Source organism: Synechococcus sp. CCY9202, assembly GCF_034931685.1.
Taxonomy (GTDB): Bacteria; Cyanobacteriota; Cyanobacteriia; order PCC-6307; family Cyanobiaceae; genus CBW1002.
The window spans coordinates 1-45,421 of the sequence record NZ_JAYGID010000002.1; the positions used below are offsets into that span (position 1 = coordinate 1).

At 66.2% G+C, this 45,421-nt stretch carries 48 protein-coding genes, 1 tRNA gene and 1 pseudogene; 25 read left to right on the forward strand and 25 right to left on the reverse strand.

Features of this window, described 5'->3' with window-relative positions; translation table 11 throughout:
• The 3 genes from VB777_RS00390 to VB777_RS00400 all read left to right on the forward strand — a co-directional run.
• The coding region (locus tag VB777_RS00390) for a translesion error-prone DNA polymerase V autoproteolytic subunit (RefSeq protein WP_323246340.1) at positions 1-400 on the forward strand (400 nt) is incomplete at its 5' end.
• Between the two features lie 10 nt (positions 401-410).
• The gene (locus VB777_RS00395) at positions 411-1,724 is read left to right on the forward strand and encodes a Y-family DNA polymerase (protein ID WP_197155039.1); all 1,314 of its coding nucleotides are present in this window, start codon (positions 411-413) and stop codon (positions 1,722-1,724) included.
• A gap of 147 nt (positions 1,725-1,871) precedes the next feature.
• Complete coding sequence (locus VB777_RS00400) at positions 1,872-2,102, forward strand: Nif11-like leader peptide family RiPP precursor (protein ID WP_197155046.1); 231 nt, start codon at positions 1,872-1,874, stop codon at positions 2,100-2,102.
• Here the strand turns inward: VB777_RS00400 and VB777_RS00405 are convergent.
• The 3 genes from VB777_RS00405 to dnaG are packed head-to-tail and all read right to left on the reverse strand — an operon-like array spanning position 2,079 to position 5,602.
• Entirely contained in the window at positions 2,079-3,068 is a 990-nt protein-coding gene (locus VB777_RS00405) for a sensor domain-containing diguanylate cyclase (RefSeq protein ID WP_197170055.1), read from the reverse strand. The two genes, VB777_RS00400 and VB777_RS00405, sit on opposite strands and share 24 nt — an antisense overlap.
• Positions 3,069-3,117: 49 nt before the next feature.
• On the reverse strand, positions 3,118-3,387 hold the full coding sequence (locus VB777_RS00410) for a hypothetical protein (protein ID WP_197155056.1): 270 nt from the start codon (positions 3,385-3,387) through the stop codon (positions 3,118-3,120).
• Between the two features lie 43 nt (positions 3,388-3,430).
• A complete protein-coding gene (dnaG, locus tag VB777_RS00415; RefSeq protein ID WP_323246343.1) occupies positions 3,431-5,602 on the reverse strand; it encodes a DNA primase in 2,172 nt (723 codons plus the stop codon).
• Positions 5,603-5,801: 199 nt separating this feature from the next.
• Between dnaG and VB777_RS00420 the strand changes: the two genes are divergently transcribed.
• Positions 5,802-6,674, forward strand: coding sequence for a DMT family transporter (locus tag VB777_RS00420; protein WP_323246400.1), 873 nt, complete (start codon positions 5,802-5,804; stop codon positions 6,672-6,674).
• Here the strand turns inward: VB777_RS00420 and VB777_RS00425 are convergent.
• Complete coding sequence (locus VB777_RS00425; RefSeq protein ID WP_259722182.1) at positions 6,622-7,086, reverse strand: hypothetical protein; 465 nt, start codon at positions 7,084-7,086, stop codon at positions 6,622-6,624. The genes VB777_RS00420 and VB777_RS00425 overlap by 53 nt on opposite strands.
• Before the next feature lie 24 nt (positions 7,087-7,110).
• Here VB777_RS00425 and ruvA point away from each other — a divergent pair, with 24 nt between their 5' ends.
• The 3 genes from ruvA to VB777_RS00440 all read left to right on the forward strand — a co-directional run bounded on the left by ruvA (position 7,111) and on the right by VB777_RS00440 (position 8,626).
• Positions 7,111-7,812: a Holliday junction branch migration protein RuvA gene (ruvA, locus tag VB777_RS00430; protein WP_322757086.1), complete on the forward strand. Its 702-nt coding sequence runs from the start codon at positions 7,111-7,113 to the stop codon at positions 7,810-7,812.
• Between the two features lie 88 nt (positions 7,813-7,900).
• Positions 7,901-8,170 (forward strand): 30S ribosomal protein S15, encoded by a 270-nt coding sequence (rpsO, locus tag VB777_RS00435; protein ID WP_197155070.1) that lies wholly within the window; start codon positions 7,901-7,903, stop codon positions 8,168-8,170.
• A 9-nt stretch (positions 8,171-8,179) separates the two neighbouring features.
• Complete coding sequence (locus VB777_RS00440) at positions 8,180-8,626, forward strand: PAM68 family protein (protein ID WP_323246347.1); 447 nt, start codon at positions 8,180-8,182, stop codon at positions 8,624-8,626.
• A gap of 20 nt (positions 8,627-8,646) precedes the next feature.
• On the opposite strand, the gene VB777_RS00445 is transcribed toward VB777_RS00440, so the two are convergent.
• From VB777_RS00445 to VB777_RS00485, 9 genes are all read right to left on the reverse strand, one after another.
• Positions 8,647-12,201 carry a DNA polymerase III subunit alpha gene (locus VB777_RS00445; protein WP_322757085.1) on the reverse strand — a complete coding sequence of 1,185 codons (3,555 nt, stop codon included), beginning with the start codon at positions 12,199-12,201 and terminating at the stop codon, positions 8,647-8,649.
• Positions 12,202-12,389: 188 nt separating this feature from the next.
• Entirely contained in the window at positions 12,390-13,850 is a 1,461-nt protein-coding gene (gatA, locus tag VB777_RS00450) for an Asp-tRNA(Asn)/Glu-tRNA(Gln) amidotransferase subunit GatA (RefSeq protein WP_323246349.1), read from the reverse strand.
• Between the two features lie 30 nt (positions 13,851-13,880).
• Positions 13,881-14,141: a DUF1816 domain-containing protein gene (locus VB777_RS00455; RefSeq protein WP_197155078.1), complete on the reverse strand. Its 261-nt coding sequence runs from the start codon at positions 14,139-14,141 to the stop codon at positions 13,881-13,883.
• A 60-nt stretch (positions 14,142-14,201) separates the two neighbouring features.
• Positions 14,202-16,238, reverse strand: a complete 2,037-nt coding sequence (gene rlmB, locus VB777_RS00460) for a 23S rRNA (guanosine(2251)-2'-O)-methyltransferase RlmB (protein WP_323246352.1) — start codon at positions 16,236-16,238, stop codon at positions 14,202-14,204.
• A 25-nt stretch (positions 16,239-16,263) separates the two neighbouring features.
• Complete coding sequence (locus VB777_RS00465) at positions 16,264-16,620, reverse strand: ribonuclease III domain-containing protein (protein ID WP_197155080.1); 357 nt, start codon at positions 16,618-16,620, stop codon at positions 16,264-16,266.
• 76 nt (positions 16,621-16,696) lie between these two features.
• Positions 16,697-17,083: an STAS domain-containing protein gene (locus tag VB777_RS00470; protein ID WP_197155082.1), complete on the reverse strand. Its 387-nt coding sequence runs from the start codon at positions 17,081-17,083 to the stop codon at positions 16,697-16,699.
• 88 nt (positions 17,084-17,171) lie between these two features.
• The gene (gene carA, locus VB777_RS00475) at positions 17,172-18,341 is read right to left on the reverse strand and encodes a glutamine-hydrolyzing carbamoyl-phosphate synthase small subunit (protein ID WP_197170061.1); all 1,170 of its coding nucleotides are present in this window, start codon (positions 18,339-18,341) and stop codon (positions 17,172-17,174) included.
• 80 nt (positions 18,342-18,421) lie between these two features.
• Positions 18,422-19,456 (reverse strand): anthranilate phosphoribosyltransferase, encoded by a 1,035-nt coding sequence (gene trpD / locus VB777_RS00480; protein WP_323246354.1) that lies wholly within the window; start codon positions 19,454-19,456, stop codon positions 18,422-18,424.
• A gap of 40 nt (positions 19,457-19,496) precedes the next feature.
• Positions 19,497-19,832, reverse strand: a complete 336-nt coding sequence (locus VB777_RS00485) for a DUF3288 family protein (protein WP_197155101.1) — start codon at positions 19,830-19,832, stop codon at positions 19,497-19,499.
• 103 nt (positions 19,833-19,935) lie between these two features.
• Here VB777_RS00485 and VB777_RS00490 point away from each other — a divergent pair, with 103 nt between their 5' ends.
• The 9 genes from VB777_RS00490 to VB777_RS00530 all read left to right on the forward strand — a co-directional run bounded on the left by VB777_RS00490 (position 19,936) and on the right by VB777_RS00530 (position 25,762).
• Positions 19,936-21,690: an ABC transporter ATP-binding protein gene (locus VB777_RS00490; RefSeq protein ID WP_323246356.1), complete on the forward strand. Its 1,755-nt coding sequence runs from the start codon at positions 19,936-19,938 to the stop codon at positions 21,688-21,690.
• A gap of 110 nt (positions 21,691-21,800) precedes the next feature.
• A complete protein-coding gene (locus VB777_RS00495) occupies positions 21,801-22,064 on the forward strand; it encodes a hypothetical protein (RefSeq protein ID WP_323246358.1) in 264 nt (87 codons plus the stop codon).
• A gap of 96 nt (positions 22,065-22,160) precedes the next feature.
• Positions 22,161-22,820, forward strand: a complete 660-nt coding sequence (msrA, locus tag VB777_RS00500; protein ID WP_323246402.1) for a peptide-methionine (S)-S-oxide reductase MsrA — start codon at positions 22,161-22,163, stop codon at positions 22,818-22,820.
• Positions 22,821-22,852: 32 nt separating this feature from the next.
• A complete protein-coding gene (locus VB777_RS00505; RefSeq protein ID WP_323246360.1) occupies positions 22,853-23,746 on the forward strand; it encodes an alpha/beta hydrolase in 894 nt (297 codons plus the stop codon).
• A gap of 90 nt (positions 23,747-23,836) precedes the next feature.
• Positions 23,837-24,709, forward strand: a complete 873-nt coding sequence (locus VB777_RS00510; protein ID WP_231597861.1) for a lysophospholipid acyltransferase family protein — start codon at positions 23,837-23,839, stop codon at positions 24,707-24,709.
• Between the two features lie 118 nt (positions 24,710-24,827).
• Positions 24,828-25,133: a hypothetical protein gene (locus tag VB777_RS00515; RefSeq protein WP_197159239.1), complete on the forward strand. Its 306-nt coding sequence runs from the start codon at positions 24,828-24,830 to the stop codon at positions 25,131-25,133.
• Positions 25,130-25,318: a hypothetical protein gene (locus VB777_RS00520; RefSeq protein ID WP_197155111.1), complete on the forward strand. Its 189-nt coding sequence runs from the start codon at positions 25,130-25,132 to the stop codon at positions 25,316-25,318. Before VB777_RS00515 ends, VB777_RS00520 begins: the two co-directional genes overlap by 4 nt.
• Complete coding sequence (locus tag VB777_RS00525) at positions 25,315-25,674, forward strand: hypothetical protein (protein ID WP_197155113.1); 360 nt, start codon at positions 25,315-25,317, stop codon at positions 25,672-25,674. Before VB777_RS00520 ends, VB777_RS00525 begins: the two co-directional genes overlap by 4 nt.
• A gap of 14 nt (positions 25,675-25,688) precedes the next feature.
• A tRNA-Pro gene (locus tag VB777_RS00530) sits at positions 25,689-25,762 on the forward strand.
• Between the two features lie 490 nt (positions 25,763-26,252).
• Here the strand turns inward: VB777_RS00530 and VB777_RS00535 are convergent.
• The 3 genes from VB777_RS00535 to VB777_RS00545 all read right to left on the reverse strand — a co-directional run bounded on the left by VB777_RS00535 (position 26,253) and on the right by VB777_RS00545 (position 28,172).
• A complete protein-coding gene (locus VB777_RS00535) occupies positions 26,253-27,014 on the reverse strand; it encodes a type 1 glutamine amidotransferase (protein WP_323246364.1) in 762 nt (253 codons plus the stop codon).
• A gap of 10 nt (positions 27,015-27,024) precedes the next feature.
• The gene (locus tag VB777_RS00540; RefSeq protein ID WP_197155116.1) at positions 27,025-27,282 is read right to left on the reverse strand and encodes a hypothetical protein; all 258 of its coding nucleotides are present in this window, start codon (positions 27,280-27,282) and stop codon (positions 27,025-27,027) included.
• Positions 27,283-27,407: 125 nt separating this feature from the next.
• Positions 27,408-28,172 carry a 3'-5' exonuclease gene (locus VB777_RS00545; RefSeq protein ID WP_416238289.1) on the reverse strand — a complete coding sequence of 255 codons (765 nt, stop codon included), beginning with the start codon at positions 28,170-28,172 and terminating at the stop codon, positions 27,408-27,410.
• Between the two features lie 479 nt (positions 28,173-28,651).
• Between VB777_RS00545 and VB777_RS00550 the strand changes: the two genes are divergently transcribed.
• A complete protein-coding gene (locus tag VB777_RS00550) occupies positions 28,652-29,116 on the forward strand; it encodes a peroxiredoxin (RefSeq protein ID WP_323246368.1) in 465 nt (154 codons plus the stop codon).
• 38 nt (positions 29,117-29,154) lie between these two features.
• Entirely contained in the window at positions 29,155-29,910 is a 756-nt protein-coding gene (locus tag VB777_RS00555) for a DUF1350 family protein (protein WP_197170068.1), read from the forward strand.
• A 16-nt stretch (positions 29,911-29,926) separates the two neighbouring features.
• On the opposite strand, the gene VB777_RS00560 is transcribed toward VB777_RS00555, so the two are convergent.
• Positions 29,927-31,126, reverse strand: coding sequence for an ABC transporter substrate-binding protein (locus tag VB777_RS00560; RefSeq protein WP_323246370.1), 1,200 nt, complete (start codon positions 31,124-31,126; stop codon positions 29,927-29,929).
• 193 nt (positions 31,127-31,319) lie between these two features.
• On the opposite strand from VB777_RS00560, the gene VB777_RS00565 reads away from it, so the two are divergent.
• Together VB777_RS00565 and VB777_RS00570 are read left to right on the forward strand one after the other, a co-directional pair.
• Positions 31,320-32,465, forward strand: coding sequence for a hypothetical protein (locus VB777_RS00565; RefSeq protein WP_323246372.1), 1,146 nt, complete (start codon positions 31,320-31,322; stop codon positions 32,463-32,465).
• A gap of 167 nt (positions 32,466-32,632) precedes the next feature.
• On the forward strand, positions 32,633-33,055 hold the full coding sequence (locus VB777_RS00570; RefSeq protein WP_323246374.1) for a hypothetical protein: 423 nt from the start codon (positions 32,633-32,635) through the stop codon (positions 33,053-33,055).
• Positions 33,056-33,302: 247 nt separating this feature from the next.
• Here VB777_RS00570 and VB777_RS00575 read toward each other — a convergent pair whose 3' ends face one another.
• The 4 genes from VB777_RS00575 to VB777_RS00590 form a co-directional block, all read right to left on the reverse strand.
• Complete coding sequence (locus tag VB777_RS00575) at positions 33,303-33,488, reverse strand: hypothetical protein (protein ID WP_197155124.1); 186 nt, start codon at positions 33,486-33,488, stop codon at positions 33,303-33,305.
• A 26-nt stretch (positions 33,489-33,514) separates the two neighbouring features.
• Complete coding sequence (locus VB777_RS00580) at positions 33,515-34,003, reverse strand: hypothetical protein (RefSeq protein WP_323246376.1); 489 nt, start codon at positions 34,001-34,003, stop codon at positions 33,515-33,517.
• A gap of 169 nt (positions 34,004-34,172) precedes the next feature.
• Positions 34,173-34,490: an HPF/RaiA family ribosome-associated protein gene (locus tag VB777_RS00585; protein ID WP_323246378.1), complete on the reverse strand. Its 318-nt coding sequence runs from the start codon at positions 34,488-34,490 to the stop codon at positions 34,173-34,175.
• A gap of 298 nt (positions 34,491-34,788) precedes the next feature.
• Entirely contained in the window at positions 34,789-36,315 is a 1,527-nt protein-coding gene (locus VB777_RS00590; RefSeq protein WP_323246380.1) for a dienelactone hydrolase, read from the reverse strand.
• A gap of 117 nt (positions 36,316-36,432) precedes the next feature.
• Here VB777_RS00590 and VB777_RS00595 point away from each other — a divergent pair, with 117 nt between their 5' ends.
• Positions 36,433-37,113 carry a hypothetical protein gene (locus VB777_RS00595; RefSeq protein ID WP_323246382.1) on the forward strand — a complete coding sequence of 227 codons (681 nt, stop codon included), beginning with the start codon at positions 36,433-36,435 and terminating at the stop codon, positions 37,111-37,113.
• A gap of 362 nt (positions 37,114-37,475) precedes the next feature.
• Positions 37,476-38,291, forward strand: a complete 816-nt coding sequence (locus VB777_RS00600; protein WP_323246384.1) for a polyphosphate kinase 2 family protein — start codon at positions 37,476-37,478, stop codon at positions 38,289-38,291.
• A 134-nt stretch (positions 38,292-38,425) separates the two neighbouring features.
• Here the strand turns inward: VB777_RS00600 and VB777_RS00605 are convergent, their stop codons facing one another.
• Entirely contained in the window at positions 38,426-38,974 is a 549-nt protein-coding gene (locus VB777_RS00605) for a hypothetical protein (protein ID WP_323246386.1), read from the reverse strand.
• Positions 38,975-39,021: 47 nt separating this feature from the next.
• Positions 39,022-40,989: an acetate--CoA ligase gene (gene acs, locus VB777_RS00610; RefSeq protein ID WP_323246388.1), complete on the reverse strand. Its 1,968-nt coding sequence runs from the start codon at positions 40,987-40,989 to the stop codon at positions 39,022-39,024.
• 172 nt (positions 40,990-41,161) lie between these two features.
• Here acs and VB777_RS00615 point away from each other — a divergent pair, with 172 nt between their 5' ends.
• Together VB777_RS00615 and VB777_RS00620 are read left to right on the forward strand one after the other, a co-directional pair.
• Positions 41,162-41,803 carry an HAD family phosphatase gene (locus VB777_RS00615; RefSeq protein ID WP_323246390.1) on the forward strand — a complete coding sequence of 214 codons (642 nt, stop codon included), beginning with the start codon at positions 41,162-41,164 and terminating at the stop codon, positions 41,801-41,803.
• A 97-nt stretch (positions 41,804-41,900) separates the two neighbouring features.
• Complete coding sequence (locus tag VB777_RS00620) at positions 41,901-42,365, forward strand: hypothetical protein (RefSeq protein ID WP_323246392.1); 465 nt, start codon at positions 41,901-41,903, stop codon at positions 42,363-42,365.
• On the opposite strand, the gene VB777_RS00625 is transcribed toward VB777_RS00620, so the two are convergent.
• On the reverse strand, positions 42,358-42,858 hold the full coding sequence (locus tag VB777_RS00625; RefSeq protein ID WP_323246394.1) for an ATP-binding protein: 501 nt from the start codon (positions 42,856-42,858) through the stop codon (positions 42,358-42,360). The two genes, VB777_RS00620 and VB777_RS00625, sit on opposite strands and share 8 nt — an antisense overlap.
• Before the next feature lie 3 nt (positions 42,859-42,861).
• A pseudogene (locus tag VB777_RS00630) lies at positions 42,862-43,305 on the reverse strand (sugar transferase); the annotation flags it as partial.
• 571 nt (positions 43,306-43,876) lie between these two features.
• Here VB777_RS00630 and VB777_RS00635 point away from each other — a divergent pair.
• A complete protein-coding gene (locus VB777_RS00635) occupies positions 43,877-45,406 on the forward strand; it encodes an ATP-binding protein (protein WP_323246398.1) in 1,530 nt (509 codons plus the stop codon).
• Positions 45,407-45,421: the final 15 nt, after the last annotated feature.

A 45,421-nucleotide genomic window follows, 5' to 3' on the forward strand; every position in this document is an offset into this window, starting at 1 on the left:
GCCGCAGCGCCCGCCGCTGGCCCTGCCCCTCGCCGCCGAGGCGGTGGCGGCCGGCTTCCCCAGCCCCGCGGACGATTACATGGAGGCGGCCATCGATCTCAACGAGGTGCTGATCCGCCATCCCAGCAGCACCTTTTTCCTGCGGGTCAGCGGTGATTCGATGATCGGGGCCGGCATTCACCACGGCGATCTGCTGATCGTGGATCGCAGCCTGGAGCCGCGCCCCGGGCGGATTGTGGTGGCGGTGCTGGAGGGGGCCTTCACGCTCAAGCGCCTGGTGCGGCAGCAGGGGCGCTGGCTGCTGGAGGCGGCCCATCCGGCCTATCCGTTGCTGGAGCTGGGGGCGGCGGACGATGACCGGCTCTGGGGCGTGGCCATTCACGTGATCCACCCGCTCTGAGCGCTCTCCCATGGCCCTGGCCACGGTGCTGATCGACGCCAACAATTTCTACGCCTCCTGCGAGGCGGCCCTCGATCCCGCCGTGGCCGGCCGGCCGCTGGTGGTGCTCTCCAACAACGACGGCTGCATCGTGGCCCGCAGCGCCGCAGCGCGCAGCCTGGGCATTCCCATGGGCCAGCCCTATTTCCAGGTGCGTCGCGAGCTGGAGCGGCTGGGGGTGATCGTGCGCAGCTCCAATTACGCCCTCTATGCCGACATGAGCCAGCGGCTGATGGCCACGATCGAGCCCTGGGTGGAGGAGCTGGAGGTCTATTCGATCGACGAGGCCTTTGGTCGCCTGCATCGGCCTGCAGCCGGCGATCCCAGCGGCGCGGATCTCAGGCCTGGCGGTGATCTCACGAGTTGGGGGCGGCGGCTGCGGGCTCAGGTGCAGCGCCATCTCGGTCTGCCGGTGGCGGTGGGCATCGCGCCCACCAAGGTGCTGGCCAAGATCGCCAACCGTCTGGCCAAGGGCGATCCCCGCCACGGTGGGGTGTTCGATCTGGGGGCGGTGGCGGATCCTGACCCCTGGCTGGAATCCGTCGCCATCGAGGACGTCTGGGGCATCGGCCGCCAGCTGGCGCGTTGGTGCCGCCTGCGCGGCGTCGCCGATGCCCGCCAGCTGCGCGATCTGGCCAGCGGCGAGCTGCGCCGCCGGTGTGGCGTGGTGGGTCTGCGGCTGCAGGAGGAACTGCGCGGCCGGAGCTGTCTGCCCCTGGTGAGCCTGCCGCCGGCCAAGCAGGAAACCTGCGTCAGCCGCAGCTTCAGCCAGCCCGTCACCACGCTGACGGATCTGCGCGAGGCGATCGCCACCTATCTCAGCCGCGCCGCCGAGAAGCTGCGGCGTCAGCGGCAGCGGGCCGGGGCGATCACCGTGTTCGTGCGCAGCAGCCCCTTCGATGGCAGCCGCTTCTACAGCAATGCCGCCACGGTGCAGCTGCCCCTGGCCAGCAACGACACCGCCGTGCTGCTGGCCGCCGCCCTTCCCCTGGCCGAGCGTCTGTTCCGGCCCCACAAGCCGTTGCAGAAGGCCGGTGTGCTGCTGCAGCAGCTCCAGCCCCTCGAGCAGCTGCAGCACCATCTGCTGGCACCGATGCCGCTGGAGCAGCAGCAGCGCCGTGAGGCCCTTCTGGCCACGATCGATGCCCTGAACCGCCGCTACGGTCGAGGCACGGTGCAGTGGGCGGCCTGTGGTCTGCGGCCGGCCTGGATGATGCGCCGTTCCCGGCTCTCCCGTGCCGCCACCACGCGTCTGAGCGATCTGCCCTGGGTGCAGGCTGGCTGAACATCCAACCGAATCGTGACTGGCGGCCGCTGAGATCCGACCGGATGCGACTGGCGCTGGACTGGCGTGATGACACCGATAAGGTCGATGCATTCCGGAGCCCCTGAGTGACATCCGCTCCGGCCGAAATCCTTCTGGGAGGTTGTCATGAGCATGCAGAATCTTCACCGCCTGGTGGTGGATGCCGAGAGGGACGAGCGGATGCGTGCCCGTCTGCGCCGCTGCCGCAACACCGCCGATCTGATTCGCACGGCACGGCGTCTCGGCTATGGGATCAGCGCCGTCGATCTGAAACGTGCCCGCCAGGACGATCAGCGCAGTCGCGAGGTTGTAGCGCGGCAGGCGGTGGCTGGCTCAGTCAGCTCCCATCAGGCGTGAGATCTGGTCGCGGCCGTTGGTCTTGGCCAGATCCAGGGCATGTTCGGCGCGGTGCAGCAGATCGTTGAAGCTGGTGTCGCCGGCGGTGCGGCTGGTGAGTCCACCGCTGATCTGGAGCTGGTAGCCGGAATGGGAGAACACGCCAGGGAGGTGGTGAACGCTCTCGCGCAGTTGTTCGGCGATCTGCAGGGCGGAGTCACTGTCGCGCTCCAGCATCAGCAGTGCGAATTCGCTGTTCCCCATGCGCACCACCAGATCATGCTCCGGCAGCAGGCTGCGGCAGAGCTGGCTCACGTCGCGGAGCACCTGATCACCGGCGGGGTGGCCCCAGCGGTTGTTGATCAGGCGGAAATTGTCGAGGTCGATGCACAGAAGTGACAGGGGCAGGTCGTGCTGCAGCGCTCTCTCGAACTCCTTGGTGCCGAGTTTGTGCAGCAGGGTGCGCTGCGGCAGTCCGGTCACCGGACAGTGGTGACTCATCCGCCGGAGTTCGATCTCGCGCATCACCAGGTCGGCCAGCAGCTTCAGCTGATCGATCTGCTCAGGGCTGGGCTGGCGCGGTTCCCGGTCGATCACGCAGAGAGAGCCGAGCTTGTGCCCATCGGGCGTGCGTAGCGGCGCTCCGGCGTAGAAGCGGATGTGGGGATCGCCCGTGACCAGGGGATTGGTGGAGAAGCGCTCGTCGGCCAGGGCATCGGGCACCACCAGTACCTCGTCTCCGAGAATGGTGTGGCCGCAGAAGGCCTGCTCCCGCGGTGTTTCCCGCACCGTCAGGCCCTGACGGGAGAGAAACCACTGCCGATCGGCTTCCACCAGGGAGATCACGGCGATCGGAGTCTGGTAGAGGCTCCGGGCCAGGGTCAGAATCCGATCGAAGTGGGGATCATCGGCATGGCCCTTGAGATCGTGCCGCTCCAGATCACGCAGGCGCTCCTGTTCATCGGCAGGAATCGGAAAGCTGGCCATGGCGGTGCGGAGACAAACAGGGAGTGCCGGTGAGGCCGGAGGACGGCGATCAGAGCAGGTGGCCGTCCGGCGGCGTATCGCCAAGGGCCTCTCTGATCATGGCGGCGGTCACCGGCAGCGTCTCAAGTTCATCGGCGTTGTCGAGAAAGGCATCGAAGGAGGCGTAGCGGCGCACCATCGGTTCGGCGCCCGGCGCGGCGCAGGCCTGCTCCCAATCCTGATCATCCGGGCGAACGGCGGCAAAGCATTCCAGGGCCTCGGCCAGGTCGGCGCCGTCGCCGATCTGCTCGCCATGCCAGAGAACCTCGTAGAAGCCCATGGCGACACCATGCACGCTGTCTTCATTGTGAAGGCAGACAGCCTCAGGCCGGACCCGAGGTCAGCTCCGATCTGGCTTCCCGGACCAGCTCCTCATAGCCGGCGCGGCGGCGGGCATCGAGCTGCTCGAGATAGCGACGCTCGTTGTAATAGAGGTCCTGGAAGCGCAGGGCGTCGCTGTTGAGCTCCGCGAACATGGCCTCGATGCGGCTCTCCATGTCCAGGGCGGCTTCCGCCGGAGCCGTGGCTCGTGCCGGATCCGTAACTCGTGCCGGATCCGTGGTTGCTGCTGTGCTGGCCTCTGCCGCTCCCGGCGGATTGGTGGCGGTGGGGGCATCGATGGGGTTCAGCAGGCGGGCGAGACAGCGTTCCAGCGTTTCCAGGTTCTGGGACCTCCAGGCATCGAGCAGGTGTCGGCAGCGCTTCAGGGCCCGCTGCCGCTCGAGCACGGCCGTGGTGCCACGCAGCTGCAGCTCGGGCTGGGCCAGGGCCATGCGATGCAGTTCGCTGGGTTCCAGCAGCGGCGTCAGACGGCTGAGCAGGGCGCTCTGCTCCACCACCAGCTGATCGCCCAGCAACCGTGGCAGATCCAGATCAGCCAGATCCTCTCCGCCATCACTGCCGCGGTTGATCGCCTCCAGCCGGCCGGCCCCGAGGTTGTCTTCCTCGAGGGCGCTGATCGCGGCCCAGAGCAGGCGATGGTGCTGCAGGGCGAAGTCTTCCAGGTCCCGTTGCCGCAGCTCCCGCCGGATCAGGGGCCGGTGCAGCGGGCAGTGGAGGTAGAGCCGCAGCACCTCCGCCTCGGCCCGTTCCCGCAGTCCCGCTTCGCCGGGCTGCTCCCACTTCTGGGAGCGTCCGTGCCAGCGCTGGCCCTTCACCTGCTGGCGCAGGTCTTCCTCCAGCTGCAGGGCCAGGCGGGCCTGGCCGCCGCTGAGCCGCTCCGCCACCTGCTGCAGGTAGTGGCTGCGCACGGCGCTCTGGGGGAGTTTGCCGAGCAGTTCCACCAGGCCAGCCACCGCCTGCTGGAACTGGTCGGCCCGGGCGAGATCGCGGTCGGCCAGCACCTGCTCGATCTGCCAGTCGAGCCAGAGGGGCGCGGCTTCCAGCAGGGCGCGGTACTCGCCGGGGCCGTGCTGCCTGAGGAACTCGTCGGGATCCTTGCCGGCGGGCAGGTGCAGCACGCGCAGCTCCAGCTGGCCCTGCAGGGCCAGCTGCTCCACTTCGCCGATCGCCCGCTGGGCGGCCCGCACGCCGGCGCCGTCGCTGTCGAAATTGAGGATCAGCCGCTTGCTGTCGCAGCCGCGGCAGATCTGGGTGATCTGCTGACTGCTCAACGCTGTCCCCAGGGCCGCCACCGCATTGGTGATGCCGGCCGCATGGAGGGCGATCACATCGAAATAGCCCTCCACCACCACCGCCTGGTCGTCCTTGCGGATCGCGGCGGTGGCCCGGTCGAGGCCGAACAGATGCTTGCCCTTCTCGAACACCTCCGTTTCCGGGGAGTTGAGGTACTTCGGTTCGCCGCCATCGAGGCTGCGGCCACCGAAGCCGATCACCCGGCCCTGGCGGTCCTTGATCGGCACCATCACGCGATGGCGGAAGCGGTCGTAGAAGCCCTCACCGCCCTTGCGGGCCACCACCATCCCGGCGGCCTCCAGCAGATCCACCCCAAGGCCCTCCACCTGCTGCAGGTGGGTGAGCAGACCGTCCCAACGGTCCGGGGCGTAGCCCAGCTCGAAGGTCTCGAGAGTGCCTTCGCTGAGGCCGCGGTTGTCCTTGAGGTAAGCGAGGGCCGCGGCGCCCTCGGGACTGCGCAGCTGGCTGCGGAACCAGCCCGCCGCCAGGGTGAGCACCCGATGCAGCTGCTCACGGCGGGACAGCTGCTTGCGCAGCCGTTCCTGCTGGGGTCCGTCGACGGTCTCGATCGGCAGCTGATACTTGCGCGCCAGCTCCAGCACCACATCGCCGAAGCTCTGGCGCTGCAGTTCCATCAGGAACTTGATGGCGTTGCCGCCGGCACCGCAGGAGAAGCAGTAATAGAACTGCTTGGCTGGCGACACCGTCATCGACGGTGATTTGTCGTCGTGGAAGGGGCAGATCCCCACGAACTCGCGCCCCTTCTTCTTGAGCACCACGTGCTCGCCGACCACATCGACGATGTCGGCCCGTTCCTTGACGGCCTCGATCGTGCGGGGGTGGAGGCGGGGCAGGCTCAAGGAAAAGGCGGAGGGGGAAAGGAGAGGAGAGGAGGGAGGAGAAAAACTGAGGGCGATTCTGCAGGGATCAGGAGGGAGCCGCTGCCGTTTCGATGGCACAGCCTGGCTGCAGAGTGCGATCCTGAGCAGCCCGCCAGGGACACTCGTGCGCGTTCTGCCGCTGGGGTCAACCCCGATCGAGGCCGCCGCCGTGCGGGCGATGCTGCTCAGCGCCCTGAGCTTCAGCCTGATGGGGGTGTGCGTCAAGCAGGTGGGCGCCCGCATCCCCGCCGCCGAGGTGGTGCTGGCCCGGGCGCTGCTGAGCGTGGCCCTGAGCTGGTGGTTGCTGCGCCGCGCCGACATCGACCCCTGGGGCCGCCGGCGTGGCCTGCTGATCGTGCGGGGGGCCATCGGCACCCTGGCGCTGCTGTGCGTCTACGCGGCCCTGGCGGCGCTGCCGCTCGCTTCAGCCACGGTGCTGCAGTACCTCTACCCCACCTTCACCGCCCTGCTGGCCTGGCTGGCCCTGGGGGAGCGGATCGGCCGGCGCGTGCTGGCGGCCATGGCGGTGGGCTGGCTGGGGGTGCTGCTGGTGGCCCAGCCGGCGGCGCTGCTGGGCGGGATGGGCCGGGCCTCCGCCCCTTCCCTGCCGCTGATTCCGGTGCTGATCGCCCTGGCCGGAGCCCTGTGCACTGCCCTGGCCTACGTGAGCGTGCGCCAGCTGGGCCGCAGTGAGCATCCCCTGGTGATCGTGTTCTATTACCCCCTGGTGGCCGTGCCCCTGAGCCTGCCGCTGGTGGCGCTCGATCCGGTGATGCCCACGCCGGTGGAGCTGCTCTGGCTGGTGGGGGTCGGATTGTTCACCCAGCTGGGCCAGGTGTGGCTCACCCGGGGCCTCACCGCCCTGCCGGCGGCTAAGGCCACGGCGATCAGCTACGCCCAGGTGGTGTTCGCCGGGCTCTGGGGCTGGCTCATCTTCCAGGAGGGGATCGACGGCTGGACGCTGCTGGGCGCGGCCCTGGTGCTGCTGGCCACCCTGCTCAGCCTGAGCGGCCGTTCAGAGGCAGGGGGTAGGTCAGCCAGTCCTGGTTGAGACCGTCGCTGCTGCCGGTCGGTTGGGCCAGCCGCCAGCTCTGGCCCCGCTCGCCCCGCTGCAGATAGAGATCGAAGGGGGTATCGACCCGGATGGGATCGCCGGCCAGGCGCCAGTCGAAACGGCCGTTGAGGTGCAGGCCCTTGGCCTCGCCGATGGCCAGGCTTTCCTGGTGCTCCAGCCGCACCCGGCTCACCTCGGGCGGGCCGGCCGGCTCCAGGGCCAGGGCCTGGGCAATGGCTCCCTGGGTGAGGTCGATCTGCAGGCCCAGGGCGCTGAGCAGCACCGATCGCGGCGGCTGCCCCACGCCGCCACATCCCCCCAGGCTCAGCGGCAGCAGCAGCGCCAGCAGGATCAGGCTGCCTGTGAGCAGCCGGCGCAACTGCGAGGGGGGTGGCAGGGCGGGCAGCATGGGGGCGACGAAGCGAGCTTCCCCATGATCGGTTGGCTGCAAGGGCAGGTGAGCGATCCCTGGCAGCAGGGGGCGCGCTGCGGATTGCTGCTGCTCTGCCAGGGCGTGGGCTATGAGGTGCAACTGAGCCAGCGGCACTGGCGGGAGCTGCCGTCGGCTGGGTCGCGGCTCAGCCTGCACATCCATCACGCCATCCGGGACGATGCCTGGACGCTCTACGGCTTCCCCCAACGGCAGGAGCGCGACCTGTTCCGAGAGCTGGTGGCCGTGAGTGGCGTGGGCCCGCAGATGGCCCTGGGGTTGCTGGGTGCGATGGCGGCCGAGGAGCTGGCCCGCGCCATCGTCCAGGCGGATCTGCGCCAGCTCAGCAGTGCCCCCGGGGTGGGCAAGCGCACGGCGGAGCGGTTGTCGGTGGAACTGCGGAGCCGTTTGCAGGAGCGCTTCGCTGACCTGCTGGACGGCGTGGTGGATGGCTTCGACGACTGGGCGGAGAGTCCGACCGCTGGAGCGGAGGGCGCGGCGACGGCCCTGGTCGCGTCCACCCGCAGCGAGGTGGAGCAGACGCTCGAGGCCCTCGGTTATGAGGTGCTGGAGATTCACCGGGCCCTGCGGGCCGTGGCGGCCAGTGATGCCGTCGCTGTTGCCCAGGGCGAGCTGGGCCTCTGCGGCGACGCCGAGACCTGGCTGGCGGCCTGCCTGCGCTGGCTGTCGCGGCCAGCGGCCTGACCAAAACAGGAAGGAATGGCCAGCCAGAGAGCTGTTCTGCCGGAAGGTAGGGTAGATGTTTGTTCGTTACGGGCCAGACGCCGCCCCCATGCCGCTCAACACCATCCAGAAGCAGGAACTGATCAACAGCCATCAGACCCACGGCACCGACACGGGTTCGGTCGAAGTGCAGGTGGCGATGCTGAGCGAGCGCATCAGTCAGCTCAGCGGACACCTGCAGAAGAACATCCACGATTTCTCCTCCCGCCAGGGTCTGCTGAAGATGATCGGTCGCCGCAAGCGGCTGCTCGCCTACCTGCGCAGCAACAGCGAGGATCGCTACACCTCTCTGATCGCCACCCTCGGCATCCGCGGCTGAGGTCTCGCCATGGCCCGCCAGGGACAGCCCAAGCCGTTTGAGCCCCGCGGGTCCAGGAAGCCTGCAAAGGCCACTGCCAAATCCTCAATCAGCCCTAAAGCCTCGGGCAGCGCCAAAGCCTCCCTTGGTCAGCAGGCCATTCCTGAGATGGTGGCCAATCGCATGGCCCGTCGTATCGCCATTGCCACCGGCATTCCCTCCGCTCTTGGCATGGGGGTGTTCGTGGCCAGTTATTTTCTGGTCAGCCGAGGTGTGGTGGACATCGCTCCCGCCCTCACCCTGGTGACTTCCGGAGCGTTTTTCCTGCTGGGTCTGGTCGGCCTGAGCTACGGCGTTCTGTCTTCCAGCTGGGAAGATGTGCCGGGCAGCCTGCTGGGGCTGGAGCAGATCCGCGTCAATCTCGGACGACTGCGTCAGTCTGTGCGGGCCATGCGTCAGGGCAGCCCGGCTGAGTGAGGTCCTACCCGCCTTGAGTCCTACCCCGCCTTGAGGGGAGAGCGCAACGTCGCCCGGAAGTCTGCCGAGCCCAGGGTGGCGACGGCAGCTTCGGCATCGGCCACACAGAACTGGTGGCCCAGGCGCACATAGAGGGTTTTCTCGGCCTGTCGCACCACCGCCACCACCGGCACCCGCAACCCCGCTTCGTCCTGGGGCGGACGGTGGCGCTGCAGACATTCGCGCAGCCGATGCTGCACACCAATGTCGGCAGCGGCCTCGGCGGGCAGCTCCACCAGCAGCAGTTGCAGGTCTTCGATGCTGCGACAGTCGTCCACGATCAGCTGAACCCGGTCGTCGCGCCGGTCGACCGAGCCCCAGATCAGCAGCCGCGCATCCACCATCAGGTGATCGGCGAGCCGCGCGTAGCTCTTGGGGAACACCACCGCCTCGCAACTGCCGGTGAGATCCTCCAGCTGCAGGACCGCCATGCGATCGCCCTTGCGGGTGGTGACCTGACGCAGCTCCGGCACCATCACCACCGCACTCACCTTGGCCTTGTCCGCCTGCTCCTCCAGGGCCGCCAGGCTCACCGGTGACAGCAACTTCACCTGCTGGGCCAGCTGCTTGAGCGGGTGGTCGGACAGATAGAACCCCACCAGATCCTTTTCCAGCCGCAGCTTCTCGGTGGGGGGATAGTCCTTCACGGGGGCCGCCTTGGGGGCGGTGCTGAGGTCGCCGCTGGCCGAACCGCCGGCTGTGGTGCTGTCTTGCGCGGCACCACCACTGGCCAGGCCACCACCGAGCAGGTCGAACAGATTGCCCTGGCCACTGGCCCGGTCCTTGGCGCGGGAACTGGCCCAGTCGAGCACCAGATCCAGATCCGCCATCAGCTGGGCCCGGTTGGCACTGGGTTCGAGCGCGTCGAGAGCACCGCAGTGGATCAGGGCCTCCAGAGCGCGGCGGTTGAGCTGCTGGGAGGGGATCCGGTCGCAGAGATCCGCCAGGGAGCGGAAGGCTCCATCGCTGCCGCGGGCCTCAAGCAACTGGCGGATGGCGCCATCGCCGAGGTTGCGCACGGCCGAGAGGCCGAAGAGGATGCGATCACCCACGGGGGTGAAATCGATGCCGGAGGCATTCACATCCGGCGGCATCACTTCGATGCTCATGGCGTTGCAGTTGGCGATGTAGCGCTGCACCTTGCTGCTGTCGCCGGCATTCACCGTGAGCAGCGCCGCCATGTAGGCCACCGGGTAGTGGGCCTTGAGGTAGGCGGTCTGGTAGGTCACCGCGCCGTAGGCGGTGGAGTGGCTCTTGTTGAAGCAGTATTCGGCGAACAGCACCATCTGCTCAAACAGCGCTTCGGCGAGCTTCGGATCGACTCCGCGTTCCGTGGCACCCTGCACGAAGAGGCTCTGGTGCTTTTCCATCTCGCTCTTTTTCTTCTTGCCCATCGCCCGCCGCAGCAGATCGGCCTCACCGAGGGAGTATCCGGCCAGGTCCTGGGCGATCTTCATGATCTGCTCCTGATAGACCATGATCCCGTAGGTTTCGTTCAGAATCGGCTTCAGGGTCTCGTGGGCGAAGTCGATCGCTTCGCGGCCATGCTTGCGGTTGATGAATTTGGGGATCAGGCCCGCATCCAGAGGCCCTGGTCGGTACAGGGCCAGGATCGAGGAGATGTCTTCAAGGGATGAGGGCTTGAGGTCGCGCACGATCTGCCGCATGCCGCTCGATTCCAGCTGGAAGATGCCCTCCAGATCTCCGCGGGCCAGCAGCGCGAAGGTGCCTTCATCGGCGGGCGGCAGATCGTCGGGATCGATGCGTTCGCCACAGCTCTGCTGCACCAGATCGAGCGTCTTCTCGATCATGGTGAGATTCTTGAGGCCGAGGAAGTCCATCTTCAGCAGCCCCATCGACTCCACATCCTCCATGAAGTACTGGGTGATCACCTGACCATCGTTGTTGCGCTGCAGTGGCACCAGCTCATCGAGGGGATCGGCGGCGATCACAACGCCCGCGGCATGGACGCCGAAGGTCTTGTTGGTGCCTTCGATCCGGCGGGCCAGATCCACCCAGTGCTTCACCTTCGGGTCGTTCTCGTACTTCTCGCGGAACTCCGGCGCCGGTGATTCGGGTCCGATCATCTCCTTCAGCTTGGCGGGTTTACCCCGCACCACCGGGATCAGCTTCGCCAGGCGGTCGGCTTCGCCATAGGGAATGTCGAGCACGCGGGCCACGTCCTTGAGCACCGCCTTCGAGGTCATGCGGTTGAAGGTGATGATCTGCGCCACCTTCTCCTCGCCGTAGCGGCGGGTCACGTACTCGATCACCTCACCGCGGCGCTCGATGCAGAAGTCGGTGTCAATATCCGGCATTGACTTGCGTTCCGGGTTGAGGAAGCGCTCGAACAGCAGACCGTTGGTGACCGGGTCGATGTTGGTGATCCCCAGGGCGTAGGCCACCAGTGATCCGGCGGCCGATCCCCGTCCCGGACCCACCGGGATACCGTTGTCGCGGGCGAAGCGGATGTAGTCCCACACCACCAGGAAGTAGGTGGGGAAGCCCATCTGCTCCATCACCTGCAGTTCGAAGGCGAGGCGCTCGCCGTAGGTGGGATCGAAGCCGTCTCCCTCGGCCAGCTTCAGCCGCGCCCGCAGGCCCTGCTCAGCCACGGCGGTGAGATAGCTCACGGCCGTGTGCCCCTCCGGGATCGGAAAGCGGGGCATCTGGTAGCGGCCGAGGATGTCGTAGTCCTCCACTTTCTCCGCCACCTTGGCGGTGTTGGCGATCGCCGCCTCGATCACCGCCGGCTCGAGGTGATCGCTGAAGAGCTGGCGCATTTCCGCCTCGCTCTTGATGTATTCGGTGCCGGTGTAGCGCAGCCGCTTCTCGTCGGTGATCAGCTTGCCGGTGAGCACGCACAGCAACGCATCGTGCGCTTCCACATCCCCCACGCTGAGGTAGTGGGCATCGTTGGTGGCCACCAGCGGAATTCCCAGCTCGGCACCGATCGCGGCGATGCCGGTATTGACGATCCGGTCTTCGATGCCGCCGTGGTCCTGGATCTCGAGGTAGAAATCGTCTCCGAAGACGCTCTGGTACCAGCCCGCCACCTCCCGCGCCACATCGGGCCGGCCCCGCAGGATCGCCTGGGGGATTTCGCCGCCGAGGCAGGCGGTAGCCACGATCAGTCCCTCGCTGTATTGCTGCAGCAGCTGCTTGTCGATGCAGGCGCGTGAAAAGATGCCGCGGCCGCGCATGCCGCGCAGGTGGCTGATGCTGGTGAGCTTCACCAGGTTGCGGTAGCCGGTGGCGTTCTTGGCCAGCACCACCAGGTGGTAACGGCGCTCCTTCTTCGGCTGCGGATCCTCGATCGAACCGTTGATCACATACATCTCATTGCCGATGATCGGCTTGATCCCGGCGCCCTTGCAGAGCTTCAGCAGCTCGATCGCGCCGTACATCACACCGTGATCGGTGAGGGCCAGGGCGGGCATGCCCAGCTCCACAGCCCTCTCCACCATCGCCGGCAGCTGACTGGCCCCGTCCAGCAGGCTGTAGTCGCTGTGGTTGTGGAGAGGGACGAAGGCCAAGGGGTTGCCGGGGGTGAAGCGGGCTGAAGACGGCAGGCCACCGCAGACAACGAGGCCCCGTGCACCCTAGGCCCGCCGGACCTGATTCACACCAGATCCGGTGTTTCAGAGCAGCTGTATCGCTCTGAAACACCGGATCTGGTGGTCCTGGTGCCGCCTGCGATTCCGGGCCAGGGCAGCGGTATGGCTCAGGGCACCAGGGCAGCTTCCGGTCGGCTGGCCATCACATCGGCGGCTTGCTCGTAGTGATGCGCCACCTGCAGCAGGCGCTCCTCTTCCAGCACGCCCGTGATCAGCTGCAGGCCGATCGGCAGGCCCTTGGAATCGAAGCCGCAGGGAACGCTGATCGCCGGCAGGCCGGCCATGTTGGCCGGGATGGTCAGCAGGTCGGCCAGGTACATGGCCAGGGGGTCGTCGCTGTGGGCACCGAAGCGGAAGGCGGTGGTGGGGGAGGTAGGGGTGAGCAGCACGTCCACCGTCTCGAAGGCGCGATTGAAATCACGGCGGATGAGGGTGCGCACCTGCTGGGCCTTCTTGTAGAAGGCGTCCACGTAGCCGGCCGAGAGCGCGTAGGTGCCGATCAGGATGCGGCGCTGCACCTCGTCGCCGAAGCCCTCGGCGCGGCTGCGGGAGGTCATCTCGGCCAGGCTGCCGGTTCCTTCGGCCCGGTAGCCGTACTTGACGCCGTCGTAACGGGCCAGGTTGGCGCTGGCCTCCGAGGGGGCGATCACGTAGTAGGTGGCGATGCCGTCGTTGAAGCGCGGGCAGCTCACATCCACCAGGTCACAGCCGAGGGCCTCGAGCTGGGCTGCGGCGGCCATCACCGAGGCCTTCACTTCCGGGTCGAGCCCTTCGGCTTCGAAGCACTCGCGCACCAGGCCCACCCGCAGGCCCGCCACCGGCTGGCGCAGCGCGGCCAGGTAATCGGGAACAGGAGCCTTGAGGCAGGTGGCATCGCGGGGGTCGGCGCCGGCGATCACCTGCAGGATCTCGGCCGCATCGGCCACGCTGGTGGCGAACGGACCCACCTGATCGAGGGAACTGGCGAAGGCCACAAGCCCCCAGCGGCTCACCCGGCCGTAGGTGGGCTTGAGACCCACCACCCCGCAGAAGGAGGCGGGCTGGCGGATCGATCCACCTGTATCTGAACCGAGGGCTGCAAGGCCTTCGCCGGCTGCCACGGCGGCGGAGCTTCCACCGGAGCTGCCGCCCGGTACGCAGTCGGGGTCCCAGGGATTGAGGCTGGGTCCGAAGGCCGAGGTCTCGGTGGAGCTGCCCATGGCGAACTCGTCGAGGTTGGTCTTGCCGAGCAGCACGCCGCCGGCGTTCCAGAGCCGCTCGGTGACGGTGGATTCATAGGGCGGAACGAAGCTCTCCAGCATGCGGCTGGAGCAGGTGGTGCGGATCCCCTTGGTGCAGAGGTTGTCCTTGATCGCCAGCGGAACGCCAGCCAAGGGGGGGAGCTCCTCACCCGCGGCCCGGGCCGCATCGATGCGATCGGCGTCGGCGCGGGCGCGATCGGCGGTGACCTCGAGGAAGGCGTGGATGGTGGGATCCACGGCCTCGATGCGGGCCAGATGGTGATCGGTGAGCTCGCGGGCGGACACCTCGCCGCTGTTCAGCTGCTCACGCCATGCGGCGATCCCCATCCACCCTGATCCCGACTGCGATGGACGCTATCAGTCGGCACCCTCGCCGTCGTCGGGGAATTCGGTCAGGGGTTCGCTCTTGTGGGTGCGTACCAGCTCGTGCTCGATCGATCCGGGCTTCTCTTCGGACAGATCGGCGAGGAAGGCCGGCAGGGCGGCCTCCAGCGAACGGCGCCGCAGGAAGGGGCCGAACCAGTACACGGCTTCGGGGTCATGGGTTTCGATCCGGGCCCACCAGGCCAGTCCCAGCCCATTCACAACACTCCGCGTGGGCCAGAGCAGGGGATTCATCAAAAGGGCGCCAGTCCTTTCCATTCTGCCCAGGTCATCGGCCTCTGATCCGCCATGCCGTCAGAGCCGGATATCTCCGTCAAAGCCGGAAGCGGCGCCGTAGGCATCACCAGTCTCGGAGGCGGTGAAGTCGTCGCTGACGAGCGCGTCCGGGGCCGGATCCTCCAACGGGGTGCCAGCTCCCTGGTCCTGCAGCCCGTGATCCTCAGCAGCGCTGCTGTCATCGGAATGGACCAGGGCAGCACTGGTGCCGGCCATCGGGAGATCGGCAGCGTCGTGACCGACGGTGCCCAGGAGGGGAGCCCCAAGCTGAGCAGACTCTGGAGGGGCGGCCTCCAGGGGGGCTGGGTCCAATTCGGCCGTGTCGAGCGGGGAGTTGGCGAGATCGAGAGGGCTGCGATCGGCAGGGTCGGGATCAGGGGTGTCGACCAAGTTGGTGGCCTCCTGGATCAGCCCCTGGCTGTCGACAGCTTCCGCGGATGCGGCTGCCTCGGGTGCGTCTTCGTCGTCCAACTCTGGTTCGCTGGAGACAGCCGGCATGGTGACAGCTGCGGCACTGGGCAGGGCCGGCCGCACAATCCGCGGCGCCGGAGCGGAGCCCAGCACGGTCTTCATCCAGCTGCGGCGGGCCACCTCGTAGAGCATCAGGGCCGTGGCCACCGAGGCATTGAGACTGGGGGTGGCGCCCCGCAGGGGAATGCGCACCAGCTGGTCGCAGGAGCGGCGGGTGAGCATCGACAGCCCGTCACCTTCTGAGCCGGTGACGATCACCAGCGGACCATCCAGGTCAGCCTCCTCGAGGGTGACGCTGCCTTCGCTGGCCAGGCCCACGACGCGATAGCCCTCCTTTTTGAGGGTGTCCAGGGCGCGGTTGAGGTTCACCACCCGGGCCACCGGCAGATGTTCGAGGGCGCCGGCGGCCACCTTGGCCACTGAGCCGGTCAGGCCGGCGCTGCGGCGTTGGGGCAGGACCAGGCCGTGGGCCCCGAGGGCTTCGGCGCTGCGGGCGATCGCGCCCAGGTTGTGGGGATCGGTGACGCTGTCGAGGGCCATCAGCAGGGGGGGCTCGCCGATCTCCCGGCAACCCTCGATCAGGCTGGGCAGATCGAGGGTTTCGGCCGCGGCGGTCTGCAGCACGATCCCTTGATGCACGGCCCCGCTGGTGAGCTGGCCGAGGCGGGCCCAGGTGACCTCCTCCACCAGCACACCACTGGCCTTGGCCTCCCGCAGCAGCTGCAGGAATTTGGGGCTGAAGCGCATCTCCGGCGTGCACCAGACCCGGTGAATCGGCCGGCCGCTTTCCAGAGCCGCCTGGGCGGCATGACGGCCCCAGAGCAGGTCCGGAGGAGTGTCGCCGCCGAAGCTTTCCGATTCGCCGCTGGGTTCGGGCTCCTGTCGGCTGGCCGGCGGCCGCTCATCGCTGCGGCCCGGCCGGCTGAACCGGTTGCCATCGCGGCTGCTGCTGCCCGCGAAGCGGGAGCCGCCGCCACCGAAGCGGGAACCCCCGGCGGCAAAGCGGCTGCTGCCGGCTGCACGCCCTTCGAAACGGCGCGGTTCCCCACGACTCATGCCACGACGCAGCTCGCCCGTGCTGTCGTCGCCGCGGGCTTCAAAGGGCCGCCGTTCGAAGCTGCGTCCTTCCGGCCGCCGCTCCGGCCGATCGCCGCGCTCGTCGCGAGCATCGCTGCGGCCGGCGAAACGCTGGGGCGGCTTGCCGAAGGGCCGATCGCCGCCGCGATCACGCATCTGGCCGCGGGGCTCGAAACGCCCTCCCTGGCCGGCGGGGCGTCGCCCTTCGCTGCGGCCGCCTTCCGGCCGGCTTCGCTCGATTCGGCGCGCATCCGGTCGCCGCCCATCAGGCCGACCTGCCGCTGACCCCTCGCCCCGAGCCTCTGTGCGTCCGCCCCAGCTGCCTCGACCGGCGGCGCCTCCCGGGCGCGGTCGGCCGAAGCGGGGATGTCGCTCACCGTCGCGCCCGCCATCCCGGGCTCCGTCCCGTCCACTCTCGCGTCCGCCATCCCGTCCGTTGTCCCGTGCTCCGTCCCGTCCTCCCCGGCCGATGGATTTGTCCGGTTGGCGATCGAACCGTGGGCTCATGGTGATGTCGGCGGATGGAACGGGGTTATGGGTCGGTCTCCTCCAGGTGATCGAGCAGCTTGGCGAGCCGCTGCGGATTCTGCAAAAAGAGCCAGCCCACCATTGTCTCAAATCCCGTCGCCTGGCCGTAGGTGGCTGAATCACCCCGCCGCGGCCCGCGACCGGCCCGATTCCGACCCCGTCGCACCAGGTCACGCTCCTGCTCGTCCAGCAGCGGCTCAAGCCGCAGCAGGGCACGGGCCTGGGCCTCCGCCTTCACAGCTCCCACCACAGCCCGATGCAGGGTGACGGAGCGCTCGGCCCGGTCGCAGTGGCGCCGTCGCTGGTGCAGCTCCCAGACGGCATCACCGAGCCAGGCCAGCTGCAGGGGGCCGAGAGCCATGCCGGGTGGCACGGCAGGAATGGCCGCGAGCCAGGCAGTGGAGGAAGCTCCTGCCGAGCTGGCACTGGCTGCCGTCTCAGGCGGTGGCAAGGCTGGCCAGGGCCGTGGGCAGGTCGGGCTGCAGGTGGAGGAAGGCTTCGAGCCGCACCAGCTTCACGGTCTGCACCACGCGGGCGTTGCCCACCACCACGAAGCCGGTGCCATCGGTGGTGCACTGCTTGGCGAGCTGCACCAGGGCGCCGAGGCCGGAGGAATCGATGAAATCGATCCGGCTGAGGTCGATCACCACAGGCAGGGCCTCGCCGGTGCGCTGGGCAACGACGAATTCGTTGAACTGCTTGTCCGAGTAGGCGTCGAGCTGACCGGTGAAATGAAACAGCAGACAATCGCTGCGGCGCTCGCAACCGCCGCGCAGGGACACCGTGAGTCGTTGCAGGTCGTTGATCGCTCCAGCTCCCGTCACAGGACGAATGCGCGCAGTGTAGGGATATCGCCGCAAACGTCCTGAAGGTGACACAGACTGCAGATGAGGCAGGCTGGGCTCAGCCTTTTCATGGCGTCTTGTCCAGACGCCGGTCCGCCATCAGCGCCGCGAAGCGGCCGAAGTGGTGATCGGCGTCGTGGGGGCCTGGGCTGGCTTCCGGGTGGTACTGCACGCCGAACACCGGTTGGTGCCGCAGGGCCAGGGCCGCCACCGTGCCGTCGTTGAGATTGAGATGGGTCACCGTCACCCGCTCTTCGGGCAGGGAGGTGGCGTCGATCGCGAAGCCATGGTTCTGGCTGGTGATCTCCACCGAACCCGGTGAGCCGCAGGGATGGTTGAGGCCGCGGTGGCCGTAGCCGAGCTTGAAGGTGGTGCCGCCCAGGGCCAGACCGAGGATCTGGTGACCGAGGCAGATGCCGAACACCGGCAGATCGGGCTGCTTCAGCAGGCCCTTGGCCAGATGGATGCCACTGCTCACCGCCGACGGATCACCGGGGCCGTTGGAGAGGAACACCCCCTCCGGCTGCAGTGCCAGCACCTGCTCAAGGCTGGCATCGGACGGCAGGACCGTGACCGTGCAGCCGTGGGCCACGAGCCGATCGAGGATGGCCCGCTTGATGCCGAAATCGATCGCCACCACCCGGTAGGGCTGCTCTGGCCCCGACTGCAGGCGCGTATCGAAGCCGGCAGCGCAGGGTCGATCCCAGTCGTAGGGCTGGCGGGTGCTCACCTGTTCGGCGAGGTTCAGGCCTGTCATCACCGGGGCCTCACGCACCTGCTCCAGCAGGGCCTGGGGGGTGGTGCCGTCGCTGCTGATCGCCCCGTTGATGGCGCCGCCCTCGCGCAGATGGCGCACCAGGGCACGGGTGTCGATGCCGCGGATGCCCACCACCCCATGCTGCTGCAGCCAGCCATCGAGATCACCCTCGGACCGCCAGCTGCTGGCCACAGGCGACAGCTGGCGGGCGATCACGCCACGCACGTGGGGCGCCTCCGCCTCCTGATCGGCGGCGTTGACCCCGGTGTTGCCCAGCTCCGGGTAGGTGAAGGTGACCAGTTGGCCCGTGTAACTCGGGTCGGTCATCACTTCCTGATACCCGCTCATGCCGGTGTTGAACACCACCTCACCGAGGGCGGTGCCGATGGCCCCGAAGGCCGTGCCGCGCAGCAGGGTGCCATCGGCGAGCACCAGCAGGGCGGCGGAGGTGGGCTCTGGCACGGCGCTCAGGTGCGACATCGCCCCGATCATCCCTGAAGACCCCGGCGGGGAGTGTTCGCTGCCGTTGGTCCCTTGCTGCTTCGCCTCGCTGCTCCGCCTCAGGCTGCCGCCAGCTGGTGCCGCAGGGCCAGCAGACGCTGCCAGGCCCCGTCGCCGGTCAGCACGCCCAGAGCCTGTTCGAGGCCCGTCGGGATCGAGGCTGCCCGGCCGGCGGCCCACAGCACCAGGGCGGCGTTGAGGGCCACCACATCGCGCTGGGCGGTGGTGCCGCGGCCCTGCAGCACGGCTTCGAGGATCGCCGCATTGGTGGCGACATCCCCACCGGCCAGGGCCGCCAGAGGTGCCGGGGTGAGGCCAAGGTCGGTGGGGTCGAGCGTCTCCTGGCGAATCGTGCCGTTCTCCAGCAACCGCAGCGCATTGGGGCCTGAGAGGGAGGCTTCATCGAGGCCGCCGTGGCCATGAACCACCACGGCTCGCTCCAGGTCGAGGCGCTGCAGGGCCTCGGCCATCGGATCCAGCAGATCGTCACGGGCTACGCCGAGCACCTGGGCATCGGGTCGCAGCGGGTTCACCAGCGGTCCGAGCAGGTTGAACACGGTGCGCACCCCGAGGCTGCGCCGCAGCGGCGCCAGCCCCACCAGGGCCGGATGCCAGCCCGGCGCGAACAGGAAGGTGAGCCCCGTCTCTTCCAGGGCCGCCACCACCTGGTGCTGGGGAGCCTGCAGCCGCAGGCCGAGGGCTTCGAGTACGTCGGCCGAGCCCACCCGTCCGCTGGCACTGCGGTTGCCGTGCTTGGCCACATGGGCGCCGGCAGCCGCCGCCACGAAGGCCACGGCGGTGGAGATGTTGAAACTGTCGGCTCCGTCCCCACCGGTGCCGCAGGTATCCACCAGGAACAGGGGCGGCCGGGGCCCGGGCAGCGGACAGGCCTGGCGCAGCACCTCTGCCAGGGCGGCCAGTTCCTCGCCGCTGACGCCCTTGGCCCGCAGGCTGGCCAGCAGGGCCCCGGTCTGCACCGGCTCCAGCTGCTCCTCCAGCCAGGCCCGCATCAGGGCGGTGGCCTGCTCGCTGCTGAGGTCGCGCCCCGCCAGCAACTGCTCCAGCAGCGCCGGCGGCGACAGGGGATGGGCCATCGAAGCACTGCAGCTGCCGGCAGGCTAGGGATCGGGGCCGTCAGGGCTCCTGATCGGCTGTGTCGAAGCCCGACCCCACCGGTTCGTTGGCGGCGGCGGCGGCTCCAGGCCGGAAGCCCGCCGCCCAGATGGCGCGGGTGCGCTGATGCAAGGCCTGCCGCTCCAGTCCCCAGAGGCGCAGCACTTTCTCCAGATCGTCCTGCACGTCGCGGGCGCCGGGGAAGCCCTGGTAGCGCATCAACAGGCGGGCCGCATCGACCAGATCCGCCTCGGTGGGCGTGGCGGCGGCGAGCAGGCGATCGACCGTGTCGCGGTCGCTGGCGTGGAGCGGATGGCTCTGCTCGTTCTGGTGGGGGGCCGACGGATCGGAGGCCATGGGCTGCGCGGGCAGGGCAGCGTTCCAGCCTGGGGCATGGCACCGACGCGGCGGTGGAGCACCCTCCGTAAGTTGGACCTTCGCTTCGCCGCACGGCCCTGCCATGAGCGCCCCACGGCTCGCCCTCATCCTTCGCTACCTGCGCCCGCACCGACGAACGGTGCTGCTCGGGGCGGCGGTGCTGGTGGTGGTGAACCTGCTGAGCGTGTCGATTCCCCTGCAGGTGCGGGGGGTGATCGACGATCTGCAGGATGGCTTCTCCATGCAGGATGTGCTGCGCCAGGCGGCGCTGATCCTGGCGCTGGCCACCGTGATGGGGGCGGCGCGGCTGTGGTCACGGATGCTGGTGTTCGGCGTGGGCCGCCAGGTGGAGGCGACCCTCAAGGAGCGCATCTTCAGCCACCTGCTGCGCCAGGAGCCGGGCTGGGTGCAGGCCACCGGCAGCGGTGAGCTGATCAGCCGCGCCACCAGCGATGTCGAGAACGTGCGCCGGCTGCTGGGCTTTGCCGTGCTCAGCCTCACCAACACCGCCCTCGCCTATGCCCTGACCCTGCCGGCGATGCTGATGATCGACCCCTGGCTCAGCCTGGCGGCGGTGGGGTTGTATCCGCTCATGCTGATGGTGGTGCGCCTGTTCGGCGGCCGCATGATGCGTCAGCAGCGCCGTCAGCAGGAAAGCCTGGCGGGCCTCAGCGACCTGATCCAGGAAGACCTCTCCGGCATCAGCGCCATCAAGATCTACGGCCAGGAGCGCACCGAGCAGGGGGCCTTCGCAGCCCGCAACCGCGTCTATCGCGATGCCGCCCTGGGGCTGGCCCGGACCCGCAGCACCCTGTTCCCCCTGCTGGAGGGCATTTCCTCGATCAGCCTGCTGCTGCTGCTGGCCCTGGGCAGCGGCCAGCTGGAGAGCGGCCGGCTCACGATCGGCGATCTGGTGGCCCTGATCCTCTTTGTGGAGCGGCTGGTGTTCCCCACCGCACTGCTCGGCTTCACGCTCAACACCTTCCAGACCGGGCAGGTGAGCCTGGAGCGGGTCGAAGAGCTGCTGCAGCGTCAGCCACAGATCGTGTCGCCCATACAGCCGGTGCCCGCGACCCAGCCGCCCCGCGGGGCGCTGGAGGCCCGAGGCCTCTGTGTGCGTTACCCCGATGCTCCCCGACCAGCCCTGGTGGATGTGTGCTTCCGGCTGGAGCCCGGTGAGCTGGTGGCGGTGGTGGGGCCGGTGGGCTGCGGCAAGACCACCCTGGTGCGGGCCCTGGGGCGGATGGTGACCGTGGAGCCCGGTCAGCTGTTCCTCGATGGAGTCGACGTGACCGACCTGTCGCTGCCGGATCTGCGCGAGCGGGTGGCGGTGGTGCCCCAGGAGGGCTATCTGTTCACGGCAACCCTGGCGGACAACCTGCGCTACGGAGTTCCGGAGGCGCCGCAGGAGCGGGTCGAGCTGGCGGCCCGGCAGGCCCGCCTCGAGGCTGATGTGAAGGGTTTCCCCGATGGCTACGCCACCCTGGTGGGCGAGCGGGGCATCACCCTCAGCGGCGGCCAGCGCCAGCGTGCCGCCCTCGGCCGGGCCCTGCTGGTGGAGGCACCCCTGCTGGTGCTCGACGATGCCCTGGCCAGCGTGGACAACACCACGGCGTCTGAAATCCTGGCCTCGGTGCGTCAGCAGCAGGGCCGCACGATCCTGATGGTGAGCCACCAGCTCTCGGCCGCCGCCGCCTGCGACCGCGTGCTGGTGCTGGAGGATGGCCGCCTGGTGCAACAGGGTCACCACCGCGATCTGATCCATCAGAGCGGCACCTACCGGCGTCTGTGGGAGCGGCAACAGGCCGAGGAGCGGCTGCAGGTGGTCGAGGCCTGAACCCTCCCTGTTGGGATCGACTGCCTGAAGTGATGTTGAGGGCTGCGGACAACACCGCTGCGGCCCGCTTATGTGAGAGCACCCATCTTCTCTGCCGGGACCCCGACCCCATGGATCCCTCCAAGGGCTACAACCTGCGCTGCACGCTCACCTTCGGTGACATCTACGGCCAGATCCTGATCTGGATGCTGGTGATCTTCGCCAGCCTGGCGGCTGGCATGGCGCTGATGGGAGCCAGCAAGCCGATCTTCGCCCTGGTGGGAGTGGGCGTGATCCTGGTGCTGTCGTTGCCGTTCCTGTTATTCGCCTTCACGACCACCCTGCTGAACCACATTGCCCTGGAGCCCAGCGCGCCTGGCGGTGGCCCTTCCTAGGCTCGTTTTCTCTCGGTTCCCATCTCTGTGTTCGGGCTCTTTGCCACCTCCCCGTCCGGTTCGTCGACCCGTGATCTCACCCCTGCAGGCGACGTTCTGCATGCCGTGTTGAAAACGCCCCTGGCGGCTCCGCTGGTGGAGGGGCAGGCCGAGGCCCTGTTCGGTTGCGGTTGCTTCTGGGGCGCCGAGAAGGGGTTCTGGCGCCTGCCCGGCGTCGTCACCACGGCGGTGGGCTATGCCGGCGGTGACCCGCCCCATCCCAGCTACGACCAGGTCTGCTCCGGCCGCACCGGCCACGCCGAGGTGGTGCGGGTGGTCTGGGATACGGCGGTGGTGGACGCCAGCGATGTGTTCAAGCTGTTCTGGGAGTCCCACGACCCCACCCAGGGCAATCGCCAGGGCAACGATCGCGGCAGCCAGTACCGCTCCGCCATCTATGCCAACGATCCGGCATTGCTGAGCCTGGCGCGGGCCAGTGGCGCCGCCTATCAGGAGCAATTGCAGGCGGCTGGTCTGGGCACGATCACCACCGAGATCGCCGCGGATCGGCCCTTCTTCTACGCCGAGGCCTACCACCAGCAGTATCTGGCCAAGCCCGGCAGCCGGCCCTACTGCTCCGCCCAGCCCACGGGTGTGCGCCTCGGTGCCTTCCCCGCTGCCGCCTACCGGCTCGGGGATGCGGTCTGGAAGCAGTACGACTGGAGCATCGCTCACTGCGTGCTGCGCAGCGACAACACACCGATCCAGGCCTCGTAATCCAGTCCTCGTAAGGTCGCTCTTTTCGCCCTGTGCCCCGCTCCACCTTTGCCTACGACTGGGAGGGCCAGGCCTGTTTCTGCCGGGTGGAGGGCGATCTGGAGGCCGGAAGCGCCGATCCGATCCTTTCGCTTCACCCGATCGGTGTAGGGCTGTCCGGTGCCTTCTGGCAGCGGTTCAGCCATGAATGGAACGCTCGCCGCCTGCCCCAACCCCTGATTCATCCGGATCTGATCGGCTGCGGCCGTTCCGCCATGCCGGACCGGATCCTCCGCCCCGAGCACTGGGCGGACCAGATTGCCGTGCTGCTCGATCAACGGGTGCGCCGGTCGGTGTGGCTGCTGGTGCAGGGCGCCTCCCTGCCGGTGGCCCTGGACTTGCAGGCCCTGCGGCCGCAGGCGATTCGCGGCATGGTGCTGTTCGGCCCGCCCTCCTGGAAGGTGATGACGGGGCCGGCTGATGAGCGGCTGGCCAACGCTCTCTGGCGTGGCTTCTTCCACACCCCCCTGGGCGGCCTCTTTTACCGCTACGCCCGCACCGAGCGGTTCCTGCGCTCCTTTTCGGAAAAGGAACTGTTCGCCCGCTCCTCGGATGTCGACGCGGAGTGGCTGTCGATGCTGCGGGAGGGGTCGCGCGATCTGGCCAGTCGCCATGCCGTGTTTTCGTTTCTGGCCGGGTTCTGGCGCCGCGATTACAGCGACCGCCTCCGCCAGCTGGAGGTGCCGGTGCTGGCCCTGTTCGGCGACCAGGCCAGCGGCATCAGCCGCCGCGGCAAACGCGATACCCCCCAGATCAAGGCAGCCGATTATGCGGGTCGGCTGCCCAGGGCCTCCGCCCGTCTGCTGGGCGGTCGCAACGTGCTCCCCTGGGAGACGCCGGACCAGGCGGTGGAGGCGGTGCATACCTGGATGGCCCAGCAGGCCTGAGGTCTCGGCCTGAGCCGTTCTCGCTGGAGCCCGCCTGGCTTGGATTCCATCACGCTGCAGCTGGAAACGGCCATACATTGAGCCTCGGTATTGGCCAGGCCCCTGAACCGCTCGCCCGATCCTGATCCCCATCCGGGGAGGCAGCGGGATCCCGATCTGATCCGGCGGCTGATGCCGCTGTGGGGCTGGTTCTACCGGTCTTACTTCCGGGTGCAGACCAGCGGTTGGGAGCATGTGCCGGCCTCGGGCCAGCTGATGTTCGTGGGCTCCCACAACGGTGGTCTGGCGACACCGGACCTGCCGATGTTTCTCTACGACTGGTTTCGCCGTTACGGCCTGGAGCGGCGGGTCTATGGACTGGCCCACGCCAAGGTGTGGCAGGCCTATCCCTTCGCGGCGGATCTGGCTGCCCGGGTCGGGGCGATTCCCTTCTATCCGCGCCAGGCCCTGGCAGTCCTGCGCCAGGGCGACAGTCTGTTGGTCTATCCCGGAGGTGGCCAGGATGCCTTCCGGCCCCATCGGCTGCGGGGTCGCATCCACTTCGGCGGCCGCACCGGTTTTCTGCGGCTGGCGATCTGGCATGGCCTGCCGCTGGTGCCCCTGATCTCCTGGGGCAGTCATGACAGCCTGTACGTGATCGAGGACTGCTACCCCGCCGCCCGGCGTCTGCATGACCACGGCATGCCCTGGCTGCTGGGCCTCGATCCGGAAGTGATGCCGCTCTACCTGGGACTTCCCTGGGGCCTGGCGGTGGGGCCTCTGCCCAATCTCCCCCTGCCCACGGTGATCCATACGCGGGTCTGCCAGCCAATCCATCTGCCCCGCAGCGGCCATGCCGCCAGCCGCGACCGCGCTTACGTGCAGGCCTGCTACGACCGGGTGGTGGGGTGCATGCAGACCGAACTCGACCAGTTGCGAGCTGAGGTGACGGGCGGAAGGCGGGGCGCATGGTTCAAACCATGATCCGCTGCGAAGGATTCCCTGCAGAGCCTGGCTATGGTGCTTTTCGCACGGGCCGCTGCCTGAGAGCCGTGGGTGCGTTATGAACGCTGATCATCAGCCCGCCACCACCCTGCGGAGGATGACTGTCCCCCTGTTCGGCCTGCTTTTCGGACCCCTGATCGCCATGTCCTCCCCCTGGTGGGAGGACTACGGCATCAAGGAGAAGTTTCTCTGCGCCGACAAGGCTCAGCTGGTGCTGGAACGTAACGACGCCCAGGCCTCCCTGATCGCCGGCCGCTTCCGTTCCACTCTGTTCCGCGAGGATTCCGCCGAACCGGGGATCCGCTACCGCAACGACGGCATGCTGGTCATCCTGCGCGGCGATGAGCTCACCCTGGAGAAGCTGCCAATCCGGTTGCAGTGCATCCGCACCGAACAGGTATGACGCCACTTCCCGATCGGATCGTGATCGTGGGCATCCTGGCCACGGTGGGTCTCTGTTTCGCCCTGGTGTTCTGGACCGTGCGCCTCAACCCCGGTGGAGAACCCCCGATGCAGTGGCGCGATTCCGCCCCATCCGCCACCATCGACCGACCGATGGCTGGCTCAACGGAGCGGGGTCTGTTGTGACCCCTTCCAGGCCCCCTGGAAGCCGCCGCCAGCTGCATCCCCTGCCCCGCGGGCTGGTGGAGCTCTACGGCCTGCTGGCTGTGCTGTTCGTTCTGATTCCCGAGTGGATGGCCGGGAGTGCCCTGGTCGGATTCCGCGAGGGTCGCGGCGGTGCTGATCTGCCGGTCACCAGCCAGGCGTGGGAGCGGTTGCCTGAGTTGCGACTCGCCACCATGACCCTGGCCCAGCTGCGCCTGCTGGCCCGTCAGCTGCGGGTTTGCGGCTACGCCGGTCTGAGCCGCGACAAGCTCACGGCCCGGCTGCTGCGTCGCCTGAAGCGCCGCCAGATCCAGGGGCGAGCCCGGCAGACGCTGTGATAATTTTCATTCGCCGGGGCGTAGCGCAGCTTGGTAGCGCACCACTTTGGGGTAGTGGGGGTCGTGGGTTCAAATCCCGCCGCTCCGATTAAATCAACGGCAACAACGCAGCGGTTTCCATCCAGCCGCTTCTTTATCTCATAACCGTCCTGAACAGGGCGGTTTTTTATGCCTGCTGTTTTTGACTTAGAACTCAAAGCGCACCACTCAGTACTTGGTGACGAAGGAGTCGCCGGCAGGGTTGTTCAGCACATTCTTCGAGCACTGAGCACTGAGCACTGAGCACTGAGCACTGAGCACTGAGCACTGAGCTCTGGGCTCAGAACACTGGGCTCAGAACACTGGCACTGGCTCTGAATACAGAACGCTTGCTTTGAATATCTCACCCTGTCTCGGCAGTCACCATCAGAACTCTGGGTTTGGATCTGAACTCTGAATCCTCCATTTTCATGATCTCTCGGCGGCAAGCGGATTCCTTCTCGTCGTCTTGCTTCTCTTCCTTGACCTGTTCTTCCCAGTGCTTCTGTTCAGTGGCTTGTTCCGGTTGACAAGCGTGCCCTCGATGGATGGCCCGAGGCTCATCGACGCAGGCACGCCTCCAGGGCACTGAGCAGGTTCTCGATCAGCAGCGTCGCGCTGCGCTCGGTGCTGGCCTGCCAGTGCCGTCCGCCGCGGCGGATGCGCTCGACGCCATCAGCCCCGAGGGCTTCGATCACATAGGCCCGATCCTGCAGCAGCCATGGCTCCAGCAGCTCCGGTGTGACCTCCAGATGAAACTGCAGGCCCCAGGCGTGCCGGCCGATTCGGAACATCTGCTCGACGCAGTGAAGGCTTGAGGCCAACAGGGTGGCGCCCGGTGGCAACACAATCCGATCGCCGTGCCAGTGCAGCACCAGTTCACTGGCGGCCAGTCCCTGCAGCACAGCTTCCTGCTCCGCCGTCGTCGTCCAGGTCACGGCGCCCCATCCCACTTCCCGCAATGGCCGGGGCGGCTCTCCCACCTCCAGGGGCACCGCATCGCCCCCCATCGCCCGGGCCAGCAACTGAGCACCCAGACAGATCCCCAGGACTGGTTGCTGCGCCTCCACCCGCTGGCGGATCAGCTCCAGCTCCGCCTCGAGCCAGGGAAAGGCATCGTTGCCGAGATCGGCCACGCCCATCGGTCCGCCCAGTACCAGCAGCACCTGGTCGGTGGGGGTGCCGGTGGGGGTCGCTGCCGGCAGAGCCTCACCCCGATCCGGCCGGCAGACGCTCACCTGCCAGCCCCTGGCGCGGGCTGCGCCTGCGAAGCGGCCAGGCCCTTCCCGATCGAGGTGCTGAATCACGAGAAGTTCGCTCATCGCCCTGGGCTCATTCCAGCCGTGTCACCACGCCCATCCTGCGCAGCCAGCGATTGACGCGTCGCCGCAGGCGTGGCGGCACCTCCTGCAGCAACTGGCCCAGTTCCAGGGCCGCCAGGCGATGCAGGGCCCGGACGTCCACCCGCCAGAGCGCTTCGGCCTCCCGGATCAGCCGCGCCCAGGTGCGCACGTTCTTCCAACGGCGGATGCGCTGCTGCGGCACATCGACCAGAGACCAGTGGGGGCCGGGCTCACTTCCGCTGGTCATCACTGCAGCCCGGCACGTGGCTTCTCCAGCCTGTTGAGTCCTGGCTGTTTTGTCTTCAACTCAGTCGCAGGAGTTCGGAGTTGGACGGCGACTCAGATCCGGTTGTTTCGGTCGGATTGATCCGGTCAGGCCGAGCGAGGCAGTGTCCGCCGGGTGGGCTGGCTGCTGCCGGTGATGGCTCCAGAGCCTGCTGGTCGCTCGTCTCGATCGAGTTCCACCTGCTGGACGGGAAAGCCCAGGGCCTGCACCTCAGACTCGCTCAGCCGGCGGCTCCAGGCTCCTGGCACGGGGTCGTTCCAGCGAAAACCCGCCTCCTTGGCGCGGTGGCGTTCCGCATAGCTGAGGTTGGCGCGGTAGAGATGGCGCGGTTCCTGGGCCGCGGCCAGCAGCGTGTCCAGATCGCTGCAACGCTCGAACACCTGGGCCAGGTAGATGCAGTCGGTGAGGGCGCGATGGGCGGCCCAGACGGGGACCCCGTAGGCCAGGGCCAGGTCCCGCACGGAGGGGTTGGAGCGCAGGTGCTTCTCGGCCGGCCAGCGGATCTCCTCCATCGAACAGATCCAGGGCCGCTCCAGGGCCGGCAGCTCCCCGTGGCCGAACCACTGGCGATCGAAGGCGGCGTTGTGGGCCAGCACCGCATCGGCGGCGGCGGCCATCGCCAGGAAGCACTGCAGCCCGGCCTGCCAGGGCTGCTCCAGTCGTGTCCAGTCGGCGGCGATGCCGTTCACATGCTCTGCCGGATTGGCGTTGCAGGGCAGCAGGAACGACACCTGGCTGAGCACGGCGCGGCTGGGGACATGGAACAGCACCGCCCCCACCTCGATGCAGCTGCCATCGGCAGGGGAGAGGGCCGTGGTTTCGGTGTCCAGGATCAGGAGGCGCTGCGGCACCGCTGACCGCGCAGCGGGTTGCGAAGCCGATTGCGAAGCAGTGGTGGTTGGGGTCTGGGACTCGGAATGGGAGATGGACACGGCTCTGGGGATCTCAACCGGCATGGGCGCTGGCGTGGATGCCGGGTTCTGCGGCTCCGTTTGCCGCGATGGTTCCGGTTGCTCGCCCTCTGAGTCCTGGGAGGCGGTGGTTGTCTTCAGAGCAGGGTCTGCTGTGTCGAGGGCCGGCTCCGGCGCAGGTTCTGGATCCCTGGGCGCAGGAGCGCCCGTCTCCACAGATCCGCCCAGCAGGCTGAGCAGGTCGTCCTGGTGCCACTGATTGGAGTGCGACCGACTGGAGTGCGACGCCATCACCGCCCTGCTTGCCGCCCCATGCTCTCAGCCGCAGGGGCTCTGCGCAGCAAGCACCCTCCGTCCCAGTGGATCCGCAGCGTTCTGTCAGTCAGCCTGCTTAGGGTTTGGGTTCTCTCCATAAGCTCTTGGCACGCCCCCTTGCCACCGGTGATCGGGCCCCCCTGGTGGCCCTGCCTGATCAGAACGGCGTTGAGCGGCGCAGCGATCAGCTGGGCGGCAAGGCCCTGGTGCTGTTCTTCTATCCCAAGGACGACACCCCGGGCTGCACGATGGAAGCCTGCGCCTTCCGTGACAGCTACACCGACCTGCAGGCCCTTGGCGCTGAGGTGTGGGGCGTGAGCGGCGATGACACCGCCAGCCATCAGCGCTTCGCCAGCCGTCACCAGCTCCCCTATCCGCTGTTGGTGGATCGGGGCAACGGCCTGCGCAAGGCCTTCGGGGTGCCAGGGGTGCTGGGCCTGCTGCCGGGGCGCGTCACCTATGTGATCGATGGACAGGGCACGGTGCGGCATGTGTTCAACAACCTTCTCGATGGCCCCGCCCACCGGCGTGAGGCGATCCAGGCCCTGCAGCAGCTTCAGGACGCCTGAGGCGAGGGGTCTTCCGTCGATTAACAGGAGCAGCCGGCATGGCGCGATGGAGGCAGCAGGGAGAGCTCTGGCAGCTGGAGCCGGCCGGCGCGCCGCGGGGCCTGATCGAGTTCATCGGTGGCAGCTATCTGGCTGCCACCCCCCAGCTCAGCTACCGGCGTTTCCTTGAGGCCCTGGCGGCTCGCCACTGGCGGGTGCATGCCTGGAGCTACGTGCCAGGCTTCGATCACCAGGCCCAGGCCAGTGCCGCCTGGCGGTTGTTCCGACGGTTCCGGCTCGGCGACGACGCCACCACGAGTGGCTTCCCAACGCCGGGACCCGCCTCCGGTCCGCTGCTGCGGCTGGGCCACAGTCTCGGCTGCAAGCTGCATCTGCTGGCTCCGGATGGCGGTCGCCGCTGTGACGGGTTGGTGGCCCTGAGCTTCAACAACTTCTCGGCGGAGCGTTCGGTGCCGCTGCTGGCGGAACTGGGACAACAATTCAAGTTCCGCAGTGAGTTCAGTCCCTCGCCGGAAGAAACCCTGCTCCAGGTTGGGGCCACCTACCGCCAGCCCCGCAACCTGCTGGTGCGGTTCAACCGCGACGGCATTGATCAGAGCAACCGCTTGCTGGGGGTGCTGCAGGCGCGGTCCGGTGATTGCTCCGAGCTGCTGGAGCTGCCCGGTGACCACCTCACCCCCGCAAGCGGCGGCCTGCGCAAGCAGCTGCTGGGCGCCTGGGCCGACGATCCAGCCCGGCAACGGGGGATGGAACGGCTGGTGGATCAGATCACGGCCTGGTCTGGGGTGCCTTAGCCAGGAGCGCCACAGATCAGGGCTCCCACGTCTGGGAGCCCAGGTAGGTCAGCTCCACGAAGTCGCTGGCTTGCCGGTCGCTGGGGCTCAGTTCCAGGGGAAAGCCGCCCAGATCGACGCGCCCCATCGACTCCAGGGCCTGGGTCAGCCCCTTGCGACTGGGGATGGGCCCGGCCCGCTGCAGCCCTTCGCTGATCAGGCGGGCGGCGAGGAACCCTTCCAGGCTCGTGAAGCCGTACTGGGGCTCGGTGGCCTGCCGCTGCATCAGCCGCTGGTACTCCGCCACCACCGGGATCCGGCGGTTCCAGGGGAAGGGCACCACCTGGCTGATGCCGATCCCGGTCGACTGGCCATCGGGCAGGGCCTGCTGCAGGGCCCGGCTGCCCACGAAGGAGACCGTCATCAGCTGCGCCTTGCTGCCCAGGGTCAGCAGGTCGCGGCTGATGGCTGCCGCACCGGGGTAGGAGCTGATGATCACCACCCCGCTGGGGTTGGCCGCCTGCAGGGTGCGGGCCGCAGCCTTGGTGGCGCTGGAGTTGCGCTCCACGCCGGCCGTGGCCACCGGCTGGAGTCCATGGCGCTGCAAGGCCCGTCGCGTGGCGGCCAGCCCGTCGTCGCCGAAGGCATCGTTCTGGTGCAGCACGGCGATCCGGTGGCGGCCGGCGCGCACCAGGGCAGCGACGATCTGGTCGAGTTCCGCCTGGTAGCTGGCCCGCAGGTTGAACACCAGCGGCCGCCGCGGCTCCCTGAGCAGCATCGCTCCGGTCAGGGGGGCGACCAGGGGGATGTGTTCGCGCTCTACCGTCGGCAACACGGCCTTCACGGTGGGGGTGCCGACGTAGCCGAACAGGGCCAGGACCCTGTCCTGCTGGATCAGCCTGTCGGTGTTGCGGCGGGTCAGTTCCGGTTCATAGCGGTCGTCGTGGCTCACCAGGCGGATCCGGCGTCCATGGATCCCACCGCGGCGGTTGACCTCCGCGAACCAGGCCTGGGCGCCGAGTCGATACTCCTGGCCCAGCTGGGCAGAGGGGCCGCTGAAGGGTGCTGACTGTCCCAGTACCAGCTCCGGAGCGCTTGCGGCAGATCCAGGAGCACCGGAGATCCTTGCTGCCGCTGCCGTCGCCATCGAGGGCAGGCGCAGCACGCTCGGCAGCAGGGCAGCCAGGGGAAGGACGACCAGGGCCAGGGCCGCCTTGCCGGCAGTGCTGCCGGTCATCCCTAGGGTCAGGCGTGGTGGCAAGGCGCCAATGCACTCCGATGAGCCCTTGCCCGAGTCCGGTCTCCCGGAGCCGCCAGGTCCAGAACCGCGAGGTTCCGAAGGCAGGGCGCCCGGTCGACGGCGGAAGCGCTGGAATGGTCTTGCCATTGGGTCCGTTGTTCTTGCCGTCGCCCTGTTGATTCTGGGGCTGATGCGGATTGATGTCGCCCAGGTGCGCAGCCGAGACTCGCTGCGGCTGTCCTCGGCCTCCCGGGCGCTCAGCACCGATCCGGCCCTGCTGGCCGGCGGTGGCTGGACCTCCCTGCGAGGGGAGCGGCTGAACGCGACGGAAGCCCGCGAAGACCAGGTGGCTCTGGAACGGGCCGCGAACCATGTGCAGGTGGGGGTGTATGTCAACAGCACCTACGACCTCGAACTGAACATCCCCAGCTATTCGTCTGGTGGCTACGTGTGGCTGCGCTGGGACGAGCCGCTGCAGCGCTATCTCGAAGCGCAGAACACCAGCATCGACCGCCGTTTCACCCTGCTCAACGGCCTGCTGTCCGATGCTGATCCGGTGTTGCGGCCCCTGGTCGATCGTCCGGTACGCCTCGCTGATGGCAGCTTTTACCAGTTGTTCAACTACATCGGGCGCTTCTACATCGACAAGGCCAGTTTCCGCCACTTTCCCTTCATGACCGTGAGTCTGCCCCTGGTGCTGGAGGTCGACGACGTCGATGGCGGCCTCGACTACAGCAGCCTCCGGCTCGAACCGGATCTCCAGAACAGTGGCATGGGGCTCTACGCCGGCATCATCGGCTGGCTCAACCGCGGCTGGTCGATCGCGGAGTACCGGCACCACTACGCCACCAACTTCGGCCTGGGTGGTGCCGAGAACGATTACAGCCAGGTGGTGTTCGATATCTCCTTCGGCATCTCCGCCTGGGCCGCCTTCTGGCGCCTGCTGTTGCCCCTGGCGGTGCTGATGGTGATGGTGCTGCTGGTGTTCAAGGTGCGGCCCGATGAACAGGATGCCCGCGCCAGTATCCCGGTCACGGTGCTGCTGACCCTGGTGTTTCTGCAGCAGACCTACCGCGCGGAGTTGCCCCAGCTGCCGTTCCTCACCTTTCTCGATCAGGTGTACGTGGTGGCCTACGTGGTCACCCTGATGGCGTTTGTGCTGGTGATCTGGATCGGCCGCCGCTACAGCGACATGGAAGCCATGCCCGATGGGGACGGCAAGGAGATCCTGCAGCAGCGGCTGCATCGCCTTGATGACATCTGGCCCCTGGCCATGGTGTTGATCAGTGGCCTGAGCATCTGGCTCTGTTGGGTGAACCTGCCGCCAGGCGGATGACAACTCCCAAGTGGATGGTGATGGTCCAGGCAACCTCCTCCTCCAGGGGTGGACACAGGCGGAGCAGGATCTCCTGCCGGTCAAGCCCTCCGTGGGCGACATCGTGGTCGGCCAGATCCGAGGCGCCGGCAGCCGCCGGATCCTGCTGATGGTCCACTACGACTGTGATGATCCTGCAGGCCCTGGAGCTGACGGCCGAACGGAACGTCCGCGATTTCGCCAGGATCACGGTGCTGTTCAACCCCGATGAGGAGATCGGCTCGCGCGGATCGGCGGATCTGATTGCCCGCCAGGCCCACCAGATCCTGGCTCTGCAGACCCTGAGCGATTCAGCCAAGAGCACCACGGTCGACTGGACCCGCATCCGCCCCGGCGAGAGCCCCAACGTGATCCCCATCCGGGGCAGCCTGCCTGTGTCGCTCAATCTGGCCGGTGGCCTCGATGTCCCGAACCTGGGCCAGGCGATCGAGCAGGTTCAGCCCTTTGGCGTGGATGTGAAGTGCGGTGTCAAGGGATCCGATGGCTTCAAGGATCCAGCCAGCTTGCAGGCTTTCATTGCGGCCGTGCGGCACAAGGATTTCAGACATTGATCGGATCCATCGGATTCATTGGAGCTATCGGTGCCAACGATGCTGTCGAAGCCATCAGACCATGCGCTGGGAAGGCTTCGCGGGAATTTGATGAATGGAGCCCAGGAAGGCTCCTCTGTTGGGATTGAGCTATGCGGTTTTCAGCGCTTTGTCAGCCTTAAAGACCTTGGTGTCTATCCAGCTGTTGTGCTCTGCCAGCAAACAGATGTGATCCAATCGGTTCATGGCGAATCCGGGCAGCCTGCCTTCATAGAATGCCCGCTTCCAGTTGTTTCAGGTCAATGAATTCCGGAGACTTGACGCCAGCCTCCACCCTGATTCTTTCCAGCTTTGGCGAGTCGAAAAAGCGCCTTGCATTGTCAAGTGAGGTCCAGGCGGGATAGTCGGCAACCTCGTGGATGATGAGCACGTGCTGCGTGGATGGAGGCGTCATGGGATCGGCATGGAGGTGCTGGATTCTCACCACTGGGTGCCAACAAAATCAATCGTAGCTTCGCTGGTGCTGTTGGCAGGAAACCTGACCTTGATTTCTCTGCTGTAGACAACCTTGACGCCAGGAAGATAAAAGCTGGTCAGCTTGCCATCTGGAAACGTCACGACTGATTGTCGTTTCTCAGCATCTTTGACAAACTCGCTGTTCTGAGGCGAGGAGTATGTTCGCGTTAGCGCCTCAAGCAGCTTGGCGCCATCCTGCGTTTGAAGGCGAAATTTGGACGTCACCGTGAAATCCTGAAAGCCACTGCAGGCAAAGGTATCAATCTTGATTTTCTCGGGAAGGGGCTCCTTGAACATGGTGCGGAGAAACTGGATCTGCAAGTCTTGATGTCGTCTGCCGAACCCGAAGTCGCAGGCAGAGGCGAGTGAGAAGCCGTTGCGAAGCAAGTCAAAGACAACAGCCCATCCAGCGATGATCAATACAACTATCGTCAGAGTCAACGGACGTTTCATCCAGGCGCCCATTGTGCTCGATCGGTGGCAGGTCGTAGCTCTTTCCATTGTCCAGGCCGATCTGGAAAGCAGGCCTGACTGGGTACCAGAGACTCTGGTCTGCAGACACTTTTGGAGCTATTCGCTGGTATGTTGCAAGAGATAAGACTGAGTGCTGACTGATCAAAGGCTAGTGATTGTCAAGCCTGCCCAGTTCACTTTCCAGTAACCTCACCATCTTATGGGCAGCGCCTGATACCGCTTGATCAATGGTCGTGGATTGATCGCTGACAGATGTTGGTTGTCGTCCCTCGAGCCGTGCCTCCAGTAGGCATCGCTTGTCAACGGGGCCAGGCTTTGAGGCACTGTTCTCGTCGCTCAGGTGAACTTCCAGCCTGGTGATATGATCAGCGAAGCGGGTCAGAATGTGATTCAGGGTAGTTTCGATGCTTTGTGCCAAAGCCTCATGCCCAGAGATATTCTTGTCTGTATTGACTTGGATCTGCACGGTTCTCTCCAGTGTTGATGAGCGTTGTGGGTTTGCCTACTTACTAGCCAGACTTGGACAGGATGCCCATAACGGCTTCACATCCCGATATCAGAGGCTGATCATTTCTCCCTCTGCTCCCTCCTTCTCTACCTTCCTCTCCCTCTCTGCCTCCTTGCCTTCCTTTCATTCGGGGAGCAATATCTTGCCTCTGTTTCTTACATCCGCACGGATGATTGAGCCGTTCCCTGCGCTGATCCAGTCAGGCAGCCAAGGCTGAGGTGACAAGGTTCACCTGATCAGGCTGAGCAGGGTTCCATCAGGGCGTCGGCACGGCCGGCAGCAGGGGAGTCACATCCACCAGGGCGAAGCTGGTGTCACCCCAGCCATCCGCTGGCAGCAACGGTGGTGCGCTGGGTCCCGGTGCGGCGGCAGGCCCCGCCGCGAAGGCACCCTCCGTCCAGGCCAGCAGCAGGCCCCGCAGGGGGCCGCCTCCGTCGGCTTCGATCGAGCGGAGGTTGAAATGATCTCCCCCCTGCACCAGCACGAGGCGATGGCCGCCGCCGGTGTTGCGGGCTTCCTGGGCCATCGGTGTGATCGCCTCGGGCCCTGCCGGTACCACCCAGTCCTTGCTGCCGCTCACGAGCAGGACCCGCCCATTCATCGCCTTGCCGGCTCCGACATCAAACAGCAGGCGCATCGGCGGGCTCACCGCCACCACGGCCGTGACCCGGGGATCAGCCCCGCCGGCCCGGTTCGCGCTGGTCAGGAAGCTGCACTGGAGCACCCAGCTGAGGTTGCGGGCCGGATCCCTCAGGTTCTCGCAGGAGCGGCCCAGCAGGGTGGCGCTGGGCCGGGCCCCGGCCAGTTGCAGCACCGTGGTCGCCCCCCACGACTGACCCATGGCCACCACCTGATCCGTGCGTACGGGGGACGGCAGAGCGAGGTTGCCGGCGGCGGCAGCATCGATCGCCGCTGACACATCCAGGGGGCGCAGCCGCAGGTCGTCGGGATTCGGCGGCGGCACCCGGCCGGCAAGCATGGCCTGCTGCTGGGCCTGGTCGCTGCCGGGATGGCGGGGCAGCAGCACGGTGTAGCCGTGGCTGGCCAGGTGGGCGCCCCAGCCCTCGAAGTTCACCGGATCGTCCCAGAGTCCATGGGAGATGACCACCAGTTGGCCGTTGCCACCGCTGCTGGGTGCCATCGAGACCACCTGGAGCGGCTCGGGGCGGTGCGATGCGGCGATGGACCCCTGCTGGCGGATCGGCTTGAGAGGCCCTCGAAGGCTCAGGGCCGGATCGATGCCGGCCGGTTTGCCTTGGCTGATCAGGTTGTCGGCGGGTTGCTGCTGACGCACCAGCCGTTGCAGCCCGAACACCGCCTGGTCCAGTTCGATCGAGGCACTGCGTCCGGGGAGCACCTCCAGCACATCCAGCAGGCTGAGCTGGCCCTTGGCGGAACGTTGTTCGAGCGTTGCCACGATCTGAGCCGGATCGGGTGGTGCCTCCAGGCCTTCGACCTTCACCAGTGCCTCCAGGATCAGCAGCACCTGAGCCATCAGGGGCGTGCCTGCCGACTCCTTGGCGATGGCGCCGATGGGAATGGGCAGGGGGGCCTGCAGAAAGGAGATCAAGCGTCTGCCGAACGAGCCGCCGGTGGCTTGATCGAGCTGGGCCAGATCGCTGGTGCCCGTCAGCAGGCTCTGGGGATCCCGCAGTTCCGCCACCCGCACACTGACGCTGGTGTCGACCAGGGGTAGTCGGATTTCAATCAGCTCCAGGGCCTTGGCCGGTGGAGCCAGCATCAGCCCGAGGGCGAACAACGGGATTGGGCGCAGGAGCGGCATGGTGGGATGGATGGCAGAACAGCCAACCTGCAAGGGAGCCCGCAGACCTTTCAGACTCTGGGATGGAGAGAATCTGGCATGGCCTCCCGCGGCCAGGGTCGACGGCCACAGGCATCAGTGAATCAGTTCATCGGATTCCACGTCATGATTGACCACAATCCTCGAATACGGAAGATTCTCGGACATCTGGCAGCAATAGTGATGGCGTTGGTACCAGTAGCTGCCGGCGCGGCTCCCAACGGCACCTGGCTGTCTCAGCCTCAGATCTGGTTTCATTCCACCAAGGGCAGTCTGAGCCAGGTCATGGCTCAGATCCGCAGCGAAAACTATCGGGTCGTCTTTCTGGATTACCGAAAAGTATCGGATGCAATGCAGCAGGAGGTGGCCCGGGAAGCCCGCCAGCATGGCCTGATCCCGGTGGTCTGGGTGCAGTCTCCACAGTACCGCCGCATGAGCATCCGAGATCTGGTGCATGAAGCCCGCCATGCTGACGGAATTCAGGTGGATGACCATTTTTTCGCAAACTATAGGCAGTCTGACTTCTATATGCTCCGTAGGGCCTATGCCAATCCAATTTTCTGCAGCATTCAACCCTTTCAGGCAGGGTTGACTCCCCGCGGTGGGTGCAATCAACTGGATGTGCAGTGCTATACACCCCAGACATTCCAGAACTGTGTCAAACTGGCTGACCGGATGGGCGCCGTTGTGAGTTTATCGACGGCCAACACCCTGGGCCATCAGGCAACACTCGGTGGGCGACGGTTCAATACGTTTCTCTGGCCTGGCTTGAAAGACTGATTGGGCTGGCGGCTGCTGGAGGGCTGCCGTGATCGTCGAGTCAGGCAGTCAAGGCTCTGTTGCGACGATGGTGCAGGCATGTTTTGGTCGTGAATCAAGCGTTCACGCACGGGGTGCACGCCTTGGCGAGACGACCTGATCTTCAGGGATGCCATTCGCTTCGACACCTGAATCAACAATAACTTTGTGGCTCTGCTCGATAGAGATTGCCAGCAACCCCTTAGGTTGGAGATCAGGAGTGGTTGGAACCAAACCCACCATGAACAAAGACCAGAAGAAGTTGATCCAGCGAGCCAAGGACTTTGCCAGGCCCTTCCGCGTTGAAGACGGAGAATCGTTTCGACTCAAGGATGTTGATCCCGGTGACACGCTCCATTTCGACCAGGAAGACAAACCCCCAGGCCAAAGAAGCCCTGGCCCTGGGCGTGGAGCTGCTGGCGGCGTTTCAGGACATGCTCTATGCCCAGGACCGCTGGGCTCTGTTGCTGGCTTTTCAGGCCATGGATGCCGCCGGTAAGGACGGCACCATCAAGCATGTGATGAGCGGGGTCAACCCCCAGGGCTGCCAGGTCACCAGCTTCAAGGCTCCCTCATCTTTGGACCTGGATCACGATTTTCTCTGGCGCTGCAATCTCGCACTGCCCGAGCGGGGGCGGATCGGCATCTTCAACCGCAGCTACTACGAGGAGACCCTGGTGGTGCGTGTCCATCCCGAGCTGCTGCATCAGCAAACGCTGCCGGAGCCGTTGATTGGCAAGGACATCTGGAAAGAACGATTCCGTGACATCCGGCACTACGAACAATATCTTTCCAGTAATGGCATTGTTGTGCGCAAGTTCTTTCTGCACCTCTCCAAGAAGGAGCAGAAGAAGCGCTTTCTGGAACGGCTTGAGACCCCTGAAAAGAACTGGAAGTTTTCCGCCAACGACATCAAGGAGCGCGCTTACTGGGACGACTACATGAAAGCCTATGAGGACATGATTCGACACACCGCAACCAAGGTCGCTCCTTGGTATGTGGTGCCAGCTGACAACAAGTGGTTCACGCGGATCGTGGTATCGGCGGCCATCATCGAGACTCTCGATTCACTGGATCTGAAGTATCCCGTGGTCAGTGAGGAGGCTCGTCAACATCTGGAGGCCGCCAAACAGGAGCTATTGAACGAAGACAGCCCTTGAGTCTCTATCGCTGCAGGGCTGCATCTGGAACAGCTGCCTTCAAACACGGAGTTGAGTCTCGGGCCCTGGTTCGAGCAGATCCCAGGGTTGTCCAGCTGTCCAGTCGTCCAGCCGTCCAGTTGTCCAGACTCTGCTTAGCCTTTGGAGTCCATATCGATCTTTGACTTCAGCCGTTCCAGTTCTTCCCTCATCTCCTCGATCCCCTGTCTGGAGTTGTCGATATTGCGGTCCACGCGACCGCGCTCTTCATCCTGGTAGTTGCGTAACGACTTGAGCATCAGCCCAGCTCCCCCTCCAATCATGAAGACCATGGCGATCAGGCTCCAGAGGCTGGCTGGTCTGAAGCTGAACAGGAGGCTCTGCAGTACGGCAGCTCCAATCGCGGCTGAGGATGTCCAGATCAGGAACCAGCCCAGTTTTCGGTAGACATCCGCCAGCAGGAAGGCAACTCCTGTTCCAAAGGGGATCATCAGCAGGCCGAATCCCTGGCCACTCCCAAATGCAAAGAGCCCACCAAAGAAGGATCCACCTCCCCGGTTCCATCCGCGCCCCGAGTGAATGCCAAAGCCGATCCCGGTGCTGGAACCCACGATCACCTGATTGGTGAACAGAAAGATCCCGGCTGCAAACAGAGCACTGCCAATCAGGAACAGGAAAAAGTCCTGGACGGGCTTTCGGGTCATGGATCGTCTCGTTTTCCTGGATGGAGCGCCTGGTTGGTGACCATGCTTCAGACTCTCAGCTGATCCAGCACCGAACGATCTTCCAGGGTTGAGGTGTCGCCGCTCACCTCTTCACCGGCAGCCAGGGCCCGCAGTATCCGGCGCATGATCTTGCCACTGCGGGTCTTGGGCAGGGCATCGGTGAAGCGGATCTCATCGGGTCGGGCGATCGGTCCGATCTCTTTCCCCACATGGGCGCGCAGCTCGGCGATCAGGGACTCCTCGCCCTCTTGGCCGGCATCGAGGGTCACGAAGGCGACGATGCCTTCGCCCTTGAGCTCGTCGGGTCGACCCACCACTGCCGACTCGGCCACGGCCGGATGGCTGACCAGAGCCGATTCGATTTCCATCGTGCCAAGACGGTGGCCCGAGACATTGATCACGTCGTCGACCCGGCCCATCACCCAGTAGTAGCCATCGGCATCGCGACGGGCGCCATCACCGGCGAAATAGAGCCAGCTGCCATCGGCTGGACGGATGTGCTCCCAATAGCTCTTGCGGAAGCGCTGCGGATCGCCATGCACTGTGCGCATCATCCCGGGCCAGGGACGACGCACCGCCAGATATCCGCCCTGATCCGGTCCCTGGGAGTTGCCCTCCAGATCCACCACATCGGCTGCGATGCCCGGCAGGGGCAGGGTGCAGGAGCCCGGCTTGGTGGGGATGGCGCCCGGCAGGGGGCTGATCATCACGCCGCCGGTCTCGGTCTGCCACCAGGTATCCACCACCGGGCAGCGGTCGCCGCCGATCACATCCCGATACCACATCCAGGCCTCGGGGTTGATCGGCTCCCCCACGCTGCCAAGGATCCTGAGGCTGCTCATGTCGTACTGGTCGGGCACAGTCCGGCCGTTTTTCATGAAGGCGCGGATGGCGGTGGGTGCGGTGTAGAAGATCGACACCCTGTGCTTCTGGATCACCTCCCAGAAGGCTCCCGGTTTGGAGGGCCGTGGTGCGCCCTCGTACATCACGGTGGTGGCGCCATTGGAAAGGGGGCCGTAGACGATGTAGGTATGGCCTGTGATCCAGCCCACATCCGCCGTGCACCAATGGATGTCGTGCTCGCGCAGATCAAAGATCCACTGGAAGGTGAGATGGGCCCAGAGGTTGTAGCCGGCGGTGGTGTGCACCACCCCTTTCGGTTTGCCCGTGGATCCTGAGGTGTAGAGCACGAACAGTCGGTCTTCACTGGCCATCGGCTCAGCGGGGCAATCGCTGCTCTGGCCCTCGACCAGCTCGTGCCACCACTGATCGCGGCCGGAGGTCATCGCCACCTCCTGGTTGGTGCGCTGCACCACCAGCACCTGTTCCACGCTCGGGCAGGCGCCACCGGCCAGGGCCTGATCCACCGCTGGCTTGAGGGCTACGGCCTTGTCCTTGCGGAAGCCGCCATCGGCGGTGATCACCGCCTTGGCGGCGCCATCGTTGAGCCGATCCCGCAGGGCATCGGCGGAGAAGCCGCCGAACACCACCGAATGGGGGGCGCCGATGCGGGCGCAGGCCAGCATGGCGATCGCCGCCTCCGGCACCATCGGCATGTACAGGGCCACCAGATCGCCCTTGCCGATGCCGAGCGCCTTGAGCGCATTGGCCGCCTGGCACACCGCGGCGTGCAGCTGCCGGTAGGTGAAGCGCCGCTCATCGCCGGGCTCTCCCTCCCAGATCAGGGCTGTCTTGTCGGCTCGGGGGCCCTCCAGGTGCCGATCGAGGCAGTTGAAGCTGAGGTTTGTGGTGCCCCCCTCAAACCAGCGGGCGAAGGGAGGGTTGCTCCAGTCGAGCACCGTGTCGAAGGGCTCGAACCAGTGCAGGTGCTGGCGTGCCTGCTCACCCCAGAAGGCATCGGGATCGGCTTCGATGCGTGCCACCAGGGCCTCGTAGGCCTCCATGCTGCCGATGGCGGCGGAAGCGGCCAGCTCCGCTGGCGGCGCGAACACCCGCCCCTCCTGGAGCACGGATTCGATCGTGGTTTCGCCCATCGCAACCAACCTGCCGGCCAGATGGCATTCAAGCGAGGCGCCCCGGACGGCGGCTGTGGGGTGACACGCTTGTTCAAGTGTGCAGGTCCAGGCTGCGGCTGCGGGAGGCTGCGGGGCTGCGGCTGTGGTGATGCGGCTGCAGTGAAGCATCCTCAGGCGCGAGGATGCGCCCATGGGTTCCCCTGCCGCCTGCCTGTTCGACCTCGATGGTCTCCTGCTCGATACCGAGCCGCTGCACGGCCGGGCCTGGCGCGAGGCGGCCTGCCATTTCGGTGGGGATCTCAGCGAGGCCCAGCTGCTCGACCTGCGGGGCAGGCCACGGCTGGATTGCGCCGAGCGGGTGCGGAGCCTGCTGCCAGAGCCGGTGCCTGTGGAGGCCTTGCTGGCGGTGCGTCAGCCGATCGCGGAAGCCCTGCTCGGTCAGGCCCTGCCGATGGCCGGTGCCCCCGCACTGGTGCAGCGTTGCCACCAGCTCGGCATCCCCATGGCTCTGGCCACCAGCAGTGCCGAGGCCTCAGTGGCGATCAAGGCCGCTCCCCATCCCTGGCTCGCGCTGATTGTGGAGCGGGTGTATGGCGATGACCCGCAGCTGCGCCAGGGCAAACCGGCGCCAGACATCTTCCAGCTGGCTGCCGCACGCCTGGGGGTGAATCCCGGCGACTGCTGGGCCTTTGAAGACTCTCTGGCCGGTTGCCGCTCGGCCCTGGCGGCCGGCTGCCACGTGCACGTTCTGGTGCCACCGGGAACCGCCTGCACGGCTTACCCTGCCGGCGTGGTTTGCCTGGCCTCCCTGGAGCAGGTCCATCTGCCCTGAGCGTTCTCTGTCACGACTCCTGCCTCTTCTGGGCGCTCTGATGATGATCGGGGCCTGCGGGCTACGCCCGACGTCGTTCTTTCCTCACCGCGCTGTGATGCTGCCCTCGGCTCCCCCTGATCTGCAGGTGCGCGGCACACTCTTCTCCTCCCATCACGACCGGGTGTCGCCCGCGTGTTCCTGGCGTTTCTGGTATCTGCAGCACAGCAAGAAGGTCTGGTTCAAGGTGCCGGATCCGGAGCAGGCCCGGCAGAAGCGGCTCGTGTTCACCTACCAGGGCAGTCCGATCCTGCACGTCAGCGAGGTTGGTGCCGCTCGGGGGCGCCATGTCTACGCCGGCCGGCCTCCGGTGGTCTGGGGTGATTACGTGGGCTATGGCTGGGCCAAGGGGCCCCAGGACACCACTCTCTTCCTGGAACTCTGGACCCGCTGGACCTGGATCCACCCGGAGGCCTGCGGCCGGCCCGACTGGTTCCGCGTCGATCTGTTCGCTCGGCCTGCTGATTCAGCTGACGTCAGAACACAGGCCTCATCACCCGAGACATCGTTGGGTCTCAGCTGAGGGAGTGCTCCAGCACCAGCACATTGCCGCCTTCGGGTAGCGCGTCGTAGCGGATCGTCCAGCCGAAATCCTGCTGCAGTTTGCGCAGCATGATCAGGCCCCAGTGGGCATCACGCACCGGCAGGATCGGCAGGCCATCGTTATCGAGACTGGGAAGATCATCTGCCTCGTCATCGGAGTCTTGCTCCTGCTCCGACTGACTCCAGGCGGCTTCCATGTCAAACGGGTCGCCCTGGTCGCGGATGCAGAGCCGCAGGCTGCCGCCGATGCACTCCAGACTCACCACCACCTCCGGTGGCGGCACCAGGGCGGCATGGGCGTGACGCACCGCATTGGTGAAGGCCTCCACCAGGGCTGTCTGCGCCTGGATCCACAGCATCGGATCAATCCCGGTGGGCTGATGGTGCTCGAACCAGTCGAGCAGCTCAGGGATGGCATCGAGGTGGCTGGCGAAGCGACGCTCGCGATCGCCGCCGGGGCCTGGGAGAGCCATGGATCAGGCGGCTCCGGAACGCTTGCTGAAGATCACCAGGAAGGTGCGCACGATCAGCTTGAGGTCATAGGCCAGGCTCCAGTTCTCCTGGTAGCGCAGATCCATCTTGATCACATCTTCGAAATCGAGAACCTTGGAGCGGCCGTTCACCTGCCATTCGCCCGACAATCCCGGCCGCACATCGAGCCGCTGCCAGTTGGGAACGGCGTAGCGGTCCGCCTCGTCTGCGGTGGGCGGTCGGGTGCCGATCAGGCTCATGTCGCCGATCACCACGTTCCAGAACTGGGGGATTTCATCGAGGCTGGTGCGGCGCAGGAAGCGACCAACCCGGGTGATGCGGGGGTCGTTCTTGTTCTTGAAGAAGGCGCCGCTGGCTTCGTTTTTCACCGTATCCCGCAGGGCTTCGGCATTCACCACCATCGAGCGGAACTTCCAGAGGCGGAAGCGCCGGCCGCTCTTTGGTGTTCACCGCCTGGGCCGGGTTCACGTCCTCGGCGCCGGCGGTCAGCGGAATCGCCTTGTCCAGGCCCGCCAGCGACAGGGCCAGTTTCATCACCACCCGTGATCCGCAAGGAGGTGAATCGTTGGCAGGTGGCTCGGCAGGCCCTCCATCGTCGTGATGTGGTTTGCCTGCAAGTCTTGCTGTGTCTCCATTCCTTATTATAGGCTGGGAAAGGTCAATCTGGACGTGTCTGTAATCCTGTTAATACAAGCCATCGGCGAGATGGAGATTCTTGTCTATGTTGAATGGCCTGGCATGGTCATCATGGGCATGGCCTTGCAGGAGAATCCTTCTCCAACGCCTCATGTTATTTTTTGCCAGAGTTAATCGAAGCCTGAGCATCCGCTGGGGACCACACAGCCTGGAGCAGGATGTTGCAATCTTTGGTTTTCGGTCTCCCTCTTTCCTAGTGTTAGACCTGAGTCGTCAAGGGACCCGAGCTTCCATGCGGCTTTGCTCCGGTTTGAACCCCCTCCCCCTGGCCTGTGGAGGCTCCGTCGATCCGGGATGCCGTTAATGCCCTCTGGATCCGGTTTGCCGTTGTCTCTTGGTGGGCTCCCCGTCCCCCATCCCTCCATCGCCGCCCTGATCCGCGAGGGTGCTGATCCTGGCCGGATCGCCGCTGTGGTCGTTGAGGAGCTGGCCTCCCTGATACCGGAAGCGGTGGTTGTGGTTCTGGCCCGGAAGCAGGCTGGCGGCTGGTTGCCTGTGGCTCAGTGGCCCACGTCCGCGACGCCGTTGGATCCAGGCAGCCTGGTCTTCGATTCGCTTCTGGAGGTGCAAGGCCCTCTGGCCTTTGCGGATCTGAGCCTGGCCCCCCTGGCTGCAGACCAGCAGGCGTCCTGGGCCGCCCTGGGTGCCGTCGCCGCTCTGCTGAAGCCGATACGGCGTCATGGTGGCGTGTGGGGTTGTCTGCTTGCCTATCGAACGCAGCCTCTCGCTCAGCCCTGGAGTCCTGAGCAGCAAAGCCTGCTGGCCGATCGCGCTGATCTCCTGGCCCTGGCGGTGGAACACCATGACCTCCTCTGCCATGACCGCGAGGCGATTGATGCCCTGCAGCAACGCAATGCCGAGCTGACTGAAGCCCGGGAGACTGCGGTGCTGGCCGGTCAGGCGAAAGATGCCTTTCTGGCGGCGATGAGCCATGAGATCCGCACGCCGATGAACGGGATCATCGGCATGACCGAGCTGCTGCTCTGCAGTTCGTTGGATGAGGAGCAGCTGGATGCGGTGCAGACGATTCGCAGCAGCGGTCAGGCCTTGTTGACCATCATTAACGACATTCTCAGTTTTTCCAAGATCGAATCCGGCAAGCTGGATCTTGAGAACCGCATCTTCGAGCTGCGTTCTTGCATCGAAGACGTGCTGGATCTTCTTGCCGATGAGGCTGCTCGCAGGCACAATACGCTCACCTATTGCGTGGATTCCGATGTTCCGTCCCACATCCTTGGTGATGCGGTTCGCTTACGTCAGATCCTTACAAATCTGGTGAGTAATGCCGTTAAATTTACACAGCGTGGTGATGTGCGCGTTCAGGCGTCGGTGCTGGCCCTGCCCAGCGAGCCTCAGACGGCCTTCCGGTCCCACGTTCGGCTGCGGTTCTTGATCGAAGACACGGGAATCGGCATTGCTGCTGAACAGCTGCCCATGCTGTTCGAGCCCTTCGTGCAGGCTGATGCGTCGATGACCCGTCGCTACGGCGGTACTGGCCTCGGACTGGTGATCTGCAAGCGCCTGTGTGAACGTATGGGTGGCGACATCACCGTGACCAGCACCCCCGGACAGGGCTCCAGCTTCTGCTTCACGATTGAAGCCGAGGTGGATGAGTCGGTCTGTCAGGCCGCAGCCTGGGAAACCACCTTGCCTGCGGGCACCCGTGGGTTGCTGGTCTCTGCCAGTCGCAGCCAGCTGCTGGTCCTTGAGGATCCCCCGGTTTCAGGAAACGTACCAGTACCCCTGAGCACGCCCTCGCGTCCGAAACACCCACGGCCAAGTCCAAAGGCCTCTGTCAGACTGGTCATGGGGACGTCAGGCCATGACCGATGACATCTTTGGAGGCTT

Coding starts and splice junctions, on each gene's coding strand:
- VB777_RS00395 (WP_197155039.1), top strand. CDS start 411: ATGGCCCTGGCCACGGTGCTGATCGACGCCAACAATTTCTACGCCTCC.
- VB777_RS00400 (WP_197155046.1), top strand. CDS start 1,872: ATGAGCATGCAGAATCTTCACCGCCTGGTGGTGGATGCCGAGAGGGAC.
- VB777_RS00405 (WP_197170055.1), bottom strand. CDS start 3,068: ATGGCCAGCTTTCCGATTCCTGCCGATGAACAGGAGCGCCTGCGTGAT.
- VB777_RS00410 (WP_197155056.1), bottom strand. CDS start 3,387: ATGGGCTTCTACGAGGTTCTCTGGCATGGCGAGCAGATCGGCGACGGC.
- VB777_RS00420 (WP_323246400.1), top strand. CDS start 5,802: ATGCTGCTCAGCGCCCTGAGCTTCAGCCTGATGGGGGTGTGCGTCAAG.
- VB777_RS00425 (WP_259722182.1), bottom strand. CDS start 7,086: ATGCTGCCCGCCCTGCCACCCCCCTCGCAGTTGCGCCGGCTGCTCACA.
- ruvA (WP_322757086.1), top strand. CDS start 7,111: ATGATCGGTTGGCTGCAAGGGCAGGTGAGCGATCCCTGGCAGCAGGGG.
- rpsO (WP_197155070.1), top strand. CDS start 7,901: ATGCCGCTCAACACCATCCAGAAGCAGGAACTGATCAACAGCCATCAG.
- VB777_RS00440 (WP_323246347.1), top strand. CDS start 8,180: ATGGCCCGCCAGGGACAGCCCAAGCCGTTTGAGCCCCGCGGGTCCAGG.
- gatA (WP_323246349.1), bottom strand. CDS start 13,850: ATGGGGATCGCCGCATGGCGTGAGCAGCTGAACAGCGGCGAGGTGTCC.
- VB777_RS00455 (WP_197155078.1), bottom strand. CDS start 14,141: ATGAATCCCCTGCTCTGGCCCACGCGGAGTGTTGTGAATGGGCTGGGA.
- rlmB (WP_323246352.1), bottom strand. CDS start 16,238: ATGAGCCCACGGTTCGATCGCCAACCGGACAAATCCATCGGCCGGGGA.
- VB777_RS00465 (WP_197155080.1), bottom strand. CDS start 16,620: ATGGCTCTCGGCCCCCTGCAGCTGGCCTGGCTCGGTGATGCCGTCTGG.
- carA (WP_197170061.1), bottom strand. CDS start 18,341: ATGTCGCACCTGAGCGCCGTGCCAGAGCCCACCTCCGCCGCCCTGCTG.
- trpD (WP_323246354.1), bottom strand. CDS start 19,456: ATGGCCCATCCCCTGTCGCCGCCGGCGCTGCTGGAGCAGTTGCTGGCG.
- VB777_RS00485 (WP_197155101.1), bottom strand. CDS start 19,832: ATGGCCTCCGATCCGTCGGCCCCCCACCAGAACGAGCAGAGCCATCCG.
- VB777_RS00490 (WP_323246356.1), top strand. CDS start 19,936: ATGAGCGCCCCACGGCTCGCCCTCATCCTTCGCTACCTGCGCCCGCAC.
- VB777_RS00495 (WP_323246358.1), top strand. CDS start 21,801: ATGGATCCCTCCAAGGGCTACAACCTGCGCTGCACGCTCACCTTCGGT.
- VB777_RS00515 (WP_197159239.1), top strand. CDS start 24,828: ATGACTGTCCCCCTGTTCGGCCTGCTTTTCGGACCCCTGATCGCCATG.
- VB777_RS00520 (WP_197155111.1), top strand. CDS start 25,130: ATGACGCCACTTCCCGATCGGATCGTGATCGTGGGCATCCTGGCCACG.
- VB777_RS00535 (WP_323246364.1), bottom strand. CDS start 27,014: ATGAGCGAACTTCTCGTGATTCAGCACCTCGATCGGGAAGGGCCTGGC.
- VB777_RS00540 (WP_197155116.1), bottom strand. CDS start 27,282: ATGACCAGCGGAAGTGAGCCCGGCCCCCACTGGTCTCTGGTCGATGTG.
- VB777_RS00555 (WP_197170068.1), top strand. CDS start 29,155: ATGGCGCGATGGAGGCAGCAGGGAGAGCTCTGGCAGCTGGAGCCGGCC.
- VB777_RS00560 (WP_323246370.1), bottom strand. CDS start 31,126: ATGACCGGCAGCACTGCCGGCAAGGCGGCCCTGGCCCTGGTCGTCCTT.
- VB777_RS00565 (WP_323246372.1), top strand. CDS start 31,320: ATGCGGATTGATGTCGCCCAGGTGCGCAGCCGAGACTCGCTGCGGCTG.
- VB777_RS00570 (WP_323246374.1), top strand. CDS start 32,633: ATGATCCTGCAGGCCCTGGAGCTGACGGCCGAACGGAACGTCCGCGAT.
- VB777_RS00575 (WP_197155124.1), bottom strand. CDS start 33,488: ATGACGCCTCCATCCACGCAGCACGTGCTCATCATCCACGAGGTTGCC.
- VB777_RS00580 (WP_323246376.1), bottom strand. CDS start 34,003: ATGAAACGTCCGTTGACTCTGACGATAGTTGTATTGATCATCGCTGGA.
- VB777_RS00590 (WP_323246380.1), bottom strand. CDS start 36,315: ATGCCGCTCCTGCGCCCAATCCCGTTGTTCGCCCTCGGGCTGATGCTG.
- VB777_RS00605 (WP_323246386.1), bottom strand. CDS start 38,974: ATGACCCGAAAGCCCGTCCAGGACTTTTTCCTGTTCCTGATTGGCAGT.
- acs (WP_323246388.1), bottom strand. CDS start 40,989: ATGGGCGAAACCACGATCGAATCCGTGCTCCAGGAGGGGCGGGTGTTC.
- VB777_RS00615 (WP_323246390.1), top strand. CDS start 41,162: ATGGGTTCCCCTGCCGCCTGCCTGTTCGACCTCGATGGTCTCCTGCTC.
- VB777_RS00620 (WP_323246392.1), top strand. CDS start 41,901: ATGCTGCCCTCGGCTCCCCCTGATCTGCAGGTGCGCGGCACACTCTTC.
- VB777_RS00625 (WP_323246394.1), bottom strand. CDS start 42,858: ATGGCTCTCCCAGGCCCCGGCGGCGATCGCGAGCGTCGCTTCGCCAGC.
- VB777_RS00635 (WP_323246398.1), top strand. CDS start 43,877: ATGCCCTCTGGATCCGGTTTGCCGTTGTCTCTTGGTGGGCTCCCCGTC.